General features: G+C 55.5%; 54 protein-coding genes and 4 tRNA genes (1 of these 58 cut by a window edge). 3 read left to right on the forward strand and 55 right to left on the reverse strand.

Going from position 1 to position 47,523, the window contains the following annotated elements:
* The 3 genes from AC3ZVB_RS23180 to AC3ZVB_RS23190 all read right to left on the reverse strand — a co-directional run.
* Positions 1-449, reverse strand: the 5' portion of a protein-coding gene (locus AC3ZVB_RS23180; RefSeq protein WP_162438852.1) for an alpha/beta hydrolase family protein. It extends 310 nt beyond the left edge of the window; the window shows 449 of its 759 coding nt (coding positions 1-449); the start codon lies at positions 447-449; the stop codon falls past the left edge of the window.
* Complete coding sequence (locus tag AC3ZVB_RS23185) at positions 439-1,548, reverse strand: DUF3182 family protein (protein ID WP_490147837.1); 1,110 nt, start codon at positions 1,546-1,548, stop codon at positions 439-441. Before AC3ZVB_RS23185 ends, AC3ZVB_RS23180 begins: the two co-directional genes overlap by 11 nt.
* Before the next feature lie 129 nt (positions 1,549-1,677).
* Positions 1,678-2,664 carry a GlxA family transcriptional regulator gene (locus AC3ZVB_RS23190; protein ID WP_490147838.1) on the reverse strand — a complete coding sequence of 329 codons (987 nt, stop codon included), beginning with the start codon at positions 2,662-2,664 and terminating at the stop codon, positions 1,678-1,680.
* A 102-nt stretch (positions 2,665-2,766) separates the two neighbouring features.
* Between AC3ZVB_RS23190 and AC3ZVB_RS23195 the strand changes: the two genes are divergently transcribed.
* The gene (locus tag AC3ZVB_RS23195) at positions 2,767-3,321 is read left to right on the forward strand and encodes a cysteine hydrolase family protein (protein ID WP_194692914.1); all 555 of its coding nucleotides are present in this window, start codon (positions 2,767-2,769) and stop codon (positions 3,319-3,321) included.
* A gap of 160 nt (positions 3,322-3,481) precedes the next feature.
* Positions 3,482-5,689 (forward strand): OsmC domain/YcaO domain-containing protein, encoded by a 2,208-nt coding sequence (locus AC3ZVB_RS23200; RefSeq protein ID WP_162438848.1) that lies wholly within the window; start codon positions 3,482-3,484, stop codon positions 5,687-5,689.
* A gap of 113 nt (positions 5,690-5,802) precedes the next feature.
* Here the strand turns inward: AC3ZVB_RS23200 and AC3ZVB_RS23205 are convergent, their stop codons facing one another.
* A complete protein-coding gene (locus AC3ZVB_RS23205; protein ID WP_162438847.1) occupies positions 5,803-6,339 on the reverse strand; it encodes a single-stranded DNA-binding protein in 537 nt (178 codons plus the stop codon).
* Positions 6,340-6,348: 9 nt separating this feature from the next.
* Positions 6,349-7,746, reverse strand: coding sequence for an MFS transporter (locus AC3ZVB_RS23210; protein ID WP_490147839.1), 1,398 nt, complete (start codon positions 7,744-7,746; stop codon positions 6,349-6,351).
* A gap of 191 nt (positions 7,747-7,937) precedes the next feature.
* On the opposite strand from AC3ZVB_RS23210, the gene uvrA reads away from it, so the two are divergent.
* Positions 7,938-10,772: an excinuclease ABC subunit UvrA gene (gene uvrA, locus AC3ZVB_RS23215; protein WP_162438845.1), complete on the forward strand. Its 2,835-nt coding sequence runs from the start codon at positions 7,938-7,940 to the stop codon at positions 10,770-10,772.
* 60 nt (positions 10,773-10,832) lie between these two features.
* On the opposite strand, the gene bfr is transcribed toward uvrA, so the two are convergent.
* The 50 genes from bfr to birA form a co-directional block, all read right to left on the reverse strand.
* Entirely contained in the window at positions 10,833-11,297 is a 465-nt protein-coding gene (gene bfr, locus AC3ZVB_RS23220; protein WP_007933692.1) for a bacterioferritin, read from the reverse strand.
* Between the two features lie 149 nt (positions 11,298-11,446).
* Complete coding sequence (locus AC3ZVB_RS23225) at positions 11,447-12,901, reverse strand: catalase (RefSeq protein ID WP_490147840.1); 1,455 nt, start codon at positions 12,899-12,901, stop codon at positions 11,447-11,449.
* Between the two features lie 199 nt (positions 12,902-13,100).
* Positions 13,101-13,487: a 50S ribosomal protein L17 gene (rplQ, locus tag AC3ZVB_RS23230; protein WP_007896790.1), complete on the reverse strand. Its 387-nt coding sequence runs from the start codon at positions 13,485-13,487 to the stop codon at positions 13,101-13,103.
* Between the two features lie 42 nt (positions 13,488-13,529).
* The gene (locus AC3ZVB_RS23235) at positions 13,530-14,531 is read right to left on the reverse strand and encodes a DNA-directed RNA polymerase subunit alpha (protein WP_003186012.1); all 1,002 of its coding nucleotides are present in this window, start codon (positions 14,529-14,531) and stop codon (positions 13,530-13,532) included.
* A gap of 22 nt (positions 14,532-14,553) precedes the next feature.
* Entirely contained in the window at positions 14,554-15,174 is a 621-nt protein-coding gene (rpsD, locus tag AC3ZVB_RS23240) for a 30S ribosomal protein S4 (protein WP_003210056.1), read from the reverse strand.
* An 18-nt stretch (positions 15,175-15,192) separates the two neighbouring features.
* On the reverse strand, positions 15,193-15,582 hold the full coding sequence (rpsK, locus tag AC3ZVB_RS23245; RefSeq protein ID WP_002555466.1) for a 30S ribosomal protein S11: 390 nt from the start codon (positions 15,580-15,582) through the stop codon (positions 15,193-15,195).
* Between the two features lie 30 nt (positions 15,583-15,612).
* The gene (gene rpsM / locus AC3ZVB_RS23250; protein ID WP_003186020.1) at positions 15,613-15,969 is read right to left on the reverse strand and encodes a 30S ribosomal protein S13; all 357 of its coding nucleotides are present in this window, start codon (positions 15,967-15,969) and stop codon (positions 15,613-15,615) included.
* 129 nt (positions 15,970-16,098) lie between these two features.
* A complete protein-coding gene (rpmJ, locus tag AC3ZVB_RS23255; protein WP_002555468.1) occupies positions 16,099-16,215 on the reverse strand; it encodes a 50S ribosomal protein L36 in 117 nt (38 codons plus the stop codon).
* A gap of 28 nt (positions 16,216-16,243) precedes the next feature.
* The gene (secY, locus tag AC3ZVB_RS23260) at positions 16,244-17,572 is read right to left on the reverse strand and encodes a preprotein translocase subunit SecY (RefSeq protein WP_008073883.1); all 1,329 of its coding nucleotides are present in this window, start codon (positions 17,570-17,572) and stop codon (positions 16,244-16,246) included.
* Positions 17,573-18,010, reverse strand: a complete 438-nt coding sequence (gene rplO, locus AC3ZVB_RS23265) for a 50S ribosomal protein L15 (RefSeq protein WP_010467269.1) — start codon at positions 18,008-18,010, stop codon at positions 17,573-17,575.
* Positions 18,011-18,013: 3 nt separating this feature from the next.
* A complete protein-coding gene (gene rpmD / locus AC3ZVB_RS23270) occupies positions 18,014-18,190 on the reverse strand; it encodes a 50S ribosomal protein L30 (RefSeq protein ID WP_003186033.1) in 177 nt (58 codons plus the stop codon).
* Positions 18,191-18,192: 2 nt separating this feature from the next.
* Entirely contained in the window at positions 18,193-18,693 is a 501-nt protein-coding gene (gene rpsE / locus AC3ZVB_RS23275; protein WP_007943782.1) for a 30S ribosomal protein S5, read from the reverse strand.
* 3 nt (positions 18,694-18,696) lie between these two features.
* Positions 18,697-19,047 (reverse strand): 50S ribosomal protein L18, encoded by a 351-nt coding sequence (rplR, locus tag AC3ZVB_RS23280; RefSeq protein WP_003186037.1) that lies wholly within the window; start codon positions 19,045-19,047, stop codon positions 18,697-18,699.
* A 10-nt stretch (positions 19,048-19,057) separates the two neighbouring features.
* Positions 19,058-19,591: a 50S ribosomal protein L6 gene (gene rplF, locus AC3ZVB_RS23285; RefSeq protein ID WP_003176412.1), complete on the reverse strand. Its 534-nt coding sequence runs from the start codon at positions 19,589-19,591 to the stop codon at positions 19,058-19,060.
* A 12-nt stretch (positions 19,592-19,603) separates the two neighbouring features.
* Positions 19,604-19,996, reverse strand: coding sequence for a 30S ribosomal protein S8 (gene rpsH / locus AC3ZVB_RS23290; protein WP_003186040.1), 393 nt, complete (start codon positions 19,994-19,996; stop codon positions 19,604-19,606).
* Positions 19,997-20,206: 210 nt separating this feature from the next.
* On the reverse strand, positions 20,207-20,512 hold the full coding sequence (rpsN, locus tag AC3ZVB_RS23295; RefSeq protein WP_003176414.1) for a 30S ribosomal protein S14: 306 nt from the start codon (positions 20,510-20,512) through the stop codon (positions 20,207-20,209).
* A gap of 13 nt (positions 20,513-20,525) precedes the next feature.
* Entirely contained in the window at positions 20,526-21,065 is a 540-nt protein-coding gene (gene rplE, locus AC3ZVB_RS23300; protein ID WP_003176415.1) for a 50S ribosomal protein L5, read from the reverse strand.
* 20 nt (positions 21,066-21,085) lie between these two features.
* The gene (gene rplX / locus AC3ZVB_RS23305) at positions 21,086-21,400 is read right to left on the reverse strand and encodes a 50S ribosomal protein L24 (RefSeq protein WP_003176416.1); all 315 of its coding nucleotides are present in this window, start codon (positions 21,398-21,400) and stop codon (positions 21,086-21,088) included.
* A gap of 11 nt (positions 21,401-21,411) precedes the next feature.
* Positions 21,412-21,780 carry a 50S ribosomal protein L14 gene (gene rplN / locus AC3ZVB_RS23310; protein WP_002555479.1) on the reverse strand — a complete coding sequence of 123 codons (369 nt, stop codon included), beginning with the start codon at positions 21,778-21,780 and terminating at the stop codon, positions 21,412-21,414.
* A 23-nt stretch (positions 21,781-21,803) separates the two neighbouring features.
* On the reverse strand, positions 21,804-22,070 hold the full coding sequence (gene rpsQ, locus AC3ZVB_RS23315; RefSeq protein ID WP_003176419.1) for a 30S ribosomal protein S17: 267 nt from the start codon (positions 22,068-22,070) through the stop codon (positions 21,804-21,806).
* 2 nt (positions 22,071-22,072) lie between these two features.
* Positions 22,073-22,264: a 50S ribosomal protein L29 gene (gene rpmC, locus AC3ZVB_RS23320; protein WP_008030901.1), complete on the reverse strand. Its 192-nt coding sequence runs from the start codon at positions 22,262-22,264 to the stop codon at positions 22,073-22,075.
* Positions 22,264-22,677, reverse strand: coding sequence for a 50S ribosomal protein L16 (gene rplP, locus AC3ZVB_RS23325; protein WP_008145497.1), 414 nt, complete (start codon positions 22,675-22,677; stop codon positions 22,264-22,266). The genes rpmC and rplP overlap by 1 nt, the downstream gene beginning before the upstream one ends.
* A gap of 12 nt (positions 22,678-22,689) precedes the next feature.
* Entirely contained in the window at positions 22,690-23,376 is a 687-nt protein-coding gene (gene rpsC, locus AC3ZVB_RS23330) for a 30S ribosomal protein S3 (protein WP_003176422.1), read from the reverse strand.
* A gap of 13 nt (positions 23,377-23,389) precedes the next feature.
* Positions 23,390-23,722 carry a 50S ribosomal protein L22 gene (gene rplV / locus AC3ZVB_RS23335; protein WP_003103908.1) on the reverse strand — a complete coding sequence of 111 codons (333 nt, stop codon included), beginning with the start codon at positions 23,720-23,722 and terminating at the stop codon, positions 23,390-23,392.
* Positions 23,723-23,735: 13 nt separating this feature from the next.
* Complete coding sequence (rpsS, locus tag AC3ZVB_RS23340) at positions 23,736-24,011, reverse strand: 30S ribosomal protein S19 (RefSeq protein WP_002555486.1); 276 nt, start codon at positions 24,009-24,011, stop codon at positions 23,736-23,738.
* A gap of 16 nt (positions 24,012-24,027) precedes the next feature.
* The gene (gene rplB, locus AC3ZVB_RS23345; protein WP_032884535.1) at positions 24,028-24,852 is read right to left on the reverse strand and encodes a 50S ribosomal protein L2; all 825 of its coding nucleotides are present in this window, start codon (positions 24,850-24,852) and stop codon (positions 24,028-24,030) included.
* A 14-nt stretch (positions 24,853-24,866) separates the two neighbouring features.
* Positions 24,867-25,166, reverse strand: a complete 300-nt coding sequence (gene rplW / locus AC3ZVB_RS23350) for a 50S ribosomal protein L23 (RefSeq protein ID WP_002555488.1) — start codon at positions 25,164-25,166, stop codon at positions 24,867-24,869.
* Entirely contained in the window at positions 25,163-25,765 is a 603-nt protein-coding gene (gene rplD, locus AC3ZVB_RS23355; protein ID WP_007896707.1) for a 50S ribosomal protein L4, read from the reverse strand. Before rplD ends, rplW begins: the two co-directional genes overlap by 4 nt.
* A 12-nt stretch (positions 25,766-25,777) precedes the next feature.
* Positions 25,778-26,413, reverse strand: coding sequence for a 50S ribosomal protein L3 (gene rplC / locus AC3ZVB_RS23360; protein WP_003186059.1), 636 nt, complete (start codon positions 26,411-26,413; stop codon positions 25,778-25,780).
* Between the two features lie 80 nt (positions 26,414-26,493).
* Positions 26,494-26,805, reverse strand: a complete 312-nt coding sequence (rpsJ, locus tag AC3ZVB_RS23365) for a 30S ribosomal protein S10 (protein ID WP_003186070.1) — start codon at positions 26,803-26,805, stop codon at positions 26,494-26,496.
* 141 nt (positions 26,806-26,946) lie between these two features.
* A complete protein-coding gene (gene tuf / locus AC3ZVB_RS23370; RefSeq protein ID WP_008145495.1) occupies positions 26,947-28,140 on the reverse strand; it encodes an elongation factor Tu in 1,194 nt (397 codons plus the stop codon).
* A gap of 31 nt (positions 28,141-28,171) precedes the next feature.
* Positions 28,172-30,277: an elongation factor G gene (gene fusA / locus AC3ZVB_RS23375; protein WP_162438843.1), complete on the reverse strand. Its 2,106-nt coding sequence runs from the start codon at positions 30,275-30,277 to the stop codon at positions 28,172-28,174.
* A 30-nt stretch (positions 30,278-30,307) separates the two neighbouring features.
* A complete protein-coding gene (gene rpsG / locus AC3ZVB_RS23380; protein WP_002555493.1) occupies positions 30,308-30,778 on the reverse strand; it encodes a 30S ribosomal protein S7 in 471 nt (156 codons plus the stop codon).
* 117 nt (positions 30,779-30,895) lie between these two features.
* The gene (rpsL, locus tag AC3ZVB_RS23385; RefSeq protein ID WP_002555494.1) at positions 30,896-31,267 is read right to left on the reverse strand and encodes a 30S ribosomal protein S12; all 372 of its coding nucleotides are present in this window, start codon (positions 31,265-31,267) and stop codon (positions 30,896-30,898) included.
* A gap of 216 nt (positions 31,268-31,483) precedes the next feature.
* Positions 31,484-35,683: a DNA-directed RNA polymerase subunit beta' gene (gene rpoC / locus AC3ZVB_RS23390; protein ID WP_162438842.1), complete on the reverse strand. Its 4,200-nt coding sequence runs from the start codon at positions 35,681-35,683 to the stop codon at positions 31,484-31,486.
* Positions 35,684-35,747: 64 nt separating this feature from the next.
* Positions 35,748-39,821: a DNA-directed RNA polymerase subunit beta gene (rpoB, locus tag AC3ZVB_RS23395; protein WP_162438841.1), complete on the reverse strand. Its 4,074-nt coding sequence runs from the start codon at positions 39,819-39,821 to the stop codon at positions 35,748-35,750.
* A gap of 220 nt (positions 39,822-40,041) precedes the next feature.
* The gene (gene rplL / locus AC3ZVB_RS23400) at positions 40,042-40,407 is read right to left on the reverse strand and encodes a 50S ribosomal protein L7/L12 (RefSeq protein WP_007896630.1); all 366 of its coding nucleotides are present in this window, start codon (positions 40,405-40,407) and stop codon (positions 40,042-40,044) included.
* An 80-nt stretch (positions 40,408-40,487) separates the two neighbouring features.
* Positions 40,488-40,988, reverse strand: a complete 501-nt coding sequence (gene rplJ / locus AC3ZVB_RS23405; RefSeq protein ID WP_064680061.1) for a 50S ribosomal protein L10 — start codon at positions 40,986-40,988, stop codon at positions 40,488-40,490.
* A gap of 198 nt (positions 40,989-41,186) precedes the next feature.
* On the reverse strand, positions 41,187-41,882 hold the full coding sequence (gene rplA / locus AC3ZVB_RS23410; protein ID WP_162438840.1) for a 50S ribosomal protein L1: 696 nt from the start codon (positions 41,880-41,882) through the stop codon (positions 41,187-41,189).
* Positions 41,882-42,313, reverse strand: a complete 432-nt coding sequence (rplK, locus tag AC3ZVB_RS23415) for a 50S ribosomal protein L11 (protein WP_008008888.1) — start codon at positions 42,311-42,313, stop codon at positions 41,882-41,884. The genes rplA and rplK overlap by 1 nt, the downstream gene beginning before the upstream one ends.
* 117 nt (positions 42,314-42,430) lie before the next feature.
* Complete coding sequence (gene nusG / locus AC3ZVB_RS23420; RefSeq protein WP_054052239.1) at positions 42,431-42,964, reverse strand: transcription termination/antitermination protein NusG; 534 nt, start codon at positions 42,962-42,964, stop codon at positions 42,431-42,433.
* A 9-nt stretch (positions 42,965-42,973) separates the two neighbouring features.
* Positions 42,974-43,342, reverse strand: a complete 369-nt coding sequence (gene secE / locus AC3ZVB_RS23425) for a preprotein translocase subunit SecE (protein WP_008145488.1) — start codon at positions 43,340-43,342, stop codon at positions 42,974-42,976.
* A 45-nt stretch (positions 43,343-43,387) separates the two neighbouring features.
* Positions 43,388-43,463, reverse strand: a tRNA-Trp gene (locus AC3ZVB_RS23430).
* A gap of 53 nt (positions 43,464-43,516) precedes the next feature.
* Positions 43,517-44,710, reverse strand: a complete 1,194-nt coding sequence (tuf, locus tag AC3ZVB_RS23435; RefSeq protein ID WP_007896619.1) for an elongation factor Tu — start codon at positions 44,708-44,710, stop codon at positions 43,517-43,519.
* 83 nt (positions 44,711-44,793) lie between these two features.
* Positions 44,794-44,869: transfer RNA gene (locus AC3ZVB_RS23440), tRNA-Thr, on the reverse strand.
* Positions 44,870-44,895: 26 nt separating this feature from the next.
* Positions 44,896-44,969, reverse strand: a tRNA-Gly gene (locus tag AC3ZVB_RS23445).
* 23 nt (positions 44,970-44,992) lie between these two features.
* Positions 44,993-45,077: transfer RNA gene (locus AC3ZVB_RS23450), tRNA-Tyr, on the reverse strand.
* A gap of 142 nt (positions 45,078-45,219) precedes the next feature.
* A complete protein-coding gene (locus tag AC3ZVB_RS23455) occupies positions 45,220-45,660 on the reverse strand; it encodes a hypothetical protein (RefSeq protein ID WP_162438839.1) in 441 nt (146 codons plus the stop codon).
* Between the two features lie 7 nt (positions 45,661-45,667).
* Positions 45,668-46,417 (reverse strand): pantothenate kinase, encoded by a 750-nt coding sequence (locus tag AC3ZVB_RS23460; protein WP_162438838.1) that lies wholly within the window; start codon positions 46,415-46,417, stop codon positions 45,668-45,670.
* Positions 46,407-47,366 carry a bifunctional biotin--[acetyl-CoA-carboxylase] ligase/biotin operon repressor BirA gene (gene birA, locus AC3ZVB_RS23465; RefSeq protein ID WP_162438837.1) on the reverse strand — a complete coding sequence of 320 codons (960 nt, stop codon included), beginning with the start codon at positions 47,364-47,366 and terminating at the stop codon, positions 46,407-46,409. Before birA ends, AC3ZVB_RS23460 begins: the two co-directional genes overlap by 11 nt.
* Positions 47,367-47,523 lie beyond the last annotated feature (157 nt).

The raw sequence follows: 47,523 nt of genomic DNA on the forward strand, positions 1-47,523 counted from the left end.
TTGTCCAGTTCACGCTTGGGCGTGTGCCATTGTTCATCCCGATACAGCGCGGGGACCCGCAGCGCCAGCCAGCGGACCGGGCGTAGAGACGTCAGAATCGAGGCAAGATAACCGCCGTAACTGGTGCCCACCACCGCGATGGCGGACGTGTCGAGCGCCGGATGCGCAAGCAGCCGATCGTAGGCCGCGAGCAAATCGCGCAGATTGTCTTCACGCGTGACGCGCGTCAGCGGAATGCCGCTGCCACCGGTGTGGCCACGCAAGTCGAACGTCAGGCACACGCAACCCAGACCGGCGATGCCTTTAGCGCGCTCCAGATCGCGCTCCTGGCTGCCGCCCCATCCGTGTACGAAAAGAACCCCTGGGACTTTGGATTTGGGACTCAAGAAAGTCCCGACCATCTGTTCGTCGTCGATGTCGATTTGAATGGTTTCGCTTCTAGCCGTCATAGGATTTAACCGTCACGTACTTGAGAAGAAAGTCACTGTTTTCCGCAGGCCCGCGGTACACCTCGATGGCGTCTGCCGGCAGCGGTTGATCGATGTAGGTTTCCACCGAAGAGACACGAATCGCGCGCATACCCGGATCGTTGACGAAGCTCTGCAAGGCCGCCACCTCGGCGCTGCTGGCGCCGCCCATGCGCCAGGATTGTTCGAGCACGCCGCTGCGACTCTGGCCGTTGCTGTCCAGTCCCTGGGCGATGTCGTAGTTGCGTCGCGAGGCGTAAAACCCCGGATAGGCTTCGTCAGCCGCGCTGTCGAACACCTGGGCCTGGCGGATGGCCAGTTGCACGTCGTCAGCCAACGGCAATTCGAGCAGATCGTCGTAATACCCCTGCACGACCAACAGGTTCGAGCCTCCATAAACCTGCTCGCCATGGCCGTCTTCGGTCAAGTATTGATCGCCGCAGTAACTCAGCACCCTGTCGCCGATGAAGCTCTGGCCGACACTATGCGTGATGACATTTTGCAGGTCCTGCTCCAGCACGACGCCTTCGACAAACAACGTCCTGGCATCGGGTCGGGCGAGGATGGCATCGAACTGATCAAGACTCTCGACGACTTCCTGCCCGCGCCCGGCGCAAGCGTGAACCGGTTTGAGCCGGATCGGGCCGCTGTACAGCAAGTGCTCCGCCGCAGGCCGGGCATCTTCCAGGGAAAATACGCTGAGACCGTCGAGCACCACGCTGCGCACCCGTTCGGAAAACAACGGCGACCAGCCTTCAGGCGCGTAAGCGTGGCGGTTGAGCAAGCCATGACTGATGGCCTTGGTGCAGATGAAATCGTGATCGACGTACCCGCCCCACAGATCCTCGGGGCCTTTCACGCCTAGCTGACGAGCGGCTGCGGCGCCGACTAATGTCTGGGTGGGCAAAAGGTATAGGTCACGGCCGCTGTGCGCGTCGACGTCGTAGCTGCCACCGAATTTGAGCCCGAGGATTTGGGCCAGCCATCGAGCCAGTGCACGGTTGGTTTCCACTTCGTGCAAAGGCGCCTCGGCGCGAACCGAGTGAGCAACGACCAGTTTCTTGCGATTCGTTGGGGTCATGCATCCCCCTTCAATCTGCGCTGGGTGAATGTGGCAGGACCGGTGCCGGGATCGAACCAGGCACCGTCTGCTGGGAACCGTTACTGAATCCGCCGGTTAATCACTCCGACATTTTGCACCCTTGAGCGTTCAACTCTGACCGGCGCCGACGCCAAATCGGTTGCGGTAATCACTCGGCGCCAGCCCGGTGATTTTCCTGAAGGTTGCCCTGAATGCACTGGGGTCTTGATAGCCGACGGTCCAGGCGATGTGATCGATGGTGCCATTGGTGAATTCAAGCATTTCACGCGCTTTGCCGACCCGCAGATGCTGGCAATACTCGGTGGGCTTGAGGCCGGTTGCTGCGCGAAAACGACGCAGAAAAGTACGCTCTTCCAGCCCTGCCCGCTCGGCCATTGCGGTCAGTGATACCTCGGTCGCACCCGTGCTTTGCAGCCAGTGCTGAACCTTCAGAATCGATGCGTCGCCGTGATTGAGAATAGGTGAGAAGTTACTGCCGCATTCGCTTGCGCTGTCACTGTGCTCGACCACCAGGAACCGGGCAGTTCCGGTAGCGATACTTGGGCCGAGCAGGCGGTCCACCAGGCGTAATCCCAGCTCGGACCATGCCATCAGCCCGGCGGTGGTGATCAGGTCGCCGTCATCGACTATCGGTGTATCAGCCTTGAGCTTGATCGCCGGATAGCGCTCGGCGAAGGTTTTGGCTGAGGTCCAGTGGGTGGTGGCACTGCGTCCGTCGAGCAGGCCACTTTCGGCCAGCAGGATCGAACCGACGCAGACGCCGCCGAGGGTGGCGCCGTTCGCATGGTGCTGCCGCAGCCATTGAATCAAAGCGTGCGAGGCCTGCCCCTCGGAGAAGCCGGCAATCGACGGCGGAATCAGCACAGCTACCAGCGCCTCGTCTGGAGCGGGATGGCTGTCGTAAACGCACTCAGGCGCTTGTTCGCCATTGACCTGCCAATGACTGACCCGCAGCAGCGGCAAATGCGCAGCCTGATGCTCGGCGGCAATACGGTTGGCCACCCCGAACAAGTCCGTCAAACCGTGCACCGCCGCCATTTGCGCACCGGGATAAATCAGTACGCCCAATTGCGCGACAGCCCTTTGTGCATCCATTGTCAGTTTTCCCCCTTCTATTGTCGGTGCGGCCAATCCTCGGACGGCCTGCCAAGGCCGATACTTCATTCCACACCTACTACACACTTCGAGGAAACAGTCATGGCCAAGCAAGCACTCATCGTAGTCGATATCCAAAACGACTACTTCCCCCAAGGCAAGTGGCCATTGGTGGGCGCCGATGCCGCTGCCGATAACGCCGTACGTCTGTTAAAGGCCTTTCGCGACGCGGGTGAGTCGGTGGTGCACATCCGCCATGAATTCACGTCCGACGAAGCGCCTTTCTTCACTCCGGGTTCAGAGGGCGCAAAGCTTCATCCCAAGGTTCTCAACCGCGCGGATGAGCCCGTCGTGCTCAAGCACTTCGTCAATTCGTTTCGCGAAACCGAGTTGAAGTCGATCCTTGACGAGCAAGACATCAAGGAACTGGTGGTCGTTGGCAGCATGAGCCACATGTGTGTCGACGGCATCACTCGCGCCGCCGCCGATATGGGCTACACCGTCACCGTGATCCATGACGCCTGTGCCAGCCGTGACCTGGAGTTCAACGGTCTGACGGTTCCGGCGGCCCACGTTCACGCCGCGTTCATGTCAGCGCTGGGCTTTGCCTATGCGAGCGTGATCTCCACTGACGAATTCCTGGCTGCCAGCCACTAAGATCACAACGTCCTCATCGAAGTCCGAAAGCTCGACTTGCCCCTGCGCGGCCCATTAAAACGGCCCGGAGGGGACATATCGTCAGACGCCCGCGAGACTTACCGTTGAAATGCCGGATAATGGCGGCCAAATCGACTAGCCCGCTATTCTGGTAACCCCCATGGAAATCAAGGTCAACTTTCTCGACAACCTTCGACTTGAAGCCAAGTTCGATGACTTCACGGTGGTGGCTGATCAACCTATCCGCTACAAGGGCGATGGCTCGGCACCGGGCCCGTTCGACTACTTCCTCGCTTCGTCGGCGTTGTGCGCGGCGTACTTTGTAAAGTTGTACTGCAGCACCCGCAACATATCCACCGACAACATCCGTCTGTCACAGAACAACATTGTTGACCCGGAAAACCGCTACAACCAGATTTTCAAGATCCAGGTCGAGCTGCCAGCAGACATTTCCGAGAAGGACCGTCTGGGCATTCTGCGTTCCATCGACCGTTGCACCGTGAAAAAAGTGGTGCAGGCCGGCCCTGAGTTTGTGATCGAAGAGGTCGAAAACCTCGACGCCGACGCTCAGGCGTTGCTGATGCCTGCGTCCAGCTCTGAGGCGAGCACCTACATTGCCGGTAAGGATCTGCCACTTGAGCAGACCATTGCGAACATGTCGGCCATCCTCGCCGACCTGGGCATGAAGATTGAAATCGCCTCGTGGCGAAATATCGTGCCTAACGTGTGGTCGTTGCATATCCGCGATGCGCATTCGCCGATGTGCTTTACCAACGGCAAGGGCGCGACGAAGGAAGGCGCACTGGCGTCGGCACTGGGCGAGTTTATCGAGCGACTCAACTGCAACTTCTTCTACAACGACCAGTTCTGGGGCGAAGACATCGCCAATGCAGCGTTTGTGCACTATCCGGACGAACGCTGGTTCAAGCCGGGCCGTAAGGATGCGCTGCCGGTCGAAATTCTCGATGAGTACTGCCTGAAGATTTACAACCGCGACGGCGAGTTGCGTGGCTCCCATCTGATCGATACCAACTCGGGCAATGAAGAGCGTGGTATCTGCTCGCTGCCGTACGTGCGGCGTTCGGACGGTGAGGTGGTGTACTTCCCGTCCAACCTGATTGAAAACCTTTTCCTGAGCAACGGCATGAGTGCCGGTAACACGCTGGCCGAAGCGCAGGTGCAATGCCTGTCGGAGATCTTCGAGCGCGCGGTAAAACGCGAAATCATCGAGGGTGAATTTGCCCTGCCGGATGTGCCGGCCGATGTTTTGGCGAAGTTTCCCGGGATTTTGGCCGGTATTCAGGCACTGGAAGAGCAAGGTTTCCCCGTGCTGGTGAAAGATGCGTCCCTGGGCGGCGAATTCCCGGTGATGTGCGTCACGCTGATGAACCCGCGTACCGGCGGCGTGTTCGCCTCGTTCGGCGCGCACCCGAGCCTGGAAGTGGCGCTGGAACGCAGCCTGACCGAATTGCTTCAGGGCCGCAGCTTCGAAGGACTCAACGACCTGCCACAGCCGACGTTTGAAGGTCATGCGGTGACCGAGCCGAACAACTTCGTCGAGCACTTTATCGACTCCAGCGGCGTGGTGTCGTGGCGCTTCTTCAGCTCGAAATCGGACTACGAATTTGTCGAGTGGGACTTCTCTGGCCAGGGTGAAAACTCGAACGTCGAAGAGGCCGCGACCTTGTTCGGCATTCTCGAAGGCATGGGCAAAGAAGTGTACATGGCGGTCTACGAGCATATTGGCGCGACGGCGTGCCGCATCCTGGTGCCGGACTATTCGGAAATCTATCCCGTAGATGATCTGATCTGGGATAACACCAACAAAGCGCTGTTCTTCCGCGCCGATATCCTGAACCTGCATCGTCTGGACGAAGAGGAGCTGCGAGCGCTGGCTGAGCGTCTGGTGGAAAGTGAGCTCGACGACTACACCGACATCACTTCCTTGATCGGCATCGAGTTTGACGACAACACGGCCTGGGGCCAGCTGACGATTCTAGAGTTGAAGCTGCTGATTTATCTCGCCCTGCAGCAATTTGAAGAGGCGAAGGAAGCGGTGGAGATGTTCCTGCAGTACAACGACAACACGGTCGAGCGTGGCTTGTTCTATCAGGCCATCAATGCCGTGCTGGAGATGAAGCTGGACGAAGACCTGGAACTGGAAGACTACGAGGCTAATTTCCGCCGGATGTTTGGTAACGAGCGCATGGATGCAGCGATCGGATCGGTGGATGGCAGCGTTCGCTTCCATGGCTTGACGCCGACCAGCATGAAACTGGAAGGGCTCGACAGGCACCTGCGCCTGATCGACAGCTACAAGAAACTGCACACGGCGCGGGCGAATGTGACTGCTCACGCTCAGTCGTGACGCCGGCCCGGACGCTCCTGCTTAAATGATGCACAAAAGAAAACCCCCGACCAGTCGAGAGGACTGATCGGGGGTTTCGAGGCTAGACCTTACAAACAAGTCCAGGCTGCATCCTAGAACGGGATATCGTCATCGAAGCTGTCGAAATCCGGAGCCGGTTGCGGCGCAGCCTGCTGAGGAGCCGGACGCGACTGTTGTGGGGCGGACTGCTGCGGTGCCGACTGCTGTGGGCGCGGAGCTTGCTGACGCGGTGCCGGAGCGGACTGCTGGTAGTTATTGCCCCCGCCTTGTTGGTCGCCCTGTTGTGGACGGCCGCCGAGCAGTTGCATGGTGCCTTGCATGTCGACCACGATTTCGGTGGTGTAACGCTTGATACCGTCTTTTTCCCACTCGCGGGTTTGCAGCTTGCCTTCGATATACACCTGCGAACCTTTACGCAGGTATTCGCCGGCGATTTCGGCTACTTTGCCGAACATCGATACACGGTGCCATTCGGTCTTCTCGACCTTCTGACCGGTTTGCTTGTCAGTCCACTGTTCGCTGGTCGCCAGACTCAGGTTGGTCACGGCGTTACCGTTAGGCAAGTAGCGAACTTCGGGATCCTGGCCGCAAGTGCCGACCAATATGACTTTGTTAACCCCACGGGCCATAACGTTCTCCTAGGCTTCGCACGCTGTCGAGGCCGGGTTGTTCACCAGGCGCTCAAGGGTGGTGCGATCCAATAGTTCGGTGTCCAATTTGATGTAAATGGCCGCTTCATCAGCGACCACGACTGCATCTGTTACCCCTACGACGGCCAACAGGCGCTCGACCAGACCCGCTTCGCGGATCGCTTCGGGCGACAACGGCAAGCGCAGGCTCGTCACGTAGGGAGGTTCGCGCATGGTAACAGCAAAGGCTAACCAGAGGGCAGCCAGCCCGGCGCATCCAAGGAACACAACCGACAAACCGCCATGCTGGAACATCCACCCGCCCATGATCCCGCCCAACGCCGAACCCAGGAACTGACTGGTGGAATAAACCCCCATTGCCGTGCCCTTGCCGCCTGCCGGTGAAACCTTGCTGATCAACGATGGCAACGAAGCTTCCAGCAGGTTGAACGCGGTGAAGAACACCACCGTACCAATCACCAGAGCCCGCAAGCTATCGCCGAACTGCCAGAAGAATAGCTCAGTGAGCATCAGCGTCACGACGGCGCCGAGTAAAACTCGTTTCATTTTGCGTTTCTTCTCGCCGTAGATAATGAACGGGATCATGGCGAAGAAAGAAATCAGCAGCGCAGTCAGGTACACCCACCAGTGCTGCTCTTTGGGCAGGCCGGCTTTTTCGACCAGCGCCAACGGCAAGGCGACGAAGCTCGACATCAACATCGCGTGCAACACAAAAATGCCCAGGTCCAGGCGCAACAGGTCCGGATGCTTGAGCGTCGGCAACAGCGCCTGTCGCGCGACACCGGACTCACGATGCTGCAACGGCCCGGTGGCACGGGGCACCATGAACATCACGATGACGATGCCGATCAGCGCCATACCGCCCGTGGCGAGGAATAGTCCCGACAGGCCGAAGGCGCGAGTCAGCAACGGCCCTACAACCATGGCGACAGCGAACGACAAGCCGATGGTCATGCCAATCATCGCCATGGCTTTCGTGCGGTGTTGTTCCCGGGTCAGGTCCGACAGCAGAGCCATGACCGCTGCAGAAATGGCACCGGCACCTTGCAGGATTCGTCCGGCAATGACGCCCCAGATCGAATCGGCATTAGCGGCCAGTACACTGCCCAGGGCGAAAATGATCAGCCCCAGATAAATCACCGGACGTCGCCCGATGCGGTCGGAAATGAAACCGAAGGGAATCTGGAAAATCGCCTGGGTCAGGCCGTATGCGCCAATCGCCAGCCCGATAAGGGCCGGGGTCGCGCCTGCCAGATCCATCCCATAGGTCGCCAATACCGGCAACACCATGAACATGCCAAGCATACGGAAGGCGAACACCAGGGCCAGACCGCTTGCTGCGCGGGTCTCACTGCCACTCATGCGTTCGCTGTGGGGATCGTGCATGGATAAACCTCATGTGAACCGGCGGCGATTCTACCAGTCCCATCGATTGACAGGGTATATCGCGACGCTTTGCCGCGCTCTGCTGACAGACTCTTCATGTAAGACAACAATCCGCTCGTTTGATAGTGTGCATCCATCCAGTATTTGGCCGTATACTCCTACGTTTTCGACGCCCGCCAAGCGAGGCCACTTTGGACAAGATCCTGATTCGTGGGGCCCGAACCCACAACCTGAAGAACATCGACCTGACCCTGCCACGGGACAAACTGATCGTCATCACCGGCCTGTCCGGATCCGGCAAGTCGTCCCTGGCATTTGACACGTTGTACGCCGAAGGCCAGCGCCGCTACGTCGAATCGCTGTCCGCCTACGCGCGACAATTCCTGTCGATGATGGAAAAGCCTGACGTCGACACCATCGAAGGTTTGTCGCCGGCAATCTCCATCGAACAGAAGTCGACCTCGCACAACCCGCGTTCCACGGTCGGCACCATCACCGAAATCTACGACTACCTGCGCCTGCTCTACGCTCGCGTGGGTATTCCGCGTTGCCCGGATCACGATATTCCGCTGGAAGCGCAGACCGTCAGCCAGATGGTCGACCTGGTGCTTGCCCAGCCGGAAGGCAGCAAGCTTATGCTGTTAGCGCCGGTGATTCGCGAGCGTAAAGGCGAACATCTGTCGGTCTTCGAAGAGCTGCGCGCCCAGGGCTTCGTCCGCGCACGAATCAATGGCCGGCTTTGCGAGCTGGACGAGCTGCCGAAACTGGATAAACAGAAGAAGCATTCGATTGATGTCGTGGTTGACCGCTTCAAGGTTCGCGCCGATCTACAGCAGCGCCTCGCCGAGTCGTTCGAGACCGCGCTGAAACTGGCGGATGGCATCGCACTGGTTGCTCCGATGGACGACGAGCCTGGCGAAGAGATGATCTTTTCCGCGCGCTTCGCCTGCCCGATCTGCGGTCATGCCATCAGCGAGCTTGAACCCAAGCTGTTTTCCTTCAACAACCCGGCAGGCGCGTGCCCGACGTGCGATGGCCTGGGCGTGAAGCAGTTTTTTGATATCAAGCGACTGGTCAATGGAGACCTGACACTGGCCGAGGGCGCGATACGCGGCTGGGACAGGCGTAACGTCTATTACTTCCAGATGCTCGGATCGCTGGCGTCTCACTACAAGTTCAGCCTGGAAGTGCCATTCAATGAACTGCCGGCCGATCAGCAGAAGTACATCCTGCATGGCAGCGGTTCGCAGAACGTCGACTTCAAGTACCTGAACGACCGTGGCGACATCGTCAAACGTTCGCACCCGTTCGAAGGCATCGTGCCGAACCTGGAACGTCGCTACCGCGAAACCGAATCGGCTTCGGTACGTGAAGAGCTGGCCAAGTTCCTCAGCACCCAGCCTTGCCCGGATTGCCGTGGCACCCGTCTGCGTCGCGAGGCGCGGCACGTCTGGGTAGGTGAGAAGACGCTTCCGGCAGTCACCAATCTGCCGATCGGCGATGCGTGCGAGTACTTCGGCGGACTGAAATTGACGGGCCGCCGCGGTGAAATCGCCGACAAGATCCTCAAGGAAATTCGCGAGCGCCTGCAGTTCCTGGTCAACGTAGGCCTGGATTATCTGTCGCTGGATCGAAGCGCGGATACCCTATCCGGCGGTGAGGCTCAACGGATCCGCCTGGCCAGTCAGATTGGCGCCGGGCTGGTAGGTGTCCTGTACATTCTCGATGAGCCGTCCATCGGCCTGCACCAGCGCGACAATGATCGTTTGCTCGGTACGCTCAAGCACCTGCGGGACATTGGCAATACGGTCATCGTGGTCGAACACGACGAAGACGCCATTCGTCTTGCCGACTATGTGGTGGACATTGGCCCGGGTGCAGGTGTTCACGGGGGGCATATCGTTGCCGAGGGCACGCCCGCAGAAGTCATGGCTCACCCTGATTCGCTGACTGGTAAATACCTGTCGGGCCGGGTCAAGATTGCGGTTCCAGCCAAGCGTACGCCGCGTAACAAAAAGCTGTCTCTGTCCTTGAAAGGCGCGCGCGGCAACAATTTGCGCAATGTCGATCTGGATATTCCGATTGGTCTGCTGACCTGCGTCACTGGCGTATCCGGCTCGGGCAAGTCGACGCTTATCAACAACACGCTGTTTCCCCTGAGCGCCACGGCACTCAATGGTGCAACGACGCTGGAGGCTGCCGCACACGACAGCATCAAAGGTCTGGAGCATCTGGACAAGGTGGTCGACATTGACCAGAGCCCGATTGGCCGTACGCCGCGCTCAAACCCGGCGACGTACACCGGCTTGTTCACGCCGATTCGCGAATTGTTCGCCGGCGTGCCGGAATCCCGTTCCCGTGGATATGGCCCGGGGCGATTCTCCTTCAACGTGAAAGGCGGTCGTTGCGAAGCGTGTCAGGGCGATGGTCTGATCAAGGTCGAAATGCACTTTCTGCCGGACATCTATGTGCCGTGCGACGTCTGCAAGAGCAAGCGCTACAACCGCGAAACCCTTGAGATCAAATACAAGGGCAAGAGCATTCACGAGACCCTCGAGATGACCATCGAGGAAGCGCGAGTGTTCTTCGACGCGGTTCCGGCGCTGGCGCGCAAGCTTCAGACGCTAATGGATGTTGGGCTGTCGTACATCAAGCTGGGGCAATCGGCGACCACGTTGTCTGGAGGTGAAGCGCAACGGGTAAAACTGTCTCGCGAGCTTTCCAAACGCGATACCGGCAAGACGTTGTACATCCTCGATGAGCCAACCACTGGCCTGCACTTCGCAGACATCCAGCAACTGCTCGATGTACTGCACAGACTGCGCGACCACGGCAATACTGTGGTGGTAATCGAGCACAACCTCGACGTGATCAAAACGGCCGACTGGCTGGTGGACCTCGGACCCGAGGGTGGTTCCAAAGGTGGGCAGATTATTGCCGTTGGTACGCCAGAAGAAGTCTCTGAGATGAAGCAATCGCACACTGGCTTCTACCTCAAGCCGCTCCTGGCTCGCGACCGGGACTGATCCGGCCCCACGAAAAAGCCCCTGTCACTTCATCAGTGGCAAGGGCTTTTTTGTAGCTGATTAGAACTGCGATTGCAGGTAGTTCTCGAGACCGATCAGCTTGATCAAACCCAGCTGTTTTTCCAGCCAGTAGGTGTGATCTTCTTCGGTATCGTTGAGCTGAATGCGCAGGATCTCGCGGCTTACGTAATCTTTGTGCAACTCGCAAAGTTCAATGCCCTTACAGAGAGCAGCGCGAACTTTGTATTCGAGGCGTAAATCGGCGGCGAGCATATCAGGCACGGTTGTGCCGACATCGAGGTCGTCAGGACGCATGCGCGGAGTGCCTTCAAGCATCAGGATCCGACGCATCAGCGCGTCAGCGTGCTGTGCTTCTTCTTCCATTTCATGGTTGATACGTTCGTAGAGCTCGGTGAAACCCCAGTCCTCGTACATCCGCGAGTGGATGAAATACTGATCACGCGCCGCCAGCTCGCCGGTCAGCAACGTGTTGAGGTAATCGATAACGTCTGGGTGGCCTTGCATCGCCCTACATCTCCCTGCTTGAAAGTCTGTAGTTTGAACCAAGGCGACTATTAGGTCACTCCGTTTACGCGATAAAAGCGAAGATATTCTGAGAAAAGTAGTTTAAATAGCGCAAAAACCGCCCAGATGAGGGCGGTTCTGCTTCTCGTTTAGACTTCGTTAATCTGTACGTTGAGTGCCTTTGCGACTGCTTCTCCATACGCCGGATCGGCCTTGTAGAAATGCTGCAACTGGCGATCAACCACGTCGCTTGAAACCCCAGCCATTGCGCCGGCAATGTTATTGATCAACAGGGTTTTCTGCTCGTCGCTCATCAGGCGGAACAGCGCACCAGCATGGCTGTAGTAATCGGTGTCTTCGCGATGGTCATAACGATCCGCGGCACCGTTCAATGCCAACGGAGGTTCAGCATAACGAGGGGCCTGTTTTGGCGCCTCGATGTAGCTGTTTGGCTCGTAATTCGGCGCACTGCCGCCGTTGCTGCCGAATGCCATCGAACCGTCACGCTGGTAGCTGTTCACTGGGCTATGTGGGGCATTCACCGGCAGCTGCTGATGGTTGGTGCCGATGCGGTAGCGGTGCGCATCTGCGTAAGCAAACACACGCCCTTGCAGCATACGATCTGGCGACAGCCCGACACCCGGCACCATGTTGCTCGGACCAAATGCGGCTTGCTCGACTTCTGCAAAATAGTTCTGCGGATTACGGTTCAGTTCAAGCTCGCCGACTTCAATCAATGGAAATTCTTTCTGCGACCAGGTCTTGGTGACGTCGAACGGGTTCTCGTAGTGTGCCGCGGCTTGAGCCTCGGTCATTATCTGAATGCAGACACGCCATTTCGGGAAATCACCGCGCTCGATCGCACCGAACAGATCCCGCTGAGCGTAATCCGGATCGGTACCCGCCAGACGTGCAGCGTCAGCAGGCGCCAGGTTCTTGATCCCCTGCTTGGTCTTGTAGTGCCATTTCACCCAGTGCCGCTCGCCGCTGGCATTGATCAGACTGTAGGTATGGCTACCGAAGCCGTGCATATGACGGTATCCGTCGGGAATGCCGCGGTCCGAGAACAGAATAGTGACCTGGTGCAACGCCTCAGGCGAGTGCGACCAGAAATCCCACATCATCTGCGCGCTTTTCAGGTTGCTTTGCGGTAGGCGCTTTTGGGTGTGGATAAAGTCAGGGAATTTGAGCGGATCACGGATGAAGAACACCGGCGTGTTGTTGCCGACAATGTCCCAATTACCTTCTTCGGTGTAGAACTTCAACGCGAATCCACGTGGATCGCGCTCTGTGTCGGCGGAACCACGCTCACCACCCACGGTAGAAAAACGCAGGAAGGTTGGGGTTTGCTTACCGACGGACTCAAACAGTTTGGCGCTGGTGTACTCGGTTATGTCACGAGTCACCGTAAATGTGCCGTAAGCACCCGAGCCTTTCGCGTGCACTCTACGCTCAGGAATATTCTCACGATTGAAGTGAGCAAGTTTCTCGATGAGATGGAAATCATCAAGCAACAGCGGTCCGCGTGAGCCGGCGGAGCGGGAATTCTGGTTATCGGCGACAGGAGCGCCACTGGCGGTGGTAAGGGTTTTATTTTGGCTCATTGAAATCTCTTCCTCTGTCAGTCTATGAACTACCGCTGATCGGCTAGAGGAGAGTATTGACCACCAACGTTACACGTACAAATTCATTAAGCTATGCATGGCGATAGATTTTTTCTAACGACCGTAGGAGTGACTGGCATTTAATAGCGAGCACAAAAAACCGGGCACTAGGCCCGGTTCTTCGTTTCAGACTGACGTCTTACTCAGCGGATACAGCTTCACCGCCAACTGGACGATCAACCAACTCAACGTACGCCATAGGCGCGTTGTCACCAGTGCGGAAGCCGCACTTGAGGATGCGCAGGTAGCCACCCTCACGGGTAGCGTAACGCTTGCCCAGGTCGTTGAAGAGCTTACCAACGATAGCTTTCGAACGAGTACGGTCGAAAGCCAAACGGCGGTTAGCCAGGCTGTCTGTCTTGGCCAAAGTGATCAGCGGCTCAGCAACGCGACGCAGTTCTTTAGCTTTCGGCAGTGTAGTTTTGATCAGCTCGTGCTCGAACAGCGACACCGCCATGTTTTGAAACATGGCCTTGCGGTGCGAGCTGGTGCGGCTCAGGTGACGACCACTTTTACGATGACGCATGGTTCATTCCTTACCAAACACAACGTTCGGTGATTACGACGATCAGGCAGTCGCCTTGTCGTCCTTCTTAAGACTTGCAGGCGGCCAGTTGTCGAGGCGCATGCCGAGGGACAGACCGCGGGAGGCCAGAACGTCCTTGATTTCAGTCAAGGATTTCTTGCCAAGGTTCGGAGTCTTCAACAGCTCTACTTCGGTGCGCTGGATCAGGTCACCGATGTAGTAGATGTTTTCCGCCTTAAGGCAGTTAGCCGAACGTACAGTCAGTTCCAGATCGTCAACCGGGCGAAGCAGGATCGGATCGATCTCGTCTTCCTGCTCGACAACCACTGGCTCACTGTCACCTTTGAGGTCGACGAACGCAGCCAACTGCTGTTGCAGAATGGTTGCAGCGCGACGGATAGCCTCTTCAGGATCCAGGGTGCCGTTGGTTTCCAGATCAATAACCAGCTTGTCCAGGTTAGTACGCTGCTCGACACGGGCGTTTTCCACCACGTATGCGATACGGCGAACCGGGCTGAACGAAGAGTCAAGCTGCAAGCGACCGATGCTGCGGCTTTCGTCTTCATCGCTCTGACGCGAGTCTGCCGGTTCATAACCACGACCACGAGCTACGGTGAGCTTCATGTTCAGGGCGCCGTTAGACGCCAGGTTAGCGATTACGTGATCGGGGTTAACGATCTCGACATCATGATCCAGCTGAATATCGGCAGCGGTAACCACCCCCGAACCCTTCTTCGACAAGGTCAGCGTAACTTCGTCACGACCGTGCAGCTTGATAGCCAGACCTTTAAGGTTCAACAGGATTTCAATTACGTCTTCCTGTACGCCTTCGATGGCGCTGTACTCATGGAGTACACCGTCAATCTCGGCCTCGACTACTGCACAGCCGGGCATTGAGGACAACAGGATGCGGCGCAGCGCGTTGCCCAGGGTGTGGCCAAAACCACGCTCGAGAGGCTCGAGAGTGATTTTGGCGCGGGTTGGACTGACAACCTGCACATCAATATGGCGGGGTGTCAGGAACTCATTTACCGAAATCTGCATGGATGCACCTATTTTCTAGCCCTTACTTGGAGTAGAGCTCGACAATCAGGCTTTCGTTGATGTCGGCGGACAGATCACTGCGAGCTGGAACGTTCTTGAAAACGCCCGACTTCTTCTCAGTGTCTACTTCTACCCATTCTACGCGGCCACGTTGGGCACACAGATCGAGAGCTTGGACAATGCGAAGTTGGTTCTTTGCTTTCTCGCGGATCGCGACCACGTCACCAGCACGAACCTGGTAAGACGGTACGTTTACGGTCTGACCGTTAACGCTGACGGATTTGTGCGATACCAGCTGACGGGATTCGGCACGAGTAGAGCCAAAACCCATACGGTATACAACGTTGTCCAGACGGCATTCGAGCAGTTGCAACAGGTTTTCGCCAGTTGCACCTTTCTTGCCAGCAGCTTCTTTGTAGTAGCCGCTGAATTGACGCTCGAGAACGCCGTAGATACGACGGACCTTCTGCTTTTCACGCAGTTGGGTGCCGTAATCGGACTGGCGACCGCGGCGTTGGCCGTGGATACCAGGTGCTGCTTCGATGTTGCACTTCGATTCGATCGCGCGCACGCCGCTCTTCAGGAAGAGATCGGTGCCTTCGCGACGAGCGAGTTTGCATTTTGGACCAATGTAACGAGCCATTCTTTACAATCTCCTGGATTACACGCGGCGCTTCTTCGGCGGACGGCACCCGTTGTGCGGGATTGGCGTCACGTCGGTGATGCTGGCGATCTTATAGCCACAGCCGTTCAAAGCACGGACAGCAGACTCACGACCTGGACCTGGACCCTTGACGTTAACGTCGAGGTTTTTCAGGCCGTATTCCAGCGCAGCTTGACCAGCACGTTCAGCAGCTACTTGAGCAGCAAACGGCGTGGACTTGCGGGAACCGCGGAAACCCGAACCACCGGAGGTAGCCCAAGAAAGCGCGTTACCTTGACGGTCGGTGATGGTCACGATTGTGTTGTTAAAAGATGCATGGATGTGGGCGATGCCATCAACCACTGTCTTTTTAACTTTTTTACGAGGACGAGCAGCAGGTTTTGCCATGATAATTTTCCTGTCGATTCGCTGGGGCGATTACTTGCGGATCGGCTTACGCGGACCTTTACGGGTACGCGCGTTAGTCTTGGTACGCTGACCGCGTACTGGAAGACCACGACGATGACGCAGACCGCGATAGCAACCGAGGTCCATCAAACGCTTGATTTTCATGTTGATTTCGCGACGCAGGTCACCTTCAGTGGTGAACTTCGCCACTTCGCCACGCAGCTGTTCAATCTGCTCGTCGCTCAGATCCTTGATCTTTGCGGCTGGGTTTACCCCAGTCACTGCGCAAATTTTCTGCGCAGTAGTGCGACCAACACCATAGATGTAGGTCAGCGAGATAACAGTGTGCTTGTTATCTGGAATGTTAACGCCTGCAATACGGGCCATTCAGTGGGACTCCAATTGACAGCTACCTACGCCCCGGAAGCCAAGAAATAGGGCGCGAGATAATATCGCTGTAATAACAAATAATCAACCCGGCAGCGCACTAGCTGCCGGGCTTCAAGCGGATCACACTCAGCCTTGGCGCTGTTTGTGACGCGGTTCCGCGCTGCAAATTACTCGAACAACACCTTCGCGGCGAATAATCTTGCAGTTACGGCACAGCTTTTTCACCGATGCACGAACTTTCATCACCAACTCCTCTCACCTTATGGGTACTTCAGCGAAGCATGCCGCTGCCGTAGCCCTTCAGGTTGGCTTTCTTCATCAGGGATTCGTACTGGTGCGAAACGAGGTGCGATTGTACTTGGGACATGAAGTCCATCACAACCACGACGACGATCAGCAACGAGGTCCCGCCAAGGTAGAACGGAACGTTTGCTGCAACCACCAGAAACTGGGGCAACAAGCACACGGCCGTCATATATAGAGCACCGAACAGGGTCAGACGAGTCAGAACGCCATCAATGTAGCGCGCAGACTGCTCACCTGGACGGATGCCCGGAATAAAGGCACCGGACTTCTTCAGGTTTTCCGCTACGTCTTTCGGATTGAACATCAACGCCGTATAGAAGAAGCAGAAGAAAATAATCCCTGCACTAAACAGCAGAATATTCAACGGCTGACCAGGAGCGATCGACTGCGAGATGTCCTGCAGCCAGCCCATACCTTCAGACTGACCAAACCAGGTACCCAACGAAGCCGGGAACAGCAAAATGCTGCTCGCGAAAATGGCCGGAATAACACCGGCCATGTTCACCTTCAGCGGCAAGTGGCTAGTCTGTGCAGCAAAAACCTTGCGGCCCTGCTGACGCTTGGCGTAGTGAACAGCTATACGACGCTGACCACGCTCAATGAACACCACAAAACCGATAATCGCTACTGCCAGCAAACCGATGGCAACCAGGGCGAAAATATTGATATCACCCTGCCGCGCAGACTCGAAAGACTGCCCGATCGCTCTCGGAAGACCGGCGACGATACCTGCGAAAATCAACATCGAGATACCGTTGCCAACACCACGCTCAGTAATCTGCTCACCCAGCCACATCATGAACATCGCACCAGCCACAAAAGTGGATACCGCGACGAAATGGAAGCCAAAGTCACCAGTGAACGAAACACCCTGCCCTGCCAGACCAATGGACATGCCAATTGCCTGAACCAGAGCGAGGACGACAGTGCCGTAGCGGGTGTACTGGGCAATCTTGCGACGCCCAGCTTCACCTTCCTTCTTCAACTGCTCGAGCTGCGGGCTGACGGCGGTCATCAACTGCATGATGATCGATGCCGAAATATACGGCATGATCCCCAGTGCAAAGATGCTCATCCGTTCCAGCGCGCCGCCAGAAAACATGTTGAACAAGCTAAGAATGGTCCCCTCATTCTGTCGAAACAGGTCCGCGAGTCGGTCCGGGTTGATACCTGGAACCGGGATGTGTGCGCCTATTCGGTAGACGATAATCGCCAGGAACAGAAAACGCAGACGAGCCCAGAGTTCAGACATACCGCCTTTGCCGAGCGCAGAGAGAGCACCTTGCTTAGCCATTTATTCCTCGAACTTGCCGCCAGCTGCTTCGATAGCCGAACGCGCACCTTTGGTGGCGCCGATTCCCTTTCCGATGGTAACAGCGCGAGTAACTTCGCCGGACAGCATGATTTTCACGCGCTGTACGTTGACGTTGATCACGTTGGCATCTTTCAGGGACTGCACGGTAACGATGTCGCCTTCCACTTTAGCCAGCTCGGATAAACGCACTTCTGCGCGATCCATGGCTTTCAGGGAAACGAAACCGAACTTCGGCAGGCGACGATGCAGCGGCTGTTGACCGCCTTCAAAGCCTGGAGCAATGGTGCCACCGGAGCGGGAGGACTGACCTTTGTGGCCACGGCCACCGGTCTTGCCCAAACCACTACCGATACCACGGCCCGGACGATGCTTTTCGCGACGGGAACCCGGCGCTGGACTCAGATCATTGAGTTTCATCGATTAACCCTCGACACGCAGCATGTAGTAAGCCTTGTTGATCATCCCGCGATTCTCGGGAGTATCAAGTACTTCTACAGTGTGACCGATGCGACGCAGACCCAGACCCTTAACGCACAGTTTGTGGTTAGGGATGCGGCCGGTCATGCTTTTGATCAGCGTAACTTTAACGGTAGCCATGATCAGAAGATCTCCTTGACGCTTTTGCCACGCTTGGCGGCAATGGATTCAGGAGACTGCATAGCTTTCAAACCTTTAAAAGTGGCGTGAACCACGTTTACCGGGTTAGTCGAGCCGTAGCACTTGGCCAGAACGTTCTGAACACCAGCAACTTCGAGGACAGCACGCATAGCGCCGCCAGCGATGATACCGGTACCTTCAGAAGCAGGCTGCATGTACACCTTCGAAGCGCCGTGACCGGACTTCATTGCGTACTGCAGGGTAGTGCCGTTCAGGTCAACTTGGATCATGTTGCGGCGAGCAGCTTCCATTGCCTTCTGGATCGCAGCAGGCACTTCACGTGACTTGCCACGGCCGAAGCCAACACGCCCTTTACCATCACCAACCACGGTCAACGCGGTGAAAGTGAAGATACGGCCGCCTTTAACGGTTTTGGCTACGCGGTTAACTTGAACCAGCTTCTCAATGTAGCCTTCGTCGCGCTTTTGGTCGTTATTTGACATAACTTAGAACTCCAGCCCAGCTTCACGAGCAGCATCAGCCAGCGCCTTGACGCGGCCGTGGTACTTGAAGCCAGAGCGGTCGAAAGCCACCTGCGAGACGCCAGCGGCTTTAGCACGCGTAGCGACCAGCTGGCCAACCTTAGTGGCCGCGTCGATGTTGCCAGTGGCGCCATCACGCAGTTCTTTATCCAAAGTCGAGGCGGATGCCAGGACTTTGTTGCCGTCGGCCGAAATGACCTGGGCGTAAATGTGCTGCGACGAGCGGAACACGCAGAGACGCACGACTTCGAGTTCGTGCATTTTCAGGCGTGCTTTGCGAGCGCGACGCAGTCGAGTAACTTTTTTGTCGGTCATTTGCTATGCCCTACTTCTTCTTGGCTTCTTTACGACGGACGACTTCGTCCGCGTAGCGCACACCTTTGCCTTTGTACGGCTCTGGTGGACGGAAGTCGCGGATCTCGGCGGCCACTTGACCTACCAGCTGCTTATCGATGCCCTTGATCAGGATATCGGTCTGGCTAGGAGTCTCAGCGGTGATGCCTTCCGGCAGTTCATAATCCACTGGGTGCGAGAAGCCAAGAGCCAGGTTCAGCACTGTGCCTTTTGCTTGCGCTTTGTAACCAACACCGACCAGCTGGAGCTTGCGCTCGAAGCCTTGGCTTACGCCTTGGACCATGTTGTTTACCAACGCACGAGTGGTACCAGCCATTGCGCGAGTCTGTTGATCGCCATTGCGAGCAGCAAAACGCAGCTCACCGGCTTCTTCAACAATCTCAACGGACGAATGGATGTTCAGTTCGAGAGTGCCCTTGGCACCCTTCACCGAAAGCTGTTGGCCTGCGAATTTGACTTCGACACCGGCTGGCAGCTTAACGGGGTTCTTAGCGACGCGTGACATGCTTATCCCCCCTTAGAACACAGTGCAAAGAACTTCGCCGCCGACACCGGCAGCGCGCGCAGCACGATCCGTCATCACACCTTTGTTGGTGGAGACGATAGACACACCGAGACCGCCACGAACTTTCGGCAGATCATCGACGGACTTGTACTGACGCAGGCCTGGACGGCTAACGCGCTTCACTTCTTCGATGACCGGACGGCCTTCGAAATATTTCAGCTCGATAGACAGCAGTGGTTTGATTTCGCTGCTGATCTGATAACCCGCAATGTAACCTTCGTCCTTCAGGACTTTGGCAACAGCTACCTTCAAAGTAGAAGATGGCATGCTTACGACGGACTTTTCAGCCATCTGGGCATTACGGATTCGAGTTAGCATGTCCGCTAACGGGTCCTGCATACTCATGGGCTAGACGCTCCTAATACACAAAAAATTAGCCTTGCGGCTACTACGTGTCGCCGAGTACATCCATGCGAAAAAAGCACGGGCTCAGGCGAGCCGGGTATTCTAGACACACCCCACAAATGAATCAAGCCCCAAAAGGGGCTTGATTCAAGTTCAAGGTCACCGGTGGTCAGGATCTTGCGATCCCAAGCACCGAGACTTTGATATTGCTTACCAGCTGGCTTTAACCAGACCAGGTACGTCACCACGCATTGCAGCTTCACGCAGCTTGTTACGGCCAAGGCCGAACTTGCGGTAAACGCCGTGTGGACGACCGGTCAGGCGGCAGCGGTTACGCATGCGCGAAGCGCTTGCGTCACGTGGCTGCTTCTGCAGAGCTACTGTAGCTTCCCAACGTGCTTCTGGACTTGCGTTCAGATCAACGATGATAGCTTTCAGTGCTGCACGCTTTTTGGCGTACTTGGCAACCGTGAGCTGACGCTTCAGCTCGCGGTTTTTCATGCTCATCTTGGCCATTTTCCTACTCCAATCAGTTGCGGAACGGGAATTTGAAAGCACGCAGCAGCGCGCGACCTTCATCATCGTTCTTGGCAGTGGTGGTCAGGGTAATGTCCAGACCGCGGAGAGCATCGATCTTGTCGTAGTCGATTTCCGGGAAGATGATCTGCTCTTTTACGCCCATGCTGTAGTTACCACGACCATCGAAGGACTTGGCATTCAGGCCGCGGAAGTCGCGAACCCGAGGCAGGGAGATCGACAGCAGACGATCCAGGAATTCGTACATACGCTCACGGCGCAGAGTCACTTTGACGCCGATCGGCCAACCTTCACGGACTTTAAAGCCAGCGATGGATTTCCGAGCGTAAGTCACAACGACTTTCTGACCGGTGATCTTTTCCAGGTCGGCAACAGCGTGCTCGATGACTTTCTTGTCACCGACCGCTTCGCCCAGACCCATGTTCAGGGTGATTTTTGTAACGCGTGGAACTTCCATCACGTTCGAAAGCTTAAGTTCTTCCTTAAGTTTCGGTGCGATTTCCTTCCAGTAAATCTCTTTTAGTCGTGCCATGGTCTTCTACCTAGCAGTGTTCAAGCATCAACCGCTTTTTGGGTCGACTTGAAGACACGAATTTTCTTGCCGTCTTCTACTTTGAAACCAACGCGATCAGCCTTGTTGGTTTCGCCGTTGAAAATGGCGACGTTAGAAGCATCCAGCGGAGCTTCTTTTTCGACGATACCGCCTTGCACGCCCGACATAGGGTTAGGCTTGGTATGACGCTTAACCAGGTTCAGACCGCCAATAACCAAACGGTTGTTAGCGAGAACCTTAAGCACCTTACCGCGCTTACCTTTGTCTTTGCCGGCGATCACGATGATCTCGTCGTCACGACGAATCTTTTGCATGTCGGATCTCCTTACAGCACTTCTGGGGCGAGCGAGACGATCTTCATGAACTTCTCAGTACGAAGTTCACGGGTCACTGGCCCAAAGATACGGGTGCCGATCGGCTCTTGCTTGTTGTTCAGAAGAACAGCAGCGTTGCCATCAAAGCGGATAATGGAGCCATCAGCACGACGTACGCCGTGACGAGTGCGGACTACAACAGCAGTCATCACTTGGCCTTTTTTCACTTTACCGCGAGGAATTGCTTCCTTCACGGTAACTTTGATGATGTCACCGATACCAGCGTAACGACGATGGGAGCCACCCAGCACCTTGATGCACATAACGCGGCGAGCGCCGCTGTTATCGGCCACATCGAGCATGGATTGAGTCTGAATCATATAATTTCTCCGACCCCTAGTCCTTAGACTTCCACAGCGCGTTCGAGAACATCAACCAGCGCCCAAGACTTGGTCTTGGCCAAAGGACGAGTTTCACGAATAGTGACTTTGTCGCCGATGTGGCACTGATTGGTTTCGTCGTGCGCGTGCAGCTTAGTCGAACGCTTAACGTATTTACCGTAGATCGGGTGCTTAACGCGACGCTCGATCAGAACGGTGATGGTCTTGTCCATTTTGTCGCTGACAACACGGCCAGTCAGCGTACGGACGGTTTTTTCGGCTTCAGCCATGATTACTTACCTGCCTGCTGTTTGAGCACAGTCTTCACGCGAGCGATGTCACGCTTAACTTGCCGGAGCAGGTGAGACTGCCCCAACTGGCCAGTTGCTTTCTGCATACGCAGATTGAACTGGTCGCGCAGCAGGCCGAGCAGTTGCTCGTTAAGCTGCGGCGCGTCTTTTTCACGAAGTTCATTCGCTTTCATCACATCACCGTCCGTTTAACAAAGGCGGTGGCGAGCGGCAGCTTTGCAGCAGCCAGGGCAAAAGCCTCACGCGCCAGCTCTTCAGTTACACCCTCGATTTCATACAGGACTTTACCTGGCTGAATCTGGGCAACCCAGTACTCCACACTACCCTTACCTTTACCCATCCGAACTTCGAGTGGCTTTTTGGAAATAGGCTTGTCCGGGAATACACGGATCCAGATCTTGCCGCCACGTTTAACGTGACGGGTCAGAGCACGACGCGCTGACTCGATCTGACGAGCGGTGAGACGACCACGAGCTACAGACTTCAGCGCGAACTCGCCGAAGCTGACTTTGCTACCGCGCTGTGCCAGACCACGGTTGTGGCCTGTCATCTGCTTGCGGAACTTCGTACGCTTTGGTTGCAACATTTGGCGTACCCCTTACTTAGCAGCTTTTTTACGAGGCGCTGGTGCTTGTGGTTTCAGCTCTTCTTGGCGACCACCAATTACTTCGCCTTTGAAGATCCAAACCTTTACACCGATCACACCATAAGTGGTGTGAGCTTCGTAGTTGGCATAGTCGATGTCGGCACGCAGGGTGTGCAGTGGCACACGACCTTCGCGATACCATTCAGTACGTGCGATTTCAGCACCGCCGAGACGACCGCTCACTTGGATTTTGATGCCTTTGGCACCAATGCGCATGGCGTTCTGTACAGCGCGCTTCATAGCGCGACGGAACATTACGCGGCGCTCCAGCTGCTGAGCTACGCTCTGCGCAACCAACATACCGTCGAGTTCCGGCTTGCGGATTTCTTCGATATTGATGTGCACAGGCACACCCATTTGCTTGGTCAGGTCCTGACGCAGTTTCTCAACATCTTCACCTTTCTTCCCGATAACGATACCTGGACGAGCGGTGTGGATGGTGATACGTGCTGTTTGAGCCGGACGATGGATATCGATACGGCTTACGGACGCGCTTTTTAGTTTGTCTTGGAGATACTCACGCACCTTCAGATCAGCGAACAAATAGTCCGCATAAGTCCGACCGTCTGCGTACCAGACGGAGGTGTGCTCCTTGACGATTCCCAGGCGAATGCCAATGGGATGTACTTTCTGACCCATCTCTTCGACTCCGTTACTTGTCAGCAACCTTGACAGTGATATGGCAAGACCGCTTGACGATGCGATCAGCACGGCCTTTGGCTCGTGGCATGATTCGCTTCAGCGAACGCCCTTCGTTGACGAAAACGGTGCTGACTTTAAGGTCATCAACGTCTGCGCCTTCGTTATGCTCGGCGTTGGCTACGGCCGACTCCAGCACTTTCTTCATGATCTCGGCGGCTTTCTTACTGCTGAAAGCCAACAGGTTGAGCGCTTCGCCCACCTTCTTCCCGCGGATCTGGTCGGCGACCAAGCGGGCTTTCTGGGCGGAGATTCGAGCGCCCGACAACTTAGCGGCTACTTCCATCGTTCCTTACCCCTTAACGCTTGGCTTTCTTGTCTGCCACGTGCCCACGATATGTGCGGGTACCGGCAAACTCGCCTAGTTTGTGGCCGACCATGTCTTCGTTCACGAGAACTGGAACATGTTGACGACCGTTATGCACTGCAATGGTCAAACCGACCATTTGTGGCAGGATCATCGAACGACGCGACCAGGTTTTAACTGGTTTGCGATCGTTCTTTTCCGCCGCCACTTCGATCTTCTTCAGTAGGTGAAGATCAATAAAAGGACCTTTTTTCAGAGAACGTGGCACTGTCGTATCCCTCTATTTACTTGCGACGACGGACGATCATTTTGTCGGTACGCTTATTACCACGAGTCTTCGCGCCCTTAGTCGGGAAGCCCCATGGCGATACCGGATGACGACCACCAGAGGTACGACCTTCACCACCACCATGTGGGTGGTCAACCGGGTTCATGGCAACACCACGAACGGTTGGGCGAACGCCACGCCAGCGTTTGGCACCAGCTTTACCCAGCGAACGCAGGCTGTGCTCGGAGTTCGAGACTTCACCCAGGGTCGCGCGGCATTCAGCCAGCACTTTACGCATCTCACCAGAACGCAGACGCAGGGTCACGTAGACACCTTCACGAGCGATCAGCTGAGCCGAAGCACCAGCGGAACGAGCGATTTGCGCGCCTTTACCTGGCTTCAATTCGATGCCGTGTACGGTGCTACCAACTGGAATGTTACGCAGTTGCAGAGCGTTGCCCGGCTTGATCGGTGCCAGAGCACCTGCGATCAGCTGGTCGCCAGCGCTCACGCCTTTAGGGGCGATGATGTAGCGACGCTCGCCATCTGCGTACAGCAGCAGAGCGATGTGAGCAGTACGGTTTGGATCGTATTCAATGCGCTCGACAGTGGCAGTGATGCCATCTTTGTCGTTGCGACGGAAATCGACCAGACGATAATGCTGCTTATGGCCACCACCGATGTGACGAGTGGTAATACGACCATTGTTGTTACGACCACCAGTCTTCGATTTTTTCTCGAGCAGCGGTGCGTGAGGAGCGCCTTTATGCAGCTCCTGGTTGACCACCTTGACCACAAAACGGCGGCCAGGGGAAGTCGGTTTGCATTTAACGATTGCCATGATGCACCCCTTCCTTACTCAGCACTGCTGCTGAAATCGAGATCTTGGCCTGGCTGAAGGGAGATAACTGCCTTCTTCCAGTCATTACGCTTGCCCAGACCGCGAGCAGTGCGCTTGCTCTTACCCAGAACATTCAGGGTAGTAACACGCTCTACTTTCACGCTGAACAGGCTTTCGACGGCCTTCTTGATTTCCAGCTTGGTTGCGTCAGTTGCAACCTTGAAAACGAACTGGCCTTTCTTGTCAGCCAGAACCGTAGCCTTCTCGGAAACGTGCGGGCCAAGCAGAACTTTAAATACGCGTTCCTGGTTCATCCCAGCAGCTCCTCGAATTTCTTCACGGCCGACACGGTGATCAACACCTTGTCGTATGCGATCAGACTAACTGGATCGGAACCTTGCACGTCACGTACATCAACGTGTGGCAGGTTACGAGCAGCCAGGTACAGGTTCTGATCAACCACTTCAGACACGATCAAGACGTCAGTCAGGCCCATGCCGGTCAGTTTGTTCAGCAGATCTTTGGTCTTCGGTGCATCAACAGCGAAGTCCTGAACCACAACCAGACGATCAGTACGCACCAGCTCAGCAAGGATGGAACGCATTGCTGCGCGATACATCTTCTTGTTCAGCTTCTGGGTGTGATCCTGAGGACGAGCTGCGAAAGTGGTACCGCCGCCACGCCAGATTGGGCTACGGATAGTACCGGCACGAGCACGGCCAGTACCTTTCTGACGCCATGGGCGCTTACCGCCACCACGAACGTCGGAACGGGTCTTTTGCTGCTTGCTACCTTGACGGCCGCCGGCCATGTAGGCCACGACTGCTTGGTGAACCAGCGTCTCGTTGAATTCGCCGCCAAATGTCAGTTCGGAAACTTCGATCGCTTGAGCGTCATTTACATTTAATTGCATGTCAGCTTCCCCTTAACCGCGAGCCTTGGCTGCTGGACGTACAACCAAGTTGCCGCCAGTAGCGCCAGGAACAGCGCCCTTGACCAACAACAGATTGCGTTCAGCGTCCACGCGCACTACTTCGAGGGACTGCACGGTCACGCGCTCAGCGCCCATATGACCGGACATTTTTTTGCCCTTGAATACACGACCAGGAGTCTGGCACTGGCCGATAGAGCCTGGAACGCGGTGGGACACGGAGTTACCGTGGGTATTATCTTGCCCGCGGAAGTTCCAACGCTTGATCGTACCCTGGAAGCCTTTACCCTTGGACTGACCGGTTACATCAACCAGTTGACCAGCAGCGAAGATTTCAGCGTTGATCAGATCGCCGGCCTGGTACTCGCCTTCTTCAAGACGGAATTCCATTACGGTACGACCAGCGGCAACGTTCGCCTTAGCGAAGTGGCCAGCCTGAGCAGCTGTAACACGCGAAGCACGACGCTCGCCTACAGTGACTTGCACTGCACGATAGCCATCGGTCTCTTCAGTTTTGAACTGGGTGACGCGATTCGGCTCGATCTCAATGACCGTGACCGGAATGGAGACACCTTCTTCGGTGAAAATACGGGTCATACCGCATTTACGACCGACTACACCAATAGTCATGTTGTAAACCTCATGAGTGTACGGGGCTTTCACCCGCTATGGCCGCCCATTTCAGAGCGTTACACGACTAAGACCGAGTCTTAGCCGAGGCTGATCTGCACTTCCACACCGGCCGCAAGATCAAGCTTCATAAGTGCATCAACGGTTTTATCCGTTGGCTGGACGATGTCCAGAACGCGCTTATGAGTACGGATCTCGTACTGGTCACGCGCGTCTTTGTTGACGTGCGGGGAGACCAGAACGGTGAACCGCTCTTTACGGGTAGGCAGTGGAATTGGACCACGCACTTGAGCACCAGTACGTTTCGCGGTTTCCACGATTTCCTGGGTGGATTGGTCGATCAGGCGATGGTCAAAAGCCTTCAACCTGATACGGATTTGCTGATTTTGCATTGGATTTCAGACTCCGGCTGCTATTCCCAGCGAGCGCAATACGCCCGTTAAAAGGAGGCGCAATTCTATAGACGGGCTACTACAGTGTCAACCCAATAAAAAAGCCCCCGCTAGGCGGGGGCTTTTTCAAGTCATCACTTATTAAGCGATGATTTTGGCTACGACGCCAGCGCCGACGGTACGACCGCCTTCACGAATAGCGAAACGCAGACCATCTTCCATTGCGATGGTTTTGATCAGGGTGACAACCATTTTGATGTTGTCGCCTGGCATTACCATTTCAACGCCTTCCGGCAGTTCGCAGTTACCGGTCACGTCAGTGGTCCGGAAGTAGAACTGTGGACGGTAGCCTTTGAAGAACGGAGTGTGGCGACCGCCTTCTTCTTTGCTCAACACGTACACTTCAGCTTCGAAGGTAGTGTGCGGCTTAACCGAACCTGGCTTGACCAGAACCTGGCCACGCTCAACGTCGTCACGCTTGGTGCCGCGCAGCAGCACGCCGCAGTTCTCGCCCGCACGACCTTCGTCGAGCAGCTTACGGAACATTTCAACACCGGTGCAGGTGGTGACAGTAGTGTCACGCAGACCAACGATTTCCAGTGGATCCTGAACCTTGACGATACCGCGCTCGATACGACCGGTCACAACAGTACCGCGACCCGAGATCGAGAATACGTCTTCGATTGGCATCAGGAACGGCTTGTCGATAACACGAACTGGATCTGGGATGTAGCTGTCCAGAGTCTCAACCAGTTTACGAACGGCAGTGGTGCCCATTTCGTTGTCATCTTGGCCGTTCAGAGCCATCAGAGCGGAACCGATGATGATCGGAGTGTCGTCGCCCGGGAAGTCGTAAGTGCTCAGCAGATCGCGCACTTCCATCTCAACCAGTTCCAGCAGCTCAGCGTCGTCTACCATGTCAGCCTTGTTCAGGAAGACAACGATGTACGGAACGCCAACCTGACGGGACAGCAGGATGTGCTCACGAGTCTGTGGCATCGGACCATCAGCGGCCGAGCAAACCAGAATAGCGCCGTCCATCTGTGCAGCACCGGTGATCATGTTCTTCACATAGTCAGCGTGACCTGGGCAGTCAACGTGAGCGTAGTGACGGATCAGCGAGTTGTATTCAACGTGCGCGGTGTTGATGGTGATACCACGAGCTTTTTCTTCCGGAGCGCTGTCGATTTTGTCGAAAGCAACAACGGCCGAACCGAAAACTTCGGAGCAAACACGAGTCAGAGCAGCGGTCAGCGTGGTTTTACCGTGGTCGACGTGACCGATGGTGCCAACGTTGACGTGCGGGAGGGTACGGTCAAATTTTTCTTTAGCCACGACAATTAACTCCTAGCCTAAAGGGGCTGAATCAGCCTTGTTTTTTGGTAACGGTTTCGACGATGTGCGACGGAGCCGTATTGTATTTTTTGAATTCCATAGAGTAGCTTGCGCGACCTTGGGACATGGAGCGAACGTCGGTTGCGTAACCAAACATCTCACCCAACGGAACCTCGGCACGAATTACTTTGCCGGAAACCGTATCTTCCATACCCAGGATCATGCCGCGACGACGGTTAAGGTCGCCCATCACGTCACCCATATAGTCTTCAGGTGTAACAACCTCTACCGCCATGATTGGCTCAAGCAACTCACCACCACCCTTCTGGGCCAGTTGCTTGGTTGCCATGGAAGCAGCCACCTTAAACGCCATCTCGTTGGAGTCGACGTCGTGGTAGGAACCATCAAACACAGTAGCCTTCAGGCCGATCAGCGGATAACCGGCAACAACGCCGTTCTTCATCTGCTCTTCAATGCCCTTCTGGATAGCCGGGATGTATTCCTTAGGAACCACACCACCCACTACTTCGTTCACGAATTGCAGACCTTCCTGACCTTCGTCAGCAGGAGCAAAACGGATCCAGCAATGGCCGAACTGACCACGACCGCCGGATTGACGAACGAACTTGCCTTCAATCTCACAGTTCTTCGTGATGCGCTCACGATAAGAAACCTGAGGCTTACCGATGTTGGCTTCGACGTTGAACTCACGGCGCATCCGGTCAACCAGGATGTCCAAGTGCAACTCGCCCATGCCAGAGATGATCGTTTGACCAGTCTCTTCATCAGTCTTGACGCGGAAAGATGGATCTTCCTGAGCAAGCTTGCCCAGAGCGATACCCATTTTTTCCTGGTCATCCTTGGTCTTAGGCTCAACGGCAACCGAAATAACCGGCTCCGGGAAGTCCATGCGAACCAGGATGATTGGCTTGTCAGCGCTGCACAAGGTTTCACCAGTGGTGACGTCCTTCATGCCGATCAAGGCCGCGATGTCACCAGCGCGCACTTCCTTGATTTCTTCACGGGCGTTTGCGTGCATTTGCACCATACGACCCACGCGCTCTTTCTTGCCCTTAACCGAGTTGATCACGCCGTCGCCGGAGGCCAACACGCCCGAGTAAACTCGAACGAAGGTCAAGGTACCCACAAATGGGTCGGTAGCGATTTTGAAAGCCAGAGCCGAGAACGGCTCGCTGTCATCTGCATGACGCTCCATTTGCTTTTCCTCGTCATCCGGGTCAGTACCCTTGATGGCAGGAATGTCAGTTGGAGCAGGCAGGTAATCGATAACGGCGTCGAGAACCAGGGGAACACCCTTGTTCTTGAAGGAAGAACCACAAACAGCCAAGACGATCTCACCAGCGATAGTACGCTGACGCAGAGCGGCTTTGATTTCCGCGTTGGTGAGTTCTTCACCTTCGAGGTACTTGTTCATCAGTTCTTCGCTGGCTTCGGCCGCAGCCTCAACCATGTTGCCGCGCCACTCGTCAGCCAATTCCTGCAGTTCAGCAGGGATAGGCTCGCGACGTGGAGTCATGCCTTTGTCAGAGTCATTCCAGTAAACAGCTTCCATGGCCATCAGATCGATCTGACCCTGGAAATTGTCTTCTGAACCGATAGCCAACTGGATTGGCACCGGAGTATGACCCAGACGCTGCTTGATCTGACCGATCACGCGCAGGAAGTTCGCACCAGCACGATCCATCTTGTTTACGTAAACAAGACGTGGAACGCCGTACTTGTTGGCTTGACGCCATACGGTTTCCGACTGAGGCTCAACACCCGAGGTGCCGCAGAACACAACAACCGCGCCGTCGAGAACACGCAGGGAACGCTCAACTTCAATAGTGAAGTCAACGTGGCCCGGGGTGTCGATGACGTTAAAGCGGTATTGGTCCTTGTGCTGCTTCTCGGAACCCTGCCAGAAGGCGGTAATGGCAGCAGAAGTAATGGTAATACCACGCTCCTGCTCCTGAACCATCCAGTCTGTGGTCGCGGCGCCGTCATGCACCTCGCCCATTTTGTGACTTTTGCCAGTGTAAAAAAGGACGCGCTCGGTGGTGGTGGTTTTACCAGCATCCACGTGAGCAACGATACCAATGTTACGGTAGCGATTAATCGGTGTTGTACGAGCCATAAAGCCCTCGCAAAATTAGTGACGCTAAAATTAGAAGCGGTAGTGCGAGAAAGCCTTGTTGGCTTCAGCCATACGGTGCACGTCTTCACGCTTCTTAACTGCAGCACCTTTACCTTCGGCAGCGTCCAACAGTTCGCCAGCCAAACGCAGAGCCATAGACTTCTCGCCGCGCTTACGGGCGAAGTCTACCAACCAGCGCATTGCCAGGGCGTTACGACGGGACGGACGAACTTCGACCGGAACCTGGTAAGTAGCACCGCCTACACGGCGCGACTTCACTTCGACCAGCGGAGCGATGGCGTCGAGAGCTTTCTCGAAGATTTCCAGGGGGTCGCTGTTCTTGCGTTCTTTAACCTTTTCCAGCGCGCCATAAACGATACGTTCGGCAACGGCTTTCTTACCGCTTTCCATAACGTGGTTCATGAACTTGGCCAGGATTTGGCTTCCGTATTTTGGATCGTCAAGCACTTCGCGCTTGGCTGCTACGCGTCTTCTTGGCATGGATAAGCCCTCAAACGGTCTTCAGGTTCGCTCGGAATCGGTGCCCTTACGGGACGCCTCCGACCTTACTCTTATCGACTCAGAAAAATAGAAAATCAGTTTTACAAAAAGCCGCTACTACTTAGGCTTCTTGGTACCGTACTTCGAACGACCCTGGTTACGACCTTTAACGCCGGAAGTATCCAAAGAACCGCGTACGGTGTGGTAACGAACACCTGGCAAGTCTTTTACACGACCGCCGCGGATCAGTACCACGCTGTGCTCTTGCAGGTTGTGGCCTTCACCGCCGATGTACGAGGAAACCTCGAAACCGTTGGTCAGACGCACACGGCATACTTTACGCAGTGCCGAGTTAGGTTTTTTCGGCGTGGTGGTATACACACGGGTGCATACGCCACGACGTTGCGGGCAGTTCTGCAGCGCAGGTACGTCGGATTTCTCGACGATACGCTTACGCGGCTGACGTACCAGCTGGTTGATAGTTGCCATCTACTAGCTCCACTGTTGTCTTGCGACGCTATTGTCTTGCAAGAAAAGCAAAATGGCAGGAACGAATTCCCGCCAAATTTAGGGGTACAAGAGTCTAAAGAGGATCTTGCCCCCAGTCAAGGCAAGGCCCCGACCTTCCCGCTCATCCAACCTCGACAAAATGTCTGGATTCGATGAACGGAACGATCAGGGCCTCACGCTCATTTATCGCAGAACTCAGTTACCGCTAGAGTTCAGCGCTTCGGTCAGTGCAGCTTCCACTTCACTGGCGCTTACGCGCAATGGTTTGTCAGCATCACGGCGACGCTTGCGCTCGCTGTGATAAGCCAGACCAGTACCTGCCGGGATCAGACGACCCACGACCACGTTTTCTTTCAGGCCGCGCAGGTAATCGCGCTTGCCGGTTACAGCCGCCTCGGTCAGTACGCGAGTGGTTTCCTGGAAGGAAGCCGCCGAGATGAACGATTCGGTGGACAACGACGCCTTGGTGATACCCAACAGTACGCGAGTGAACTTGGAAACGAATTTCTCGTCGCCAGCCAGACGCTCGTTCTCTACCAGAACGTGAGTCAACTCCATCTGGTCGCCCTTGATGAAAGTCGAGTCGCCGGATTCAGCGATTTCAACCTTACGCAACATCTGACGCAGAATGGTCTCGATGTGCTTGTCGTTGATCTTCACGCCTTGCAGACGATAAACGTCCTGGATCTCATTCACGATGTACTTGGCCAGCGCACTCACACCCAGCAGACGCAAGATGTCGTGTGGATCGCTCGGGCCGTCGGAGATAACTTCGCCGCGGTTTACCTGTTCGCCTTCGAAGACGTTCAGGTGACGCCACTTCGGAATCAGCTCTTCGTACGGATCGGTACCGTCGTTCGGGGTGATAACCAGACGGCGCTTGCCTTTGGTCTCTTTACCGAACGCGATGGTGCCGCTGACTTCAGCCAGAATCGAGGCTTCTTTCGGACGACGTGCTTCGAACAAGTCGGCAACACGTGGCAGACCACCGGTGATGTCACGGGTCTTCGAAGTCTCTTGCGGGATACGAGCGATAACATCACCGATCGCAATCTTCGCACCATCCGCAACACCGACCAGGGCGTTGGCTGGCAGGAAGTACTGAGCGATAACGTCAGTACCTGGCAGCAACAGATCCTTGCCGTTGTCATCAACCATTTTCACAGCAGGACGGATATCTTTACCGGCAGCTGGACGGTCTTTGGCGTCGAGTACTTCAATGTTGGTCATACCGGTCAATTCGTCAGTCTGACGCTTGATCGTGATGCCTTCTTCCATGCCCACGTAGGTCACGGTACCTTTCATTTCGGTAACGATTGGGTGAGTGTGCGGATCCCACTTGGCCACGATTGCGCCAGCGTCGACCTTGTCACCTTCTTTAACCGAAATCACAGCACCGTACGGCAGCTTGTAGCGCTCGCGCTCACGACCGAAGTCATCAGCGATTGCCAGCTCACCGGAACGGGATACAGCAACCAGGCAACCATCCACTCGCTCAACGTGCTTCAGGTTGTGCAGACGGACGGTACCGCCATTCTTCACCTGAACACTATCAGCTGCGGAGGTCCGGCTTGCCGCACCACCGATGTGGAACGTACGCATGGTCAGCTGGGTACCCGGCTCACCGATGGACTGGGCAGCGATAACGCCGACCGCTTCACCGATGTTCACCTGGTGACCACGAGCCAAGTCACGGCCGTAGCACTTGGCGCAAATGCCATAGCGGGTTTCGCAGCTGATCGGCGAACGCACGATCACTTCGTCGATGCTGTTCAGCTCGATGAACTCGACCCACTTCTCGTCTACCAGCGTACCGGCAGGAACGATGATTTCTTCGGTACCTGGCTTGAACACGTCACGGGCGATAACTCGACCCAATACGCGCTCACCCAACGGCTCAACAACGTCACCGCCTTCAATGTGCGGAGTCATTACCAGGCCATGTTCGGTGCCGCAATCGATCTCGGTCACAACCAGATCCTGCGCCACGTCTACCAGACGACGAGTCAGGTAACCGGAGTTCGCAGTTTTCAACGCGGTATCCGCCAAACCTTTACGAGCACCGTGAGTCGAGATGAAGTACTGAAGTACGCTCAAACCTTCACGGAAGTTCGCAGTAATCGGGGTTTCGATGATGGAACCGTCCGGCTTGGCCATCAGGCCACGCATACCGGCGAGCTGACGGATCTGCGCAGCAGAACCCCGTGCGCCCGAGTCGGCCATCATGTACATCGAGTTGAAAGACTCTTGGTCGACTTCGACGCCATGGCGGTCGATGACTTTCTCTTTCGAGAGGTTAGCCATCATTGCCTTGGAAACTTCGTCGTTCGCCTTGGACCAAAGGTCGATCACTTTGTTGTACTTCTCGCCCTGGGTTACCAGGCCGGAGGCGTACTGACTTTCGATCTCTTTCACTTCATCAGTAGCAGCATTGATGATGCGGGCTTTTTCATCCGGGATAACGAAGTCGTTAACACCGATGGAAACGCCGGAAATGGTCGAATAGGCAAAACCGGTGTACATCAACTGGTCAGCGAAGATCACGGTCTCTTTCAAACCAACCACGCGGTAGCACTGGTTGATCAGCTTCGAGATCGCTTTTTTCTTCATCGGCTGGTTGACGACGTCGTACGACAGACCAGGCGGAACAACCTGGAACAACAGCGCACGGCCGACAGTGGTGTCGACGATACGGGTGTTCTTGACGCTGCCACCATCACGATCGTTGACGGTTTCGTGGATCCGCACTTTGACTTTAGCGTGCAGTGCGGCTTCGCCGGCACGGAACACGCGGTCAACTTCTTGCAGATCCGCGAACACACGACCTTCGCCCTTGGCGTTGATCGCTTCACGCGTCATGTAGTACAGACCCAATACAACGTCCTGCGAAGGAACGATGATTGGCTCACCGTTGGCTGGCGACAGAATGTTGTTCGTCGACATCATCAACGCACGCGCTTCCAACTGGGCTTCCAGTGTCAGCGGTACGTGTACGGCCATTTGGTCGCCGTCGAAGTCGGCGTTGTACGCAGCACAGACCAGAGGGTGCAGCTGGATAGCCTTACCTTCGATCAGTACCGGTTCAAACGCCTGGATACCCAGACGGTGAAGGGTCGGTGCACGGTTGAGGAGAACCGGGTGTTCACGGATCACTTCAGCGAGAACGTCCCAAACCTCTGGCAGTTCGCGCTCAACCATTTTCTTTGCAGCTTTAATGGTGGTAGCGAGACCACGCATTTCCAGCTTGCCGAAAATGAACGGCTTGAACAGCTCGAGAGCCATCTTCTTCGGCAGACCGCACTGGTGCAGACGCAGGGTCGGGCCCACGGTAATTACCGAACGACCCGAGTAGTCAACACGCTTACCGAGCAAGTTCTGACGGAAACGACCCTGCTTACCCTTGATCATGTCAGCCAGGGATTTCAGAGGACGCTTGTTCGAACCGGTGATAGCGCGGCCACGACGGCCGTTGTCGAGCAGTGCATCGACGGCTTCCTGCAACATACGCTTTTCGTTGCGCACGATGATGTCCGGAGCGGACAGATCGAGCAGACGCTTCAAGCGGTTGTTACGGTTGATCACTCGACGATACAGATCGTTGAGGTCGGAAGTCGCGAAGCGACCGCCATCCAGCGGGACCAGTGGACGCAGATCTGGCGGCAGAACCGGCAGAACGGTCAGCACCATCCATTCTGGAAGGTTGCCGGAACCCTGGAAGGCTTCCATCAACTTCAGACGCTTGGACAGCTTCTTGATTTTGGTTTCGGAGTTGGTTTGCGGAATTTCTTCACGCAGACGACCAATCTCGTGCTCCAGGTCGATAGCGTGCAGCAGTTCGCGGACAGCTTCGGCACCCATGCGGGCATCGAAATCGTCGCCGAACTCTTCCAGCGCTTCGAAGTACTGCTCGTCGTTCAGCAGCTGACCTTTTTCAAGGGTGGTCATGCCTGGATCGATAACGACATAGCTCTCGAAGTAGAGAACGCGTTCGATATCACGCAGGGTCATGTCCATCAGCAAACCGATACGCGACGGCAGCGATTTCAGGAACCAGATGTGGGCAACTGGCGAGGCCAGTTCGATGTGCGCCATGCGCTCACGACGAACTTTAGCCAGCGCGACTTCAACGCCGCACTTCTCGCAGATCACACCACGGTGCTTCAAGCGCTTGTACTTACCGCACAGGCACTCGTAATCCTTTACCGGGCCAAAGATCTTGGCGCAGAACAGGCCGTCACGCTCAGGTTTGAACGTACGGTAGTTGATGGTTTCCGGCTTTTTAACTTCACCGAATGACCACGAACGGATCATCTCAGGCGATGCCAATCCAATACGGATGGCGTCGAACTCTTCGACTTGACCCTGGTTTTTCAGCAAATTCAGTAGGTCTTTCAAGGCCTTTCCTCCTGGCGGAGCAGAGAGCGGGCAATCCTGCCCCGCTCTCGATTCGCGTCACGTGTTATTCGGTTTCCAGATCGATATCGATGCCGAGGGAACGAATTTCTTTGATCAACACGTTGAAAGACTCGGGCATGCCCGGCTCCATACGGTGATCGCCGTCCACGATGTTTTTGTACATCTTGGTCCGGCCGTTCACATCGTCCGACTTCACTGTGAGCATTTCTTGCAGAGTGTAAGCAGCACCGTATGCTTCCAGTGCCCAGACCTCCATCTCCCCGAAACGCTGACCACCGAACTGCGCCTTACCACCCAGCGGCTGCTGGGTAACCAGGCTGTACGAACCGGTAGAACGAGCGTGCATCTTGTCGTCTACCAAGTGGTTCAGCTTCAGCATGTACATGTAGCCAACAGTAACCGGGCGCTCGAACTTGTTGCCGGTGCGGCCGTCAGTCAGCTGCATCTGGCCGCTTTCTGGCAAGTCCGCCAGTTTGAGCATGGCCTTGATTTCGCTTTCCTTGGCACCGTCGAACACTGGAGTGGCCATTGGAACGCCGCCACGCAGGTTCTTCGCCAGATCCAGGATTTCCTGGTCGGAGAAGCTGTCCAGATCTTCGTTGCGACCGCCGATCTCGTTGTAGATCTCGTGCAGGAACTTGCGCAGATCGGCAACTTTACGCTGCTCTTCGATCATGCGGTTGATCTTCTCGCCCAGACCTTTGGCCGCGAGGCCCAGGTGGGTTTCAAGGATCTGACCAACGTTCATACGCGAAGGTACGCCCAACGGGTTGAGGACGACGTCGACCGGGGTGCCATTGGCATCGTGCGGCATGTCTTCAACCGGCATGATCACGGAGACCACACCTTTGTTACCGTGACGACCGGCCATCTTGTCGCCCGGTTGGATGCGGCGACGGATAGCCAGGTAAACCTTAACGATCTTCAGCACGCCTGGAGCCAGGTCATCGCCCTGCTGCAGTTTGCGCTTCTTGTCTTCGAACTTGTCGTCCAGCAGACGGCGGCGATCAACGATGTAGGCCTGAGCCTTTTCGAGCTGCTCGTTCAGAGCATCTTCAGCCATGCGCAGCTTGAACCACTGACCATGCTCAAGACCGTCGAGAATTTCGTCGGTGATGTCCTGACCTTTCTTCAGACCGGCGCCGCCTTCGGCTTTGTGGCCGACCAGAGCGGAACGCAGACGTTCGAAAGTCGCGCCTTCAACGATACGGAACTCTTCGTTCAGGTCCTTGCGGATCTCGTCGAGTTGAGTCTTCTCGATCGACAGTGCACGAGCATCACGCTCAACGCCGTCACGAGTGAAGACCTGTACGTCGATGACGGTACCCTTGGTGCCGGTAGGCACGCGCAGGGAGGTGTCTTTAACGTCGCTGGCTTTTTCACCGAAGATGGCACGCAAGAGCTTCTCTTCCGGAGTCAGCTGGGTCTCGCCTTTCGGAGTGACCTTACCAACCAGAATGTCGCCTGCGCCAACTTCAGCACCTACGTAAACGATACCGGCTTCGTCCAGCTTGTTCAGTGCAGCTTCACCCACGTTCGGGATGTCTGCAGTGATTTCCTCTGGCCCAAGCTTGGTGTCACGCGCCACACAGGTCAGTTCCTGGATGTGGATCGTGGTAAAGCGATCTTCTTGAACAACTCGTTCCGACAGGCAGATGGAGTCTTCGAAGTTGTAACCGTTCCAGGCCATGAACGCGATGCGCATGTTCTGACCCAGCGCCAGTTCACCCATGTCGGTGGACGGACCATCAGCCATGATGTCGCTGCGCTGAACCCGATCACCTTTACGCACCAGCGGACGCTGGTTGATGCAGGTGTTCTGGTTGGAGCGGGTGTATTTGGTCAGGTTGTAGATGTCGACACCGGCTTCACCGGTTTCAACTTCGTCATCAGCAACACGAACCACAATACGGCTTGCATCAACGGAATCGATTACGCCGCCACGACGAGCCACGACGCAAACGCCGGAGTCACGAGCTACGTTACGCTCCATGCCGGTACCGACCAGCGGCTTGTCAGCGCGCAGGGTTGGTACAGCTTGACGCTGCATGTTCGAACCCATCAACGCACGGTTGGCGTCATCGTGCTCGAGGAACGGGATCAGCGACGCAGCAACCGAAACTACCTGCTTCGGCGATACGTCCATCAAGGTGACGTCTTCCGGCGCCTTGACGGTGAATTCGTTCAAGTGACGAACAGCTACCAGTTCGTCAATCAGCATTTTCTTGTCGTTCATCGTTGCCGAAGCCTGAGCGATCACGTGATCAGCTTCTTCGATGGCGGACAGGAACACGATCTCGTCGGTGACCAGAGCGTCTTTCACCACACGATACGGGCTTTCGAGGAAGCCGTACTGGTTGGTGCGCGCATAAGCGGCCAGGGAGTTGATCAGACCGATGTTCGGACCTTCCGGCGTTTCAATCGGGCATACACGACCGTAGTGAGTCGGGTGTACGTCACGAACTTCAAAGCCAGCACGCTCACGAGTCAAACCGCCAGGGCCGAGTGCAGAAACACGACGCTTGTGGGTAATCTCGGACAGCGGGTTGTTTTGGTCCATGAACTGGGAAAGCTGGCTGGAACCGAAGAACTCTTTCACCGCCGCAGCTACAGGCTTGGCGTTGATCAGGTCTTGCGGCATCAGGCCTTCGCTTTCAGCCATCGACAGACGCTCTTTGACCGCACGCTCAACACGTACCAGGCCAACGCGGAACTGGTTCTCGGCCATCTCGCCTACGCAGCGAACACGACGGTTACCCAGGTGGTCGATGTCATCGACGATGCCTTTACCGTTACGGATGTCGACCAGAGTCTTCAGAACCGCGACGATATCTTCCTTGCACAACACGCCCGAACCTTCGATCTCGGTGCGACCGATACGACGGTTGAACTTCATTCGGCCGACCGCAGACAGGTCATAGCGCTCAGGGCTGAAGAACAGGTTGTTGAACAGGGTCTCGGCAGCGTCTTTGGTTGGCGGCTCGCCTGGACGCATCATGCGATAGATCTCGACCAGCGCTTCCAATTGGTTGCTGGTGGAGTCGATCTTCAGAGTGTCGGAGACGAACGGACCGCAGTCGATATCGTTGGTGTACAGAGTCTCGACGCGAACGACCTGGGCCTTGGCGATTTTTGCCAGGATTTCGGTGTTCAGCTCGGTGTTGCACTCTGCCAGGATTTCGCCGGTTGCCGGATGCACGATGGCCTTGGCGGTAGTGCGGCCCAGGACGTAGTCCAGAGGCACTTCCAGGGTCTTGAGACCGGCTTTTTCGATCTGGTTGATGTGGCGCGCAGTAATACGGCGACCAGCCTCAACGATGACCTTGCCCTTCTCGTCCTGAATATCAAGAACAGCGATTTCACCACGCAGACGCGAAGCAATCAGTTCCAGACTGAGGGTTTCGCCGCTGAGGTGGAAAACGTTGGTGGTATAGAACGCGTCGAGCACTTCTTCAGTGGTATAGCCGAGCGCGCGCAGCAGTACCGATGCAGGCAGCTTGCGACGACGGTCGATACGCACGAATACGCAGTCTTTCGGGTCGAACTCGAAGTCCAGCCACGAACCGCGGTATGGGATGATGCGCGCGGAGTACAGCAGTTTGCCGGAGCTATGCGTCTTGCCGCGGTCGTGGTCGAAGAACACGCCCGGGGAACGGTGCAGCTGGGAAACGATTACACGCTCGGTACCGTTGATTACGAAGGTACCGTTTTCAGTCATCAGGGGGATTTCACCCATGTAGACTTCTTGCTCTTTGATGTCCTTGATCGCTTTGTTCGACGATTCTTTGTCGAAAATGATCAGGCGCACTTTTACCCGCAAAGGTACGGCGTAAGTTACACCGCGCAATACGCATTCTTTGACATCAAATGCCGGTTCGCCCAGGCGATAACCGACGTACTCCAGCGCAGCATTGCCGGAGTAGCTGATGATCGGGAAAACGGATTTGAAGGCCGCATGCAGGCCCACGTCGCGGAACTGATCTTTAGTCGCTCCCGCCTGCAAGAATTCACGATACGAATCCAGCTGGATTGCCAGGAGATACGGCACATCCATGACGTCCGGCAACTTGCTAAAGTCCTTGCGGATACGTTTTTTCTCAGTATATGAGTAAGCCATCAGCGTTCCCCAGCTTGGTCACCTGCTTGTTTGGCCCCTCCCGACGGGAGCAGCCAGAAAATCGTGCAAACCCCATGGTTTGCTCCACCGCATCGGGTGGTTACAGCTCGTTATCAGCACCGACCCAGTCGGCTGCCAATAACGGAAAAAGGCCGGTGGCAAGAGCCACCAGCCATCAGCCTTTCGCTTTACGCTCGGGCTGGAGGTGCAAAGTCGATGCTTATTTCAGCTCGACTTTAGCGCCTGCTTCTTCCAGAGTGGCTTTTGCTTTGTCAGCTGCGTCTTTCGAAACAGCTTCCAGAACGATGCCAGGAGCGCCGTCAACTACTGCCTTGGCTTCTTTCAGGCCCAGACCGGTCAGTTCACGTACTGCCTTGATCACGTTAACTTTCTTCTCGCCAGCTTCGGTCAGCATGACGTTGAATTCAGTTTGTTCTTCAACAACGGCAGCAACAGCAGCTGGACCAGCGGAAGCAGCGGCAGCGGAAACGCCGAACTTCTCTTCCATGGCCTTGATCAGCTCAACGATTTCCAGAACGGATTTTTCGCCGATTGCTTCGATGATTTGGTCGTTAGTCAGAGACATGACTATAAATTCCTGTATTGGGGTGACAGCCTACGCGGCCATCGAAATAAACAATAAACGCTGAAAGGAGTGACTCAGCCTTAGGCTGCAGCAGCTTCTTTCTGGTCGCGAAGAGCCGCCAGAGTACGAGCCAATTTGCTGGTTGCGCCTTGAATCACGCTCATCAGCTGAGAAATTGCTTCGTCACGGGTCGGCAGGCTTGCCAGTACGTCGATCTGATTAGCTGCGAGGTACTTGCCCTCGAACGCAGCTGCCTTGATCTCGAACTTGTCCTGACCTTTTGCGAACTCTTTGAAAATACGGGCAGCAGCGCCCGGATGGTCTTTAGAGAATGCAATCAAGGTCGGGCCGGTGAACACGTCGTTGAGCACGTCATATTGAGTGCCAGCAACGGCGCGCTTGAGCAGGGTGTTACGTACAACACGTACGTAAACGCCAGCTTCACGAGCCTCTTTACGGAGTCCGGTCATAGCGCCTACTGTTACGCCACGGGCATCAGCCACGACAGCGGACAGAGCAACTTGGGCAGCCTTGTTGACTTCAGCGACGATGGCCTTCTTGTCTTCAAGTTTAATTGCCACGGGAAAAACTCCTGCTTGTTACCGTTTCATCCAACCGAAGCCGGATGTCGTTTTGGTGTCTGATTCGGTAAGGAACCGGGAGCACCATCTGCGTAGGCTTGAGGTTTAAGACTTGCGTCGCCTACGGTCTTGGATAGCCCCCGCCAGGCAGGGACCCCAATCTTTCAATTGACGCAATCGCTTGCGCCAACCTCTGTCTTACGCGTCGAGCGAGCCCTGGTCGATGACCAGACCTGGACCCATGGTGGTGCTCAGGGTAACGCGTTTGACGTAAATGCCTTTCGAGGAAGCTGGCTTGATACGCTTCAGATCAGCGATCAGGGCTTCAACGTTTTCCTTCAGCTTGACGGCATCGAAGCCGATCTTGCCAACGGAGGTGTGGATGATGCCGTTTTTGTCGGTGCGATAACGAACCTGACCAGCCTTGGCGTTTTTAACCGCGGTAGCTACGTCTGGAGTCACAGTGCCGACTTTAGGGTTAGGCATCAGACCACGTGGGCCGAGGATCTGACCCAACTGACCTACAACGCGCATTGCATCCGGGGATGCGATAACTACGTCATAGTTCAGGTCGCCGCCTTTCATTTCGGCAGCCAGATCGTCCATACCTACACGGTCAGCGCCGGCAGCCAGAGCGGCCTCAGCAGCTGGACCCTGGGTGAACACAGCAACGCGAACGGTCTTGCCAGTGCCGTGTGGCAGCACAGTAGCGCTACGAACAACCTGGTCAGATTTACGCGGGTCAACGCCCAGGTTTACAGCAACGTCGAACGACTCGCTGAACTTGACAGTCGACAGTTCAGCCAGCAGCGCAGCAGCGTCTACAAAATTGTAGGACTTGCCTGCTTCGATTTTGCCGGCGATAGCCTTTTGACGCTTGGTCAACTTAGCCATTACACACCCTCCACGTTAAGGCCCATGCTACGAGCAGAACCGGCGATAGTACGCACGGCTGCTTCCATATCAGCTGCAGTCAGATCCGCGTTTTTGGTTTTCGCGATTTCTTCCAGCTGAGCACGGGTCACGGTGCCAACCTTAACGGTATTCGGACGAGCAGAGCCGCTAGTCAGACCAGCCGCCTTCTTCAGCAGAACCGAAGCAGGGGTGGATTTGGTTTCAAAAGTGAAGCTACGGTCGCTGTAGACAGTGATGATCACTGGAGTCGGCAGGCCTGGCTCAATACCCTGAGTACGGGCGTTGAAAGCTTTGCAGAATTCCATGATGTTCACGCCGTGCTGACCCAATGCAGGACCAACAGGTGGGCTTGGGTTAGCCTGAGCGGCCTTCACTTGCAGCTTGATGTAAGCGGTAATCTTCTTGGCCATGAGGCACTCCAATTACGGGTTCGAACGCCTCGAAAGGCTCCCCGGTTACTTGCGCGTTTATCCCAGTGACGACAAAACCCCACAGCCTAAGGCTGCGGGGTTGGGATGCTTGCTCAGCTAGACTTTTTCGACCTGGCTGAACTCTAGCTCTACCGGAGTAGAGCGACCGAAAATAAGCACTGCCACTTGGATCCGGCTCTTTTCGTAGTTAACTTCTTCAACCGTGCCGGTGAAATCAGCAAACGGCCCGTCATTGACCCGTACCGACTCACCCGGCTCGAACAACGTCTTCGGCTTCGGCTTGTCACTACCATCAGCAACGCGACGCAGAATCGCTTCTGCCTCTTTATCAGTGATCGGTGCAGGCTTATCGGCAGTACCGCCGATGAAACCCATCACCCGAGGAGTATCCTTGACCAAGTGCCAAGTACCCTCGTTCATGTCCATCTGGACCAGCACATAACCTGGGAAGAATTTGCGCTCGCTTTTGCGTTTCTGGCCATTACGCATTTCAACCACTTCTTCAGTGGGAACCAGAATTTCGCCAAAGCCATCTTCCATGCCAGCCAGCTTTACGCGCTCTAACAACGAGCGCATGACATGCTTCTCGTAACCGGAGTAAGCATGCACAACGTACCAACGCTTAGCCACGGGACACCCTTAGCCGACAATCAAGGAAACAAGCCAGCCGAGCAGGGAATCAAGCCCCCACAACAGCAACGCCATAACCAGAACAACAGCCACTACGATCAACGTGGTCTGCGTGGTTTCTTGGCGAGTTGGCCATACGACTTTACGAATCTCGGTGCGAGCTTCCTTAACCAGTACAAAGAAAGACTTGCCCTTAACTGTCTGCAGGCCTACAAAGGCAGCTACAGCAGCAATGGCGAGCAATGCAAGTACGCGGTACAGGATCGGCGAAGCAGAGTAATACTGATTGCCAACAACGCCAACAACCACCAAAGCGACTACTACTAGCCACTTGAGCAGATCGAAGCGAGAGCCTTGAGCTTCAGCTTTAGGAGTCATCTATGAAGATCCTGTGAAAAGAAAGCCAGACACACCAAGTGAATCTGGCAGGTCAGGAGGGAATCGAACCCCCAACCTACGGTTTTGGAGACCGTCGCTCTGCCAATTGAGCTACTGACCTAAAACAAAATCAGGCCGACCATTATGCCGGCCCGAAAAAGACATTACAACAACTTACTCGATGACTTTTGCCACGACACCCGCGCCAACGGTACGACCGCCTTCACGAATAGCGAAACGCAGACCATCTTCCATCGCAATGGTTTTGATCAGGGTAACGGTCATCTGAACGTTATCACCCGGCATCACCATCTCAACACCTTCTGGCAGCTCGCAATTACCAGTCACATCAGTCGTACGAAAGTAAAACTGCGGACGATAACCCTTGAAGAATGGCGTATGACGACCACCCTCCTCCTTGCTCAGAACATAAACTTCAGCAGTGAACTTGGTATGCGGCTTGACAGTGCCCGGCTTGACCAATACCTGACCACGCTCAACATCATCACGCTTGGTACCACGCAGCAATACGCCGCAATTCTCGCCTGCACGACCTTCGTCGAGCAGCTTGCGAAACATTTCCACACCCGTACACGTTGTCTTGACCGTATCACGCAACCCAACGATCTCGACTTCTTCCTGAATGCGAACGATGCCACGCTCAACACGGCCAGTCACAACAGTGCCACGACCGGAGATCGAGAATACATCCTCGATAGGCATCAAAAACGGCTTATCAATAGCGCGCTCAGGCTGCGGAATATAGCTATCCAGAGTCTCGACCAACTTCTTGACGGCGGTGGTGCCCATCTCGTTATCGTCTTGACCATTCAGCGCCATCAGCGCCGAACCGATGATGATCGGAGTGTCATCACCAGGAAAATCGTAAGTGCTCAACAGGTCGCGCACTTCCATCTCAACCAACTCAAGCAGCTCCGCATCATCTACCATGTCAGCCTTGTTCAGGAAGACAACGATGTATGGAACGCCGACCTGGCGCGACAGGAGAATGTGCTCACGGGTTTGAGGCATCGGACCATCAGCGGCCGAGCAAACCAGAATCGCACCATCCATCTGTGCAGCACCAGTAATCATGTTTTTTACGTAGTCGGCGTGACCAGGACAGTCAACATGTGCGTAGTGACGCACGGCCGAATCGTACTCAACGTGAGCGGTGTTGATGGTAATACCACGAGCTTTTTCTTCTGGGGCGCTATCGATCTTGTCGAAGTCAACCTTTGCCGAACCGAACACTTCGGAACAGACGCGGGTCAAGGCTGCAGTCAGAGTAGTTTTACCGTGGTCGACGTGACCAATGGTGCCTACGTTGACGTGCGGCTTATTACGTTCGAACTTTTCCTTAGCCATCGAAATCACCCTCAGGAGAAGAATTTACAAGTCAAACAAGCCATTAAAACAAAGGCAGATATTTTCATATCTGCCTTGTTATATGGAGCTCTTGAGCGGATTTGAACCGCTGACCTCACCCTTACCAAGGGTGTGCTCTACCAACTGAGCTACAAGAGCGTAACACTGCGCAAGATCTGCAAACATGGAGCGGGTAGCGGGAATCGAACCCGCATCATCAGCTTGGAAGGCTGAGGTTCTACCACTAAACTATACCCGCGAGATTGCAACTCTCGCTAAAAATGGTGGAGGGGGAAGGATTCGAACCTTCGAAGTCGTAGACGTCAGATTTACAGTCTGATCCCTTTGGCCGCTCGGGAACCCCTCCTAAGCGAGCCGGCATTCTATATTATGCCAGCCTTCTGTCAAGCATTTTCTCATTAAAAACCTGAGCTTAGCTGCGTTGACCTCGCTTCGCGCTGATCACCTCTAAAGGTCTTCACTGCGAAGCGGGCGCCATTCTATGCAAACTAAACTGCGGGCGCAACCCCCTCACAAGGCATTATTTTATGTTTTAACTCGTTGAATTCTCTGGAAAGGTTTTGAAGCTGCACATCATCAAGCCAGCGGCGGCTTTCTGGTGCCACGCGCACCCAGTAGCCAGGATTATCAGGCAGATCCTTCGGCAGCGCCTGAAACCTGATCTCCATTCCGGTCAATCGTCGCTCGATTGCCTGAGCCACCTCCTGGCGTGAGTACCCTCCTACATATAGGCACCCACTGTCCGGTTGAACCGTCTTGGCCTTATCACGTGCCGCATCCGTGGATTCGCTCAGCAAGCGAATATCCTGCTGCGAGCCCCGGTAAAGGCTCAACGGCGTCACGTCCTTGGCTCGAAGAGGAGCCTCTTGTTGATGCCAGATGTAATAGAACACATTGAGGACAAGCAGGAGCAGGAACAACCAGCGCATAAATACCTCAGATCAAGGGACACGCCATCGCCAGGCCCACGAACACAAGGTCCGGAACCACACGGGCCTCAGGCACTACTCCAGCTACTAGCTCGGCATCTCCGCCGGTCAGGAATACGCAAAAGCCGTCTCCCCAGTAGCTGCGCGCAAGCTCCAACTGGGTCAAGACAAAGCCCCTGAGCATTAACGAGCATCCACGCTCCACCGCTTCGACGGTTGTGCGACCTGGAGCGAGGCTCTCCAGCGCCCGCTCGGCGGCGAGATCTCCATATCGGATCTTTCGTGTATGAGTACGCAATTGATTGCGCATCAAAGGCATCCCTGGACAAATAAAGCCTCCGAGATGCCCGCCATCTCCACCGATGAAATCAGCAGTGACGGCTGTACCAAAATCCAGCACAAGGCAGGGGCCCGACGCGAGATGAAATCCTCCCAGCATCGCTAGCCAGCGATCAAGCCCCAACCGCTCGTATTCCTCATAACCGTTACGAACACCGGACATTTCGCGAGATGGTTTGGCGCAGGCAACAGATACGCCATAGGCGCTGACGAGCAAGACAGTCAGTGCGTCGGTTTCTTCGGCGGTCCTGACACTTACCAAACGACAAAAGGACAGGGAGAGGCGCTCTATTGCATTCAGACTCTCCAGCAACGCCAGATCCGAATCGACAACACCCTCTCCCACCGCCTCACCGGCACCGTCGCCGAGAACACGCCATTTTATAAAACTGTTTCCACAGTCGAGCTCAAGAATCATCACGCAACCTCAGGCTGAGCTCACCACCACTAAAGTTCTTTTCCACACCATCTACCTTCAAGCGCAAAGCACCTTGTTTATCGATTCCAAGCACTTCGCCATCTACCTGGTTAACACCAGCAATCAGCGATACCGCTCGTCCTTGCCATAGATGATTTTGCTCCCATTCCGACTGGATAGCGGAAAATCCTTCAACCTGGTGCCGGTGCAAATAGCCCTGTAGCTTCTCACTCAACACCGCGACCATCTGATTGCGATCAAACACCTTGCCGGCCTCCAGCCGCATCGACGTCCATTGCTGATCAACCTCATCGGTCATCTGCATATTTACGTTAATGCCAACTCCTAGTACCACGTGACATACGTCGGCCGGATCGCCGATCAGCTCGAGCAGTATGCCCGCTATTTTTTTCTGCCCGACTAATACGTCGTTAGGCCACTTAAGACCTGCAGCCGATACACCAAGCTCGCGCAAGGCGTGCATCACCGCAAGGCCGACGACCAGACTAAGACCTTCCAGCTGGCGCATTCCGCCTTCAATGCGCAACACCAGGCTGTAATAGACGTTTTCAGCGAATGGGCTTACCCACTTGCGCCCGCGCCGCCCACGACCTGCCGTTTGCCTTTCAGCAAGCACCAAGAACGGGGCAGCCCGTCCTCGCTCGATAGCTCGCAAAGCCTCGGCATTTGTGGAATCGATAGAGTCGAAGACCAAGACTGACCAATCGCAGGAAGGGGTCGCCTCGCTTATGCCTACAGGGTCAAGCAGCATCAATGGCGCCGCCAGCTGATAACCACGGCCGCGCACCTTGTGTATGGACAGACCCAGCTCAGCCTCCAGGAGCTGAAGCTGTTTCCAAACTGCGCTACGACTGACACCCAAGGCAACGCCCAGAGCCTGGCCAGAGTGAAACCGGCCATCCTTAAGAAGCTTCAACAACGTCAGCATGCAAGTCTCGCCTCACAATGAGGCCCGCATGATAGCCATGCCCCGAGCCGTTGCATAGAAACCCGACGAGCGAGATTTTTTCGCGGACAAAACAAAACCCCTGTCTGCGTTAGCAAACAGGGGTTTCGGAATTTAATCTTGACGATGACCTACTCTC

This window comes from Pseudomonas sp. MDV22-iso1, from assembly GCF_058145095.1.

Coding starts and splice junctions, on each gene's coding strand:
- AC3ZVB_RS23185 (WP_490147837.1), bottom strand. CDS start 1,548: ATGACCCCAACGAATCGCAAGAAACTGGTCGTTGCTCACTCGGTTCGC.
- AC3ZVB_RS23190 (WP_490147838.1), bottom strand. CDS start 2,664: ATGGATGCACAAAGGGCTGTCGCGCAATTGGGCGTACTGATTTATCCC.
- AC3ZVB_RS23195 (WP_194692914.1), top strand. CDS start 2,767: ATGGCCAAGCAAGCACTCATCGTAGTCGATATCCAAAACGACTACTTC.
- AC3ZVB_RS23200 (WP_162438848.1), top strand. CDS start 3,482: ATGGAAATCAAGGTCAACTTTCTCGACAACCTTCGACTTGAAGCCAAG.
- AC3ZVB_RS23205 (WP_162438847.1), bottom strand. CDS start 6,339: ATGGCCCGTGGGGTTAACAAAGTCATATTGGTCGGCACTTGCGGCCAG.
- AC3ZVB_RS23210 (WP_490147839.1), bottom strand. CDS start 7,746: ATGCACGATCCCCACAGCGAACGCATGAGTGGCAGTGAGACCCGCGCA.
- bfr (WP_007933692.1), bottom strand. CDS start 11,297: ATGCAAGGCCACCCAGACGTTATCGATTACCTCAACACGTTGCTGACC.
- AC3ZVB_RS23225 (WP_490147840.1), bottom strand. CDS start 12,901: ATGAGCCAAAATAAAACCCTTACCACCGCCAGTGGCGCTCCTGTCGCC.
- rplQ (WP_007896790.1), bottom strand. CDS start 13,487: ATGCGTCATCGTAAAAGTGGTCGTCACCTGAGCCGCACCAGCTCGCAC.
- AC3ZVB_RS23235 (WP_003186012.1), bottom strand. CDS start 14,531: ATGCAGATTTCGGTAAATGAGTTCCTGACACCCCGCCATATTGATGTG.
- rpsD (WP_003210056.1), bottom strand. CDS start 15,174: ATGGCTCGTTACATTGGTCCAAAATGCAAACTCGCTCGTCGCGAAGGC.
- rpsK (WP_002555466.1), bottom strand. CDS start 15,582: ATGGCAAAACCTGCTGCTCGTCCTCGTAAAAAAGTTAAAAAGACAGTG.
- rpsM (WP_003186020.1), bottom strand. CDS start 15,969: ATGGCCCGTATTGCAGGCGTTAACATTCCAGATAACAAGCACACTGTT.
- rpmJ (WP_002555468.1), bottom strand. CDS start 16,215: ATGAAAGTTCGTGCATCGGTGAAAAAGCTGTGCCGTAACTGCAAGATT.
- secY (WP_008073883.1), bottom strand. CDS start 17,572: ATGGCTAAGCAAGGTGCTCTCTCTGCGCTCGGCAAAGGCGGTATGTCT.
- rplO (WP_010467269.1), bottom strand. CDS start 18,010: ATGAAACTCAATGATCTGAGTCCAGCGCCGGGTTCCCGTCGCGAAAAG.
- rpmD (WP_003186033.1), bottom strand. CDS start 18,190: ATGGCTACCGTTAAAGTTACGCTGATCAAAAGCATGACCGGCCGCATC.
- rpsE (WP_007943782.1), bottom strand. CDS start 18,693: ATGTCAAATAACGACCAAAAGCGCGACGAAGGCTACATTGAGAAGCTG.
- rplR (WP_003186037.1), bottom strand. CDS start 19,047: ATGACCGACAAAAAAGTTACTCGACTGCGTCGCGCTCGCAAAGCACGC.
- rplF (WP_003176412.1), bottom strand. CDS start 19,591: ATGTCACGCGTCGCTAAGAACCCCGTTAAGCTGCCAGCCGGTGTCGAA.
- rpsH (WP_003186040.1), bottom strand. CDS start 19,996: ATGAGTATGCAGGACCCGTTAGCGGACATGCTAACTCGAATCCGTAAT.
- rpsN (WP_003176414.1), bottom strand. CDS start 20,512: ATGGCCAAGATGAGCATGAAAAACCGCGAGCTGAAGCGTCAGCTCACG.
- rplE (WP_003176415.1), bottom strand. CDS start 21,065: ATGGCACGACTAAAAGAGATTTACTGGAAGGAAATCGCACCGAAACTT.
- rplX (WP_003176416.1), bottom strand. CDS start 21,400: ATGCAAAAGATTCGTCGTGACGACGAGATCATCGTGATCGCCGGCAAA.
- rplN (WP_002555479.1), bottom strand. CDS start 21,780: ATGATTCAGACTCAATCCATGCTCGATGTGGCCGATAACAGCGGCGCT.
- rpsQ (WP_003176419.1), bottom strand. CDS start 22,070: ATGGCTGAAGCCGAAAAAACCGTCCGTACGCTGACTGGCCGTGTTGTC.
- rpmC (WP_008030901.1), bottom strand. CDS start 22,264: ATGAAAGCGAATGAACTTCGTGAAAAAGACGCGCCGCAGCTTAACGAG.
- rplP (WP_008145497.1), bottom strand. CDS start 22,677: ATGTTGCAACCAAAGCGTACGAAGTTCCGCAAGCAGATGACAGGCCAC.
- rpsC (WP_003176422.1), bottom strand. CDS start 23,376: ATGGGTCAGAAAGTACATCCCATTGGCATTCGCCTGGGAATCGTCAAG.
- rplV (WP_003103908.1), bottom strand. CDS start 23,722: ATGGAAGTAGCCGCTAAGTTGTCGGGCGCTCGAATCTCCGCCCAGAAA.
- rplB (WP_032884535.1), bottom strand. CDS start 24,852: ATGGCAATCGTTAAATGCAAACCGACTTCCCCTGGCCGCCGTTTTGTG.
- rplW (WP_002555488.1), bottom strand. CDS start 25,166: ATGAACCAGGAACGCGTATTTAAAGTTCTGCTTGGCCCGCACGTTTCC.
- rplD (WP_007896707.1), bottom strand. CDS start 25,765: ATGCAATTAAATGTAAATGACGCTCAAGCGATCGAAGTTTCCGAACTG.
- rplC (WP_003186059.1), bottom strand. CDS start 26,413: ATGACTATTGGTGTAGTCGGTCGTAAATGCGGTATGACCCGTATTTTC.
- rpsJ (WP_003186070.1), bottom strand. CDS start 26,805: ATGCAAAATCAGCAAATCCGTATCAGGTTGAAGGCTTTTGACCATCGC.
- fusA (WP_162438843.1), bottom strand. CDS start 30,277: ATGGCTCGTACAACACCGATTAATCGCTACCGTAACATTGGTATCGTT.
- rpsG (WP_002555493.1), bottom strand. CDS start 30,778: ATGCCAAGAAGACGCGTAGCAGCCAAGCGCGAAGTGCTTGACGATCCA.
- rpsL (WP_002555494.1), bottom strand. CDS start 31,267: ATGGCAACTATCAACCAGCTGGTACGTCAGCCGCGTAAGCGTATCGTC.
- rpoB (WP_162438841.1), bottom strand. CDS start 39,821: ATGGCTTACTCATATACTGAGAAAAAACGTATCCGCAAGGACTTTAGC.
- rplL (WP_007896630.1), bottom strand. CDS start 40,407: ATGTCTCTGACTAACGACCAAATCATCGAAGCAATCGGCGAAAAATCC.
- rplA (WP_162438840.1), bottom strand. CDS start 41,882: ATGGCTAAGTTGACCAAGCGTCAAAAGGCTATCGCCGGCAAAATCGAA.
- rplK (WP_008008888.1), bottom strand. CDS start 42,313: ATGGCCAAGAAGATTACCGCTTACATCAAGCTGCAAGTGAAGGCCGCT.
- secE (WP_008145488.1), bottom strand. CDS start 43,342: ATGACTCCTAAAGCTGAAGCTCAAGGCTCTCGCTTCGATCTGCTCAAG.
- tuf (WP_007896619.1), bottom strand. CDS start 44,710: ATGGCTAAGGAAAAGTTCGAACGTAATAAGCCGCACGTCAACGTAGGC.
- AC3ZVB_RS23455 (WP_162438839.1), bottom strand. CDS start 45,660: ATGCGCTGGTTGTTCCTGCTCCTGCTTGTCCTCAATGTGTTCTATTAC.
- AC3ZVB_RS23460 (WP_162438838.1), bottom strand. CDS start 46,417: ATGATTCTTGAGCTCGACTGTGGAAACAGTTTTATAAAATGGCGTGTT.
- birA (WP_162438837.1), bottom strand. CDS start 47,366: ATGCTGACGTTGTTGAAGCTTCTTAAGGATGGCCGGTTTCACTCTGGC.